General features: G+C 61.3%; 43 protein-coding genes and 2 pseudogenes (1 of these 45 running past the window's edge). 29 read left to right on the top strand and 16 right to left on the bottom strand.

The window, feature by feature from the left end; translation table 11 throughout:
- Positions 1-1,961: the 3' portion of a PAS domain S-box protein gene (locus D1Y85_RS09675; RefSeq protein WP_124150836.1), read on the top strand. It extends 1,864 nt beyond the left edge of the window; only the last 1,961 of its 3,825 coding nucleotides appear in the window; its start codon lies beyond the left edge, outside the window; it ends in the stop codon at positions 1,959-1,961.
- Positions 1,962-2,020: 59 nt separating this feature from the next.
- On the opposite strand, the gene D1Y85_RS09670 is transcribed toward D1Y85_RS09675, so the two are convergent.
- Entirely contained in the window at positions 2,021-3,064 is a 1,044-nt protein-coding gene (locus D1Y85_RS09670) for a LacI family DNA-binding transcriptional regulator (protein WP_124150835.1), read from the bottom strand.
- A gap of 190 nt (positions 3,065-3,254) precedes the next feature.
- On the opposite strand from D1Y85_RS09670, the gene D1Y85_RS09665 reads away from it, so the two are divergent.
- The 12 genes from D1Y85_RS09665 to D1Y85_RS09610 all read left to right on the top strand — a co-directional run bounded on the left by D1Y85_RS09665 (position 3,255) and on the right by D1Y85_RS09610 (position 16,388).
- The gene (locus D1Y85_RS09665; RefSeq protein ID WP_124150834.1) at positions 3,255-4,418 is read left to right on the top strand and encodes an ABC transporter ATP-binding protein; all 1,164 of its coding nucleotides are present in this window, start codon (positions 3,255-3,257) and stop codon (positions 4,416-4,418) included.
- 23 nt (positions 4,419-4,441) lie between these two features.
- Entirely contained in the window at positions 4,442-6,448 is a 2,007-nt protein-coding gene (locus D1Y85_RS09660; RefSeq protein ID WP_124150833.1) for a beta-galactosidase, read from the top strand.
- Positions 6,449-6,506: 58 nt separating this feature from the next.
- Positions 6,507-7,760, top strand: coding sequence for an ABC transporter substrate-binding protein (locus tag D1Y85_RS09655; protein WP_124150832.1), 1,254 nt, complete (start codon positions 6,507-6,509; stop codon positions 7,758-7,760).
- 57 nt (positions 7,761-7,817) lie between these two features.
- Positions 7,818-8,801, top strand: coding sequence for a carbohydrate ABC transporter permease (locus D1Y85_RS09650; protein WP_124150831.1), 984 nt, complete (start codon positions 7,818-7,820; stop codon positions 8,799-8,801).
- 10 nt (positions 8,802-8,811) lie between these two features.
- Positions 8,812-9,663, top strand: a complete 852-nt coding sequence (locus tag D1Y85_RS09645) for a carbohydrate ABC transporter permease (protein WP_124150830.1) — start codon at positions 8,812-8,814, stop codon at positions 9,661-9,663.
- A gap of 436 nt (positions 9,664-10,099) precedes the next feature.
- Entirely contained in the window at positions 10,100-11,260 is a 1,161-nt protein-coding gene (gene ssuD, locus D1Y85_RS09640; protein WP_124150829.1) for an FMNH2-dependent alkanesulfonate monooxygenase, read from the top strand.
- A gap of 10 nt (positions 11,261-11,270) precedes the next feature.
- Positions 11,271-12,095, top strand: a complete 825-nt coding sequence (ssuC, locus tag D1Y85_RS09635) for an aliphatic sulfonate ABC transporter permease SsuC (RefSeq protein WP_124150828.1) — start codon at positions 11,271-11,273, stop codon at positions 12,093-12,095.
- Complete coding sequence (locus D1Y85_RS09630) at positions 12,092-12,976, top strand: ATP-binding cassette domain-containing protein (RefSeq protein ID WP_124150827.1); 885 nt, start codon at positions 12,092-12,094, stop codon at positions 12,974-12,976. The genes ssuC and D1Y85_RS09630 overlap by 4 nt, the downstream gene beginning before the upstream one ends.
- Before the next feature lie 105 nt (positions 12,977-13,081).
- A complete protein-coding gene (ssuE, locus tag D1Y85_RS09625) occupies positions 13,082-13,675 on the top strand; it encodes an NADPH-dependent FMN reductase (RefSeq protein WP_124150826.1) in 594 nt (197 codons plus the stop codon).
- Positions 13,676-13,754: 79 nt separating this feature from the next.
- Positions 13,755-14,735 carry a sulfonate ABC transporter substrate-binding protein gene (locus D1Y85_RS09620; RefSeq protein ID WP_124151041.1) on the top strand — a complete coding sequence of 327 codons (981 nt, stop codon included), beginning with the start codon at positions 13,755-13,757 and terminating at the stop codon, positions 14,733-14,735.
- A gap of 138 nt (positions 14,736-14,873) precedes the next feature.
- A complete protein-coding gene (locus tag D1Y85_RS09615) occupies positions 14,874-15,065 on the top strand; it encodes a hypothetical protein (protein ID WP_124150825.1) in 192 nt (63 codons plus the stop codon).
- A 27-nt stretch (positions 15,066-15,092) separates the two neighbouring features.
- Positions 15,093-16,388: an O-acetylhomoserine aminocarboxypropyltransferase/cysteine synthase family protein gene (locus D1Y85_RS09610; RefSeq protein ID WP_124150824.1), complete on the top strand. Its 1,296-nt coding sequence runs from the start codon at positions 15,093-15,095 to the stop codon at positions 16,386-16,388.
- 155 nt (positions 16,389-16,543) lie between these two features.
- On the opposite strand, the pseudogene D1Y85_RS27500 reads toward D1Y85_RS09610, so the two are convergent.
- Positions 16,544-16,708: pseudogene (locus D1Y85_RS27500) on the bottom strand (cytochrome b); the annotation flags it as partial.
- Positions 16,709-16,816: 108 nt separating this feature from the next.
- Positions 16,817-17,341: a cytochrome b gene (locus D1Y85_RS09600; RefSeq protein WP_124150823.1), complete on the bottom strand. Its 525-nt coding sequence runs from the start codon at positions 17,339-17,341 to the stop codon at positions 16,817-16,819.
- Between the two features lie 395 nt (positions 17,342-17,736).
- Here D1Y85_RS09600 and D1Y85_RS09595 point away from each other — a divergent pair, with 395 nt between their 5' ends.
- The 4 genes from D1Y85_RS09595 to D1Y85_RS09580 are packed head-to-tail and all read left to right on the top strand — an operon-like array spanning position 17,737 to position 22,493.
- A complete protein-coding gene (locus tag D1Y85_RS09595) occupies positions 17,737-18,867 on the top strand; it encodes a substrate-binding domain-containing protein (RefSeq protein ID WP_124150822.1) in 1,131 nt (376 codons plus the stop codon).
- Positions 18,868-18,924: 57 nt separating this feature from the next.
- The gene (locus D1Y85_RS09590) at positions 18,925-20,460 is read left to right on the top strand and encodes a sugar ABC transporter ATP-binding protein (RefSeq protein ID WP_124150821.1); all 1,536 of its coding nucleotides are present in this window, start codon (positions 18,925-18,927) and stop codon (positions 20,458-20,460) included.
- A gap of 39 nt (positions 20,461-20,499) precedes the next feature.
- On the top strand, positions 20,500-21,495 hold the full coding sequence (locus D1Y85_RS09585; protein WP_124150820.1) for an ABC transporter permease: 996 nt from the start codon (positions 20,500-20,502) through the stop codon (positions 21,493-21,495).
- A gap of 5 nt (positions 21,496-21,500) precedes the next feature.
- Positions 21,501-22,493, top strand: coding sequence for an ABC transporter permease (locus D1Y85_RS09580; RefSeq protein ID WP_124150819.1), 993 nt, complete (start codon positions 21,501-21,503; stop codon positions 22,491-22,493).
- Positions 22,494-22,614: 121 nt separating this feature from the next.
- On the opposite strand, the gene D1Y85_RS09575 is transcribed toward D1Y85_RS09580, so the two are convergent.
- Positions 22,615-24,987, bottom strand: a complete 2,373-nt coding sequence (locus tag D1Y85_RS09575; RefSeq protein ID WP_124150818.1) for a tetratricopeptide repeat protein — start codon at positions 24,985-24,987, stop codon at positions 22,615-22,617.
- A gap of 257 nt (positions 24,988-25,244) precedes the next feature.
- Between D1Y85_RS09575 and D1Y85_RS26985 the strand changes: the two genes are divergently transcribed.
- The 4 genes from D1Y85_RS26985 (at position 25,245) to D1Y85_RS09555 (ending at position 34,047) form a co-directional block, all read left to right on the top strand.
- A complete protein-coding gene (locus tag D1Y85_RS26985) occupies positions 25,245-25,391 on the top strand; it encodes a hypothetical protein (protein ID WP_185218941.1) in 147 nt (48 codons plus the stop codon).
- 759 nt (positions 25,392-26,150) lie between these two features.
- Positions 26,151-27,047, top strand: a complete 897-nt coding sequence (locus D1Y85_RS09570) for a PilZ domain-containing protein (protein ID WP_221410275.1) — start codon at positions 26,151-26,153, stop codon at positions 27,045-27,047.
- A gap of 1,273 nt (positions 27,048-28,320) precedes the next feature.
- Positions 28,321-33,159 (top strand): NAD-glutamate dehydrogenase, encoded by a 4,839-nt coding sequence (locus D1Y85_RS09560; RefSeq protein WP_124150816.1) that lies wholly within the window; start codon positions 28,321-28,323, stop codon positions 33,157-33,159.
- A 246-nt stretch (positions 33,160-33,405) separates the two neighbouring features.
- Positions 33,406-34,047 carry a DsbA family oxidoreductase gene (locus D1Y85_RS09555; RefSeq protein WP_124150815.1) on the top strand — a complete coding sequence of 214 codons (642 nt, stop codon included), beginning with the start codon at positions 33,406-33,408 and terminating at the stop codon, positions 34,045-34,047.
- A gap of 39 nt (positions 34,048-34,086) precedes the next feature.
- Here D1Y85_RS09555 and D1Y85_RS09550 read toward each other — a convergent pair whose 3' ends face one another.
- From D1Y85_RS09550 to D1Y85_RS09540, 3 genes are all read right to left on the bottom strand, one after another.
- Positions 34,087-35,175, bottom strand: coding sequence for an HPP family protein (locus D1Y85_RS09550; protein WP_124150814.1), 1,089 nt, complete (start codon positions 35,173-35,175; stop codon positions 34,087-34,089).
- A gap of 146 nt (positions 35,176-35,321) precedes the next feature.
- On the bottom strand, positions 35,322-36,218 hold the full coding sequence (gene cynR, locus D1Y85_RS09545) for a transcriptional regulator CynR (protein WP_246024844.1): 897 nt from the start codon (positions 36,216-36,218) through the stop codon (positions 35,322-35,324).
- 422 nt (positions 36,219-36,640) lie between these two features.
- Positions 36,641-37,099: a universal stress protein gene (locus D1Y85_RS09540; RefSeq protein ID WP_124150812.1), complete on the bottom strand. Its 459-nt coding sequence runs from the start codon at positions 37,097-37,099 to the stop codon at positions 36,641-36,643.
- Between the two features lie 152 nt (positions 37,100-37,251).
- Between D1Y85_RS09540 and D1Y85_RS09535 the strand changes: the two genes are divergently transcribed.
- Both D1Y85_RS09535 and D1Y85_RS09530 read left to right on the top strand, forming a co-directional pair.
- Positions 37,252-37,437, top strand: a complete 186-nt coding sequence (locus tag D1Y85_RS09535) for a hypothetical protein (protein ID WP_124150811.1) — start codon at positions 37,252-37,254, stop codon at positions 37,435-37,437.
- A 161-nt stretch (positions 37,438-37,598) separates the two neighbouring features.
- Positions 37,599-38,279 carry a cytochrome b/b6 domain-containing protein gene (locus tag D1Y85_RS09530; RefSeq protein ID WP_124150810.1) on the top strand — a complete coding sequence of 227 codons (681 nt, stop codon included), beginning with the start codon at positions 37,599-37,601 and terminating at the stop codon, positions 38,277-38,279.
- 176 nt (positions 38,280-38,455) lie between these two features.
- On the opposite strand, the gene D1Y85_RS09525 is transcribed toward D1Y85_RS09530, so the two are convergent.
- The 5 genes from D1Y85_RS09525 to D1Y85_RS09505 all read right to left on the bottom strand — a co-directional run bounded on the left by D1Y85_RS09525 (position 38,456) and on the right by D1Y85_RS09505 (position 44,740).
- Positions 38,456-39,118: an ankyrin repeat domain-containing protein gene (locus D1Y85_RS09525; protein ID WP_124150809.1), complete on the bottom strand. Its 663-nt coding sequence runs from the start codon at positions 39,116-39,118 to the stop codon at positions 38,456-38,458.
- Positions 39,119-39,177: 59 nt separating this feature from the next.
- Positions 39,178-39,723, bottom strand: a complete 546-nt coding sequence (locus D1Y85_RS09520) for a c-type cytochrome (RefSeq protein WP_124151039.1) — start codon at positions 39,721-39,723, stop codon at positions 39,178-39,180.
- Between the two features lie 95 nt (positions 39,724-39,818).
- Entirely contained in the window at positions 39,819-41,501 is a 1,683-nt protein-coding gene (locus tag D1Y85_RS09515; RefSeq protein ID WP_246024865.1) for a pyrroloquinoline quinone-dependent dehydrogenase, read from the bottom strand.
- A 474-nt stretch (positions 41,502-41,975) separates the two neighbouring features.
- Positions 41,976-43,037: a beta-propeller fold lactonase family protein gene (locus D1Y85_RS09510; protein ID WP_124150807.1), complete on the bottom strand. Its 1,062-nt coding sequence runs from the start codon at positions 43,035-43,037 to the stop codon at positions 41,976-41,978.
- Between the two features lie 326 nt (positions 43,038-43,363).
- Positions 43,364-44,740: an MFS transporter gene (locus D1Y85_RS09505; RefSeq protein WP_124150806.1), complete on the bottom strand. Its 1,377-nt coding sequence runs from the start codon at positions 44,738-44,740 to the stop codon at positions 43,364-43,366.
- A gap of 544 nt (positions 44,741-45,284) precedes the next feature.
- On the opposite strand from D1Y85_RS09505, the gene D1Y85_RS09500 reads away from it, so the two are divergent.
- From D1Y85_RS09500 to D1Y85_RS09480, 5 genes are all read left to right on the top strand, one after another.
- Positions 45,285-46,109, top strand: coding sequence for an isocitrate lyase/PEP mutase family protein (locus D1Y85_RS09500; protein ID WP_124150805.1), 825 nt, complete (start codon positions 45,285-45,287; stop codon positions 46,107-46,109).
- Positions 46,110-46,332: 223 nt separating this feature from the next.
- The gene (locus tag D1Y85_RS09495) at positions 46,333-46,785 is read left to right on the top strand and encodes a MarR family winged helix-turn-helix transcriptional regulator (protein ID WP_124150804.1); all 453 of its coding nucleotides are present in this window, start codon (positions 46,333-46,335) and stop codon (positions 46,783-46,785) included.
- A gap of 13 nt (positions 46,786-46,798) precedes the next feature.
- Complete coding sequence (locus D1Y85_RS09490) at positions 46,799-48,061, top strand: MFS transporter (RefSeq protein ID WP_124150803.1); 1,263 nt, start codon at positions 46,799-46,801, stop codon at positions 48,059-48,061.
- Positions 48,003-48,599 (top strand): LysR substrate-binding domain-containing protein, encoded by a 597-nt coding sequence (locus D1Y85_RS27490; protein ID WP_246024843.1) that lies wholly within the window; start codon positions 48,003-48,005, stop codon positions 48,597-48,599. Before D1Y85_RS09490 ends, D1Y85_RS27490 begins: the two co-directional genes overlap by 59 nt.
- The gene (locus tag D1Y85_RS09480; RefSeq protein WP_246024842.1) at positions 48,487-48,828 is read left to right on the top strand and encodes a hypothetical protein; all 342 of its coding nucleotides are present in this window, start codon (positions 48,487-48,489) and stop codon (positions 48,826-48,828) included. Before D1Y85_RS27490 ends, D1Y85_RS09480 begins: the two co-directional genes overlap by 113 nt.
- Before the next feature lie 89 nt (positions 48,829-48,917).
- Here D1Y85_RS09480 and D1Y85_RS09475 read toward each other — a convergent pair whose 3' ends face one another.
- From D1Y85_RS09475 to D1Y85_RS09460, 4 genes are all read right to left on the bottom strand, one after another.
- On the bottom strand, positions 48,918-49,469 hold the full coding sequence (locus tag D1Y85_RS09475; RefSeq protein ID WP_124150801.1) for an aspartate carbamoyltransferase: 552 nt from the start codon (positions 49,467-49,469) through the stop codon (positions 48,918-48,920).
- A gap of 150 nt (positions 49,470-49,619) precedes the next feature.
- Positions 49,620-51,353 carry a GGDEF domain-containing protein gene (locus D1Y85_RS09470; protein ID WP_124150800.1) on the bottom strand — a complete coding sequence of 578 codons (1,734 nt, stop codon included), beginning with the start codon at positions 51,351-51,353 and terminating at the stop codon, positions 49,620-49,622.
- Positions 51,354-51,679: 326 nt separating this feature from the next.
- Positions 51,680-54,055: a bifunctional diguanylate cyclase/phosphodiesterase gene (locus D1Y85_RS09465; protein ID WP_124150799.1), complete on the bottom strand. Its 2,376-nt coding sequence runs from the start codon at positions 54,053-54,055 to the stop codon at positions 51,680-51,682.
- Between the two features lie 314 nt (positions 54,056-54,369).
- Positions 54,370-56,478, bottom strand: a complete 2,109-nt coding sequence (locus D1Y85_RS09460; protein ID WP_124150798.1) for a glycoside hydrolase family 28 protein — start codon at positions 56,476-56,478, stop codon at positions 54,370-54,372.
- Between the two features lie 832 nt (positions 56,479-57,310).
- Here D1Y85_RS09460 and D1Y85_RS09455 point away from each other — a divergent pair.
- Positions 57,311-57,559 (top strand): annotated as a pseudogene (locus D1Y85_RS09455) (transposase); the annotation flags it as partial.
- Positions 57,560-57,671 lie beyond the last annotated feature (112 nt).

Below are 57,671 nucleotides of genomic sequence, written 5' to 3'. Positions count from 1 at the left end.
AGCTTTCCGTGATCCTCGCCGGCAGCCTGGGCGAACGGAATCTGGAGTTGATTTACGACATCGATCCGGATATTCCGCCGGTACTCAGGGGCGACGCGCTCAGACTCAAGCAGGTTCTGATGAACCTCGGCTGCAACGCGATCAAGTTCACCCACAGTGGTGAAGTCGTGGTGCGTGTGCGGATGCTGCAACTCGACGAAAGCGGTGCATTGCTCGAATTCGCAGTGGAAGACACGGGCATTGGCATCAGCGCCGAGCAACGCCCGCGCATCTTTAACGCTTTCAGCCAGGCTGAAGCATCGACCTCACGACGTTATGGCGGCACGGGCCTCGGACTGACGATCAGCAAGCGGCTGATTCAGTTGATGCTCGATAACGCAGGCACGGGACGTGATCTTGATTTCGATAGCGAACCCGGTCGTGGAAGCCGTTTTTTCTTCCAGATTCTTCTGCCGGTAGAGCCAAATGGAGCAGCGTTTTCAGCGTCGCCCGAGGTCGAGGCTGGAGCGACCGCCTGGCTTCTGGAACCTCATCCTCACTCGGGCAAGGTTCTAAGACGCATGCTTGCCGGTATGGGCTGGCAAGTGCAGATATTTACCGATGCGAATTCAATGCAGGCCGCCGTTCGTGCGGGATCGCTCAACCCGAAGCCCAAGCTGGTTCTTCTGAATCAGGATGCTCCGCAAAGACAGGCGTTTCTCGATGGACTGGCAACCCTGCAGGATGATCCGCCGATATTGCTGACGATGAGTTCGCGCAGTCTGAATGGCCCGCGATCGACACTATGCAAGCCGGTAACGGCGGGGATGGTACGCATAGCCTTGGGGCGGCACAGTACGCCGGAATTGCCGCGCCTTGAACCGCCACCGGCTGTGCAACGTCTGGCTAACTTGCATCTTCTGCTGGTCGAAGACAACGCGATCAATCAGGAAGTCGCGCTACGGATGCTGGCGCGAGAAGGCGCCATGGTTAGCGTGGTCGGGAATGGCCAGGCGGCGCTCGACGCGCTCGATGCCAAGCCTCATCGCTACGACCTCGTCCTGATGGATCTTCACATGCCCACGCTTGACGGGCTGCAGGCAACCCGGGCCATCCGGTGCAAGCCGCAGCATGCAGGTCTGCCCATCGTCGCCATGACCGCGAATGCAATGGAAACCGACCGGCAGGCCTGCCTGGAAGCAGGTATGAGCGACCACATCGGCAAGCCTTTCGATCTCGACAGGCTGATTAAAATCGTCCTGCGGCACACAAGAGGTGCGCAGGCACCGTCCGCCACAGATATTGCCGCGCTCCCTCCCGAAGCAGCAGTAGCCCCCTTGCTGGACGCACAGGCTGCATTGACCCGTCTGAACCATGACGCTGTGTTCTATGCGCGGTTACTGCACGATTTCATCCTGCTCGCTCCTGCTCTCGGGGAAAAAATTCTAGAGACCCAACCCACCAATTCGACGCCGATTCGTGACGCGGCGCATCAACTCAAGAGCACTGCAGCCCTCGTTGGTGCATCGCGGCTGGCGTCGATTTGCGAAAGCATTGAACTCGCGCTGCGCCGCGATTCGGAGAGCGTGCCGAATAGCGACGCGCGGCTATCGTTCGAAAAAACGTTGAACGCAACGCTAAACGCCCAGAACGACTGGCTGACGCGGCACGCTGAAGTTAGCGCTGGAAAAAACCTGTCCGCCGATACCGCCACGAACAACATCGACATCGAGGCAAGTCTGGACCGGCTCGTTGCACACCTTGCCGTTCACGACATGGACGCACTGGATCTGTTCGATGAACTGGCGGGCCAATGCGGTGTAGCGCTGTCCGGCCCGTCATGGGATGAGCTTCAGCGGGCGATGGGTAGATTCGACACGGAAGCGGCAATCGATGCCATACGCAGGCTGCAGAAACTGAAACTAGCGGACGCTTCCATTAACGAAGCGGCGCATGCGAAACAGGAAGGCTCAAAAAGCTAGTCATTTCGCCACCGAGTTTCGCCATTTCCCGAAAGTGTGAGCATCATCCGGTTGCGTCGTTATCGGAGCGCACCGCTCGCCACAGGCCCTGTCGAAGCCCGTATAACGAGTCGCGGCGCCGACGCGACGCACATGCGTGACTCCCGCCCGACTCCTGCGGCACCATCCGGTGCCTCGATCAGTTCCCGCAGCAACGCAACCGCAAGCTCCGCCGCCTCGACGGTGGGCACTGCCACGGTGGTCAGCGCCGGACGCGATTCGCGCGCGAGCCGGATATCGGTAATGCCGACCACCGAGAGTTGGCGTGGCACGTCGAGGCCCAGATCCGCCGCCGCCTGCATAGCGCCCAGCGCGGGCAGATCGTTGGTCGTGAAGAGCGCGGTGAGATCCGGATGCGTCTGGAGTAATTCGAGCGCTGCGTCGTGCCCGCCCTGCGTTGTGTCGCGCGCGTAGCGCACTGGCGCTGCTGTACCGTCGAGCGCAGCCGCCCGCATCGCATCGAGAAAGCCCTCATAACGCGCGGCATGAATGCCAGACGGTTTGCTCCCCACGATCACCCCTATGCGCCGGTGCCCAAGCGACAGTAGATGCGCTGCCGCCAGTTCGCCCGCGAGTCTGAAATCGACCGCGACACAAGGCAATCCCGGCTCCGCGTGCGGCCGCTCCCACATGCACAACACGACGGGCGCGCCACGACGCTCGGTGGCACGCAGATCGGCGAAGTCGAGATTCGCGTTCATCACGAGCACACCGGCCGAGAGCGTGCCTGCGATCTGGTCAAGATACGCCCGCCCCGTCTGCGGATCGCCATCCGTGTTGCAGATGATGAGGAATTGCCCGCTGCGCCGCAGCGCATTTTCAACCGCGAGTGCGAATTCCGGATAAAACGGATTCGCGATGCTCGACACCATCAGCGCGATGGTCGGCGCCCGGCCCTCGGCAAGCGCGCGCGCGCTCAGGTGTGGCGTGTACCCCAGCGTAGCAATGGCCGCCAGCACACGCTCGCGCGTGGCATCGCCGACGCGTCCGCGATTGCGCAGCACGTTCGATACGGTCGCCGGCGTAACGCCGGCATGCCGCGCGACTTCCACCAGTGTGGGCATGAAATCTCAGTATTTGGGAGCGCAGTTCAACATTTGCCAGTTCAAGCCGCGCACCGCACCATTGGACGACAATCAGAACGACTCACGGAGACAAGCCAGCCGGCGATCGCGCATGCGATCGATTTTTTCTGGCTCGCTGCTTAAGCGCTTAATCTCCGCTTCGTGACGATTAAAACATGGAGACGGAACGATGGCGAGCATCTCGTTGCGCGGCGTTCAGAAGGCTTACGGCGATAGCGTGCCCGTGATCCGCGACGTCAACCTTGAGATCGGCAAGAACGAGTTCTGCGTATTTCTCGGGCCCTCCGGATGCGGCAAGTCCACGCTGCTGCGGATGATCGCGGGCCTCGAGGACGTCACGGACGGCGACATCTCGATCGGCGGCAAGCTCATGAACGACGTGAGCGCCGCGCAGCGCGGCGTAGCCATGGTGTTCCAGAGCTACGCCCTGTTCCCGCACATGACCGTGTACGAGAACATGGCGTTCGGCCTGAAGCTCGCGAAGACGCCGAAGGCCGCAATCGATCGCAAAGTGCGCGAAGCCGCGCACATCCTGCAACTCGAAGCCCTGCTCGATCGTTATCCAAAGGCACTCTCCGGCGGGCAGCGTCAACGCGTGGCGATCGGCCGCGCGATCGTACGAGAGCCTGGCGTATTCCTCTTCGACGAACCCCTCTCCAATCTCGATGCGACGCTACGCGGTCAGACGCGCATCGAAATCGCGCGTTTACACAAGCAATTTGCGAACGCGAGTGTCGTCTACGTTACGCACGACCAGATCGAAGCGATGACGCTCGCCGACAAGATCGTCTTGCTGCACAGCGGTAAGGATACCGAACGATATGGAAGCATCGCCCAGATCGGCGCGCCCCTCGATCTCTACCACCGTCCCGCGAGCCGCTTTGTCGCGGGCTTCATCGGTTCGCCGCGCATGAATTTTCTGCCGGCGAGCGTCACGTCGATCGATGCCGGCGGCGTGACGGTCACGCTCGCAGGCAGCGCGGAATCCGTGACGCTGCCACGCGACGGACGGCGCACGGCCGTTGGCGCGCCTGTCACACTCGGTGTGCGCCCCGAGCATCTCGAACCTGCGGATCTGCGCACCTTCGATCGTGACGCGCCTTCGGCGCTCACACTTACGCGCACGGTCACGCTTGTCGAATCGCTCGGCGAGCACAGTTACGTGCATCTGGACCAGCCGGACGGCACCGTGCTCATCGCCAAGGCGCCAGGCGACGCCCGCCTGCAAAGTGGTGACAACGCCCAGTTTCGCGCTCCGGCCACCGCTTGCCATTTGTTCGGGGACGACGGTTTCGCCATCACCGCACTCGAATCAATCGAACACCCCGTCTGACAACCGACCGCGAGGACACCCGGATGCGTCTTGGAGTCTGCTACTACCCCGAGCACTGGCCCGAATTCATGTGGCGAGACGACGCCACACGCATGGCGGCACTCGGCATCGAGCACGTACGGATCGCCGAATTCGCCTGGAGCCGCATCGAACCCGCGCCCGGCGAATATGACTGGGGCTGGCTCGACCGCGCCATCGACACGCTTGCCTCGGCGGGACTGAAAATCGTGATGTGCACGCCCACGGCCACCCCGCCGAAGTGGCTCATCGACCGTCATCCCGAGATCCTGCCCGTGGGCGCGGACGGCCGGCGTCGCGCGTTCGGTTCGCGCCGCCACTATGATTTTTCTTCGCCGGTCTGGTTCGAAGCGTCGCGGCGCATCTGCGAGGCGGTGGCCGCGCGCTACGGCCAGCATCCCGCCATCGCATACTGGCAAACCGACAACGAATACGGTTGTCATCAGACGGTACTCAGCTATTCGGACGCCGCCGTGCAACGCTTCCGTACGTGGCTCAAAAGTCGCTATGGCACGATCGAAGCGCTCAACGCCGCCTGGGGAACGGTGTTCTGGAGCATGGAGTACCGCAGTTTCGACGAAATCGACGCGCCCGTTGCAACCGTCACCGAAGCGCACCCGTCGCATCGGCTCGACTACCGGCGTTTCGCTTCCGATGAGGTGCAGCGCTATAACCGCATGCAGGTCGACATCATCCGGAAGTATTCGCCGGGGCGCAGCGTCGCGCACAATTTCATGCAACTCTTCACGGAGTTCGATCACTACAAGGTCGCCGCCGATCTCGACATCGCGGCGTGGGACAGCTACCCGCTGGGTGCACTCGAAGAGCAGTGGTATACCCCGGAGGTGAAGGCGCGCTATCTGCGCACGGGGCACCCGGATTTCGCTTCGCTCAATCACGACCTCTATCGCGGCATGTCGAAATTGCCGTTCTGGGTCATGGAACAACAGCCCGGCCCCGTGAACTGGGCACACTGGAACCCGGCGCCGTTACCGGGCATGGTGCGGCTGTGGAGCTGGGAGGCGTTTGCGCACGGTGCGGGCTGCGTATCGTATTTCCGCTGGCGACAGGCACCGTTCGCACAGGAGCAGATGCACGCGGGACTCAACACGCCGGACAACCGGCTCGATATCGGCGGCGAGGAGGCGGCGCGCGTCGCGAAGGAAATTCGTACCGTGCTCGATGCGCAAGGCAGCGCGGATTTCAACGTGAAAACGTCCGTCGCCCTCGTGTTCGATTACGAAGCGAAGTGGCTCTGCGAGATTCAGCCGCAAGGCGCGGATTTTCACTATCCCCGTTTCGCGTTTGAGTATTACTCGGCGCTGCGCGCGCTCGGTTTCGACGTCGACATCATTTCGGCACGCGCGCGGCTAGACGGCTACCGTCTCATCGTCGTGCCGCCGCTGCCGGTTGTTCCAGACGATTTTGCCGCGCGTCTTGCGCAATCCGGCGCACATGTGATCCTCGGCCCGCGCAGCGGTTCCAAGGACGCCAACTTGCGAATCCCCGCCACGCTGCCGCCCGGCTCGCTAGCGCCGGTGCTGCCCGTGCGCGTCTGGCGCGTCGAATCTCTGCGGCCCAGCGTAACCGAACCGGTCACGTTCGCGGCCTTCGGGAACACTGCCGCGCGCAACGGACATGCACGCCACTGGCGTGACCTGCTCGATCTGGGCGACGACGGCGGCGCGCGCAACGGCATCGAAGTGCGCGCGCGATTCGCGGATCGCCATCCCGCGTGGGTCCAGCGCGGCACGATCCATTACCTCGCGAGCCTCTTCGACGACGACTCGACCGAAACGCTCTTCGCCAGCATCGCGAGTGAAGCCGGCCTCCAACCGGTGCCGCTCGGCGACGCGGTACGCGTAAGCCGTCGCGGCAACCTGACGTGGGTGTTCAACTACGGCCCCGACACCCACACGCTCGCGACGACGATACCCGACGACGCCTTTGTGATCGGCTCGCGAGCCATCGCCCCCCAGGGCGTCTCGGCGTATCGCACCGACACACCCTGAGCCAACCCGCAAACCCACCCATGCAACATCGACAACGACGCATACCAAGGAGACACGCATGAGAATTCAACCCCGTACGCTGCTCGCCGCCGTAGCGCTCGCGGCTGCCACGCTCGCCGGCAGTGTCGCCACAGAGGCGCAGGCCGACACGCTGGAGATGAACATCGCATTCAAGGGCGCAAGCCAGCGCGCCGTGTGGACCGACGTGATCGACCAGTTCAAGAAGGCGCACCCGGGGACCGACGTGAAAGTCTCCTTCGTCGATGAGGAAGCGTACAAGGTGCAATTGCCGGCGTGGCTCACGACCGCACCACCCGACATCGTGAACTGGCACGATGGCGAACGCATGGCGTACTACGCAAAGCGGGGCCTTTTCGAAGACCTTTCCAGTGACTGGGCGAAGAACAACTGGGACAGCATGTATGCGTCGACGAAAGAAGCCTCGACGTACATGGGCAAGCCGTACGCAGCGCCGACCGTGTATTACGCGTGGGGAATGTTCTATCGCAAGGACCTGTTCGACAAGGCCGGCATTACGAGTGAACCAAAGACATGGAATGAATTCCTCGACGCCAGCAAGAAGCTCAAGGCCGCAGGCATCACGCCGATTGCGGTGGGCGGACGCGACGCATGGACCCTGGCCGGCTGGTTCGATTACCTCGACCTGCGCCTGAACGGAAATGCCTTTCACCAGAAGCTGATGGCCGGCGAAGTTCCCTATACCGACCCGCGCGTGAAAAAGGTCTACACGACGTGGAAGCAACTGATCGACGACGGCTATTTCATCGATAATTCGTTATCCTACGATCTCGACGCAGCACAGCCGTTCCTCTTCCAGGGCAAGGCCGCAATGATGCTGATGGGCACGTTCATTACCGGCGGCTTTCCGCCGAACATGAAGCCGGTCATGGGCTTCTTCCGGTTCCCGATCATCGACCCCAACGTGCCGACCGCCGAAGACGGCCCGGTCGAATCGCTGCACATCCCGTCGAAAGCGAAGAACAAGGCCGCCGCGCATGCGTTCCTCGCATTCACGCAAACGCCTGAAATCGGCGACAAACTCGCGAAAGGCCTCGGCTCGCTTTCGGCAAACAGCAAGTCGCCGGAGCCCGATGACCCCATCTCGAAGATTGGATTCCAGATCCTGTCGAGCACGAGGGGCGGCATAGCGCAGTTCTACGACCGCGATATGACCAAGGAAATGGCCGACGAAGGCATGAAAGGCATGCAGCAGTTCGTCGCCGACCCGACGAAAATCGATTCGATTCTCGCGCAGCTAGAAGACACGCGTAAGCGCATCTACAAGAAGTAAGTACGCGGCGGCTCGCGAAGTAGCGAGCCGCCACCGGTTTCGACCTGGAGGGCATCCGTGTTTCACTCCGCCACCCATCGCGCCGACGGCCCCGCGCAACCCTCTGCCGGACCTGCGGGCTCATCCGGCGACCGTGCCCGTACACCAGGCGCGGCGTCACCCGGCGGCCACAGGCGTCGTCGGGTGACGCCTACCGCACGCCGCCAGCGGCGTGCCGCGTTCCTGTTTCTCGCGCCCGCGTGCGTGATGGTCGCGATCTACGTGGTCTGGCCCATTCTTTCGACATTGCGCCTGAGCCTCTACAACTGGGACGGCATGAGCCCGGCATCGTTCGTCGGTCTCGCGAATTACGTCGAACTCTTTCACGCGCCGACGTTCTACACGGCGCTCCGCAACAACCTGATCTGGCTCGTGCTATTCCTGCTCGCCCCACCCGCGGGTCTTGCCATTGCGTTGTATCTGAACCAGCAGGTCGCTGGCATCCGCCTCGTCAAATCACTGTTCTTCGCACCGTTCGTGCTCTCCGGCGTCGTGGTCGGTCTGATCTTTGCGTGGTTCTACGATCCCACGTTCGGACTGCTCGCGTTGATGCTCGGTCACGGCATACCCGTGCTGGGCGACGCGCGCCTCGCCACGCCCGGCATCATCCTGGCCGCGCTGTGGCCGCAGACCGCGTATTGCATGATCCTCTACCTCACTGGCCTCACCACCCTCAACAGCGAGCAGATCGAAGCCGCGCGCATGGAAGGCGCGAAAGGCTGGTCGATGCTGTGGCACGTCATCCTCCCGCAGTTGCGGCCCACGACGTTCATGGCAGTCGTCGTCACGGTCATCGGCGCGCTGCGAAGCTTCGACCTCATTTCAGTCATGACGGGCGGCGGCCCCTTCGAAAGTTCGACGGTGCTCGCCTACTTCATGTATGACCAGGCCGTGAAATATTACCGGCTCGGCTACTCGGCCGCGATTGCCGTCGTGCTGTTCGCAATCATGCTGGTCTACATCATTTACCACCTGCGTCACCTCATCAGAAACGAGCGCTAAGGAGTCCACCATGTTTCCGATGCCCGTCAACAAATGGAAGCCCATATCGCGCCGCGCATACAAGCTCACGTTGCCCATCGCGCTGCTGATCTGGCTGCTGCCACTGCTCGCGGTGATGGTGACGTCCGTGCGCTCGTCCGAAGAACTCAGCGAAGGCAATTATTGGGGCTGGCCGCGACACTTCGCGCTCTTCGACAACTACCGCGAAGCGCTCACCACCTCGCCCATGCTTCACTACTTCTGGAACAGCGTGCAGATCACGCTGCCTGCGGTGGTGTGCTCGATCGCGCTAGCCGCCATGGCGGGTTTCGCGCTCGCAATCTACCGCTTTCCCGGCAACACGGCGCTCTTTGCGACATTCGTTGCGGGCAATTTCGTGCCGATTCAGGTCCTCATGATCCCGGTGCGCAGCCTCTCGCTTCAACTCGGGCTGTACAACACAGTGGGCGGACTGATCCTGTTTCATCTCTCGTTTCAGACCGGCTTCTGCGCCCTCTTCCTGCGTAATTTCATCAAACAGTTACCGTTCGAACTCGTCGAAGCCGCACGCATAGAAGGCGCGAACGAGTGGCACGTGTTCTTCCGGATCGTGCTGCCACTGATCCGCCCGGCGCTCGCGGCACTCGCAATCCTCGTCTTCACGTTTGTGTGGAACGACTACTTCTGGGCCCTGTGCCTCACGCAAGGCGACGACGCCGCGCCCATCACGGTGGGTGTCGCAGCACTCAAGGGGCAATGGACGACGGCGTGGAATCTGGTTTCGGCGGGATCGATACTCGCTGCATTGCCGTCCGTCGTGATGTTCTTCGCGATGCAGAAGCACTTCGTTGCCGGACTCACGTTTGGTGCGACCAAAGGGTAACGCACCGAACGTTCGTACTGCGTTCCCGGCGGAGCGCTTTCGGGGATTCGCATCCGTGCCTGGGCTGGTCTTGAGCCGCCAAGCCCACCATCGGATGTCTCATGGGTTGCGATCATCCTGGCCCGGCGATGCCAGCGCAGGTTCGGTCCGCCGGCCAGCTCGCCCGTGCGGTGCCACGTAACGACTTCTCAGGCCAAATCCGGTCAAGCATCCACGGCTGCGACGAAAAGCAAAGCAGAAAACCTTCGTTTCGAAATGCGGTCTGCACACCTACACTCCTCCCAAAGGAGTAGCCGGATCGTTACGCCGCACGTCCGCTGCATCAGGCGCGGCTAAACAAAGGCGACTGGCGATCCCATCCAGCAAACCTGCCCTCCGCGTGGCCCACACGTTCCGCGCGATTCAATCTCTCGCAACCCAATACACAGGAATACGAATGAATGTGTTCTGGTTTATCCCGACGCATGGCGACAGCCGCTATCTAGGGACCTCCGAAGGCGCACGCGTTGCGAACTACGATTATTTCCGGCAGGTTGCCATCGCCGCGGACACGCTCGGCTACGAAGGCGTGCTGCTGCCGACAGGCCGCTCGTGCGAGGACGCGTGGGTCGTAGCATCGAGCCTCATCCCTGTGACGCACCGCCTGAAATTTCTCGTTGCGATCCGTCCTGGCCTGTCGTCGCCGGGCCTATCGGCTCGCATGGCGGCCACTTTCGACCGGCTCTCGGGCGGCCGCCTGCGGATCAACATCGTCACAGGCGGGGACGCCGCCGAACTCGAGGGCGATGGAATTTTCGCCGATCACGACACCCGCTACGAAATCACCGACGAATTCCTCCACATCTGGCGCGGTCTGCTGGACACGGCGCATGAAGGCGGCAGCGTGGACTGGTCGGGGCGCCATCTGAGCTCGAAGGGCGGCAAGTTGCTCTATCCGAGTGTTCAACGCCCGCATCCGCCGTTGTGGTTCGGCGGCTCATCCCCTGCCGCGCATCAGATCGCGGCCGAACACGTCGATACGTACCTGACCTGGGGCGAACCGCCCGACGCGGTCGCAAAGAAAATCGCCGATGTGCGAGCACAAGCGGCGGCGCGCGGCCGCCAATTGAAGTTTGGAATCCGCTTGCACGTGATCGTTCGGGAAACGGAAGAGGAAGCGTGGCAGGACGCCGAGCGCCTGATCAGCCGGCTCGACGACGACACGATTGCCCGTGCGCAACAAGCGTTCGCAAACATGGACTCCGAGGGGCAGCGCCGGATGGCCGCGCTGCATGGCGGCCGTCGTGGCTCGCGCGAGACGCTTGAGGTCTATCCGAACTTGTGGGCCGGCGTGGGCCTCGTGCGCGGGGGCGCGGGCACCGCCCTCGTCGGCAGCGCGGAACAGGTCGCGACGCGTATGCGCGAGTACCAGGAACTCGGCATCGACACGTTTATCCTGTCCGGTTATCCGCACCTCGAGGAATCGTATCGCTTCGCGGAACTCGTCTTTCCGCGCCTCGGCATTGGCAACGATGCGGCGGCGCGAACCGCACCGTTGTCGGGTCCGTTCGGCGAACTGGTCGGCAATCAGTTCGTGCCTCAGGCAAGCCAGAGCTAACGGGGGCCGTATGCGTTCGATTCCGCTAATTGCTGGACTCAACACACCCGGCAGCCGCAGCAGGGTGCTATTGCGCGCCATCGCGCCATGGATCGTGCCCGCAGCGTTCCTCGTCGCATGGGAGTTGGCGGCCCGCTCGGGCGTGCTGTCCGCGCGCGTGTTGCCCGAACCGCTCGCAGTCGTCCGCGCGATATGGACACTCGTACAGTCGGGCGAAATGGTCGCCGACGTCAAGGTGAGCGCGTGGCGCGCACTCACGGGCTTTGCGATCGGCGGCGGAATCGGGTTGGCGCTCGGCCTGTTGAGCGGGCTGTCGAAGACCGCGGACATCGCGCTCGATACGACGATTCAGATGATCCGCAACATCCCGGCGCTCGCCATGATTCCGCTCGTGATCCTGTGGTTTGGTATCGGCGAAACCGCGAAGCTCTTCCTCGTCGCGCTCGGCGTATTTTTCCCGCTCTATGTCAATACATACCACGGCATTCGCTCCGTCGACGCCGATCTCGTGGAGATGGCGAAAAGCTACGGCGTCCGGGGATTTGCGCTCTACCGCGACGTGATCCTGCCTGGTGCCCTGCCGTCGATTCTCGTTGGCGTGCGCTTTGCGCTCGGACTCACCTGGGTCATGCTGATCGTCGCGGAAACGATCTCGGCACAGGCGGGCATCGGCTACATGACAATGAATGCCCGTGATTTCCTGCAGACCGACGTCGTGGTGGTCGGCATCCTGCTCTATGCCGCGCTCGGCAAGGTTGCCGATTTATTCGCGAAAGCGCTGGAGCGTGCGCTGCTGCGCTGGCATCCCGCCTACCAATCCGGAGCAAAAGCATGACAGGAACGATACTGACCGCGTCGCTCGACACCATTCTGGAATCCGAACGGATATCGGATGAACATAACGGCGGAGTCGTGAATGTGGCTTCTGCCCGAGTACAGCGCAGACGGGAAGACACCACAGCCCTGACGCTACGCGCCGTCGGAAAACAGTACGGCGAACGCGTCGTGCTCGATGATCTGAATCTGGCCATCGAGCGCGGCAGCTTCGTCTCGATCGTCGGCCGCAGCGGTTGCGGCAAGTCCACACTGCTGCGACTCATCGCCGGACTCGAGACGCCGACGTCGGGTACGCTCGTCAACGAAAACGGCGCTGGCGGCGCGCTCGACACCCGAATCATGTATCAGGAAGCCCGCCTCTTGCCGTGGAAAACGGTGCTGCAAAACGTCATGCTCGGACTCGGCACATCGGCACGCGACGAAGCGCGTACGGTACTCGACGAGGTTGGTCTGCTGGCGCGCGAGAACGACTGGCCGGCCCGTCTATCGGGCGGCCAACGACAGCGGGTGGCGCTGGCGCGGGCGTTGGTGCACCGGCCGCAACTTCTGCTGCTCGACGAACCGCTCGGCGCCCTCGACGCGTTGACCCGCATCGAAATGCATGCACTGATCGAGCGGCTTTGGGAAACGTACCGTTTCACCGCACTGATCGTGACGCACGATGTGCAAGAGGCCATTGCACTCGGGGACCGCATCTTGATGCTGGATTCCGGCAGAGTCACGATCGATCAGGAAGTCAGGCTCGACCGCCCTCGACTGAGAGGTGCGTCACAGTTTGCCGAACTGGAAGACTGGGTTCTTTCTCAAGTACTCAAGCGCGATCGTGCGGCGAATCCGTCGCTTCAGTTTCTAACGCCAGCATCTTCGCGCGCAGCTTGAGTCGCGGTTTCAGGATTCGCTCATATCGAACGCAGAAATTCTACGTTGTCTAGCCGTCCCCACTAAGGCGACACTATGAATTACTGATCTAATTCGCCGAACGTCATGACAATTATCGCCATTTCAGGTAGCCCATCGTCCACGTCAAGAACGCAACGACTGCTATCGCATCTGCTCTCGCTACTAGAACACGACGGTAGGGAAACGAGACTGCTATCGCTTTCCTCGCTTCCCGGCGACGCCGTAGTCCGCGCCGATGTCACGGCACCAGAAATCGCGCGGGCCCTCGCGAACATCGACAAAGCCAGCGTTGTGATTGTCGGCACGCCGATATACAAGGCCGCGTACAGCGGTTTATTGAAAATTTTTCTCGATCTGCTGCCGCAACGTGGTCTCGACGGAAAAATCGTCCTCCCGATCGCCACAGGGGGCAGCGAGGCCCACCTGCTCGCGCTGGACTACGCGTTGAGGCCCGTCCTCCAGTCATTGGGAGCCGATATCGTTCTCCCCTCGGTGTACGCACTTGACCGGGACATCGTATGGAACGCGGACGGTGACGTCACACTCGACGAACCATTGCGTGCGCGCGTGCACGGCGCCTCGCAGCAAATCGGCACACTGGTCGAACGCCTATACGCGCGTTCCTATACCGCGGCAACCGGCATGTGTGTCGAACCCGCTGCGCGAGTCGCAGCCTGAACCCGCATCGCCGCGACCGTTTCGTTACCTGCGCAACGAAACGAACCTGCATCGCCCCTCTTGCTCCAGAGTCTCCCCGATGACCACCTCTCTTTCGACAATCACTCAATTGAAGCGCCATACGGCGACATTCCTGTTTGCCGTCCTGGCAGCCCTGCTGTTCACCGTCTTCCAGACATCCGCGCGCGCGGCCGCCACCGAAATCCGGATCGGCTGGCAAAAAGGCAGTGACCTCGCGGTGATAAAGGCAAAAGGTACATTCGAAAACACGCTGAAACAGCAAGGCATATCGGTCCAATGGATTGAATTCCCGGCCGGACCACAAATGCTCGAGGGGCTCAACGTCGGTGCGATCGATCTAGGTGCCGTTGGGGAAACACCGCCGGTGTTCGCCCAGGTCGCCAATGCGAATCTGCTCTACGCAGGCGTCCAACCGCCCGCACCGGCGGCGGAAGCACTGCTCGTGCCGAAATCCTCGCCCATCAAGACCCTTGCCGATCTCAAGGGAAAGCGCGTTGTGCTCAACCGCGGCTCGAACGTGCATTACCTGCTGGTCCAATTGCTTGCGCAGGCGCATTTGAGCTACGACGACATCAATGTCTCTTACCTGAAACCGTCCGATGCTTACGCGGCGTTCCAAAGCGGCAATGTCGATGCATGGGTGATCTGGGATCCGTATGCAACGGCCGCCGTCGCCCAGCTCGACGCGCGCGTTCTCGCCGATGCGCGTGGCGTGGCGAACAATCACCAGTTTTACATCGCGTCGCGCAGCTTCGCGCAAGCACACCCCGACACTTTGAAATTCGTGCTGGCGCAAGCGAATAACGAAAGCCTGTGGATTGGTCAGCATGAGAAGGAGGCGGCACAGATTTTCGCGTCGCAAACGGGCTTGCCTGTTGAGGTTGCCGAACGCTCACTGGGTCACTCGACGTATGGCGTCAAGTTGCTCGATGCCGACGTTGTGAGCAGCCAGCAGCGCATTGCCGATACGTTCTTCCGTCTCAAGCTGATTCCGAAGCAGATCGACGTGGCGTCGGCGGTCTGGCGTCCCGCGCCTTGAGTTGTATCGACATCGCGTCATAATTGGCGGAGAAATTCGCGTTCGTGGTGCTATATTCAGCCACCAGATCAGAGATCATCGGGCGACACAGCGTCGCCCGATGTTTTAATGGCGCGCACAACGATCAATCGAGAACGAATGCCCCGCGTTATGCAACCGCAAACGTTTTGGCGCGCCGATAAAACAAACACGTACAAACGAAGCGAAGGCACACTGAACTTTGCGTTTCGCAAACGGCTGCGCATCGCGCTTTTCGAAACCAACGCTTTCCTGTTGCCAATCGCTCTCCTGGTGAGCCGGACCCTCAGCGCATTTTCCGATTTGCAGTAAATTCCGTTTTTCTTTTGGAGTGTTGACATGACAGAACAAAAAAAACCTGATTGGCGACTCGAAACGCTCGCCGTACACGGTGGCTATCGGCCCGACCCGACCACGCGCGCCGTTGCGGTACCGATCTATCAGACGGTGGCCTATGCCTTCGACGATACTCAGCACGGCGCCGATCTGTTCGATCTCAAGGTCCCGGGGAACATCTACACGCGCATCATGAACCCGACGCAGGATGTACTCGAACAGCGCGTCGCGGCGCTCGAGGGCGGCGTGGCAGCGCTCGCGCTTGCTTCGGGCCAGGCGGCGGTCACCTATGCGATCCAGACCATCGCGGAAGCCGGCGACAATATCGTCGCTGCCAGCGCGCTTTACGGCGGTACGTTCAATCTGTTGGCGCATACGCTGCCACTCTCCGGCATCACCACGCGCTTTGCGGACCCGCGCAAGCCCGAGTCGTTCGAGCCGCTCATCGACGCCAACACAAAGGCGATCTTCGCGGAGTCCGTCGGCAATCCCCTTGGCAACATTACCGACATCGCGCGGCTCGCGGAAATCGCTCATCGTCACGGCATTCCCCTTATCGTCGACAATACGGTGCCCTCGCCTTACCTGCTGCGCCCATTCGAGCACGGTGCGGACATCGTCGTGCACTCGCTGACGAAGTATCTGGGCGGCCACGGCACGAGCCTCGGCGGCGCGATCGTCGATTCGGGCAAATTCCCCTGGGCAGAGCACAAGCGGCGCTTCAAGCGGCTCAACGAGCCGGACGTGAGCTATCACGGCGTCGTCTACACGGAGGCATTCGGGCCGGCTGCGTATATCGGCCGCGCGCGCGTCGTACCGCTGCGCAACACAGGCGCAGCGATTTCTCCGTTCAACGCATTCCAGATCCTGCAGGGTATCGAAACGCTGGCGCTGCGCATGGAGCGCATCACGGATAACGCGCTTCGGGTCGCGAAGTTCCTCAAAGGTCACTCGCGCGTCGAATGGGTGAACTATGCAGGACTGCCGGACCATCCCGATCACGCGCTCGTGCAGCGCTATCTCGGGGGACGCGGCCCCGGTCTTCTTACCTTTGGGCTCAAGGGTGGCCTTGCAGCCGGCGCAGCGTTCCAGGACGCGCTGCAGCTCTTCACCCGGCTCGTCAATATCGGCGATGCGAAGTCGCTCGCCACGCACCCCGCCTCGACCACGCACCGGCAACTTTCGCCCGAAGAATTGCGCAAGGCTGGCGTGAGTGAAGAAACCGTGCGCCTGTCGATCGGCATCGAGCATATCGACGATCTGCTCGCGGACCTCGATCAGGCGCTGGCTCGCGCCTGACGAAGTTAACCGGACCAATTCGCGCCGTCTTGCCGGCATGACAGTGCACCCAGGCAGTGCATTCGCAAACAACGCGCAGCGAGAGCCGCTACGTAACGCATAGGCTTTCGCCCTCGCCCGCCCCTGTACGTGGTCGGGCGAGGGATAGCGCAACGCGCGGCGTGCGCGAACATCTGCTCCCACACCGGAAACTCGCGCGGCAACGGCGGCGGCCGGTGCGATATGCGCTACAGCACGCGCAGCAGCGCGAGCCTTGGCGCCGTGATGCCAATCGACTTGTGCGTGTCGATGACGGAGCTTACCGAATCGTTCGGCAGAGTGAGGCCTCTTTACGTTTTTGATTGTTGTCGTCTTGTTCAACGAACAGGCAATTGCGTTATCGGCGGCATGATACCGCCGAGGAGCAACACGACTACGAGCGACATTCTTTATATCATTCGCGAAATGATGGGATGGCGATCAATGATGTGACACTTCACCACCGCCAACACATGCAAGAAAAGCATTATTACAAGGGTTGCGGTACTGTAGCGATGTATTTTGAAAAAGAAGTCATTAACGTCATTAACCGCAATCGGCCGAGGCACGTAAAACAACCCGAAGAAATTGTAGCCGTGCTTCAACATCAAAAATCCACTAATTAGAACCGTGAAAATAATGATGTAGAATACTTCATGCGCGAAATTCGCCGCACTGTTTCTTTTTGCAGGCACCTGGCCTGGCTTGTTGATGGAAGGCCTGAAAAAGCGCCAGACGAATCGGCCGCACATCAGCACCGTAACCACTGTCGCCAAAGACATGTTCAGTACAGAGAAAAAATTGTGCACGCCTGGCGAAGAAATATAGTTCAAGCTATAGCCAACGATGGATGCATATATAATACCTGTCGCGACCGCCCAATGAAGGTAGCGAGTAAAACGATCGTAACGCGGGATGTGACGGTTAGTAAGCATGAGTATTAAATTTCAAAGAGAAATGGTTCGAAATTCGGAGTCGTAGCCGCGTAGCATTTCTGCGGGTGCAGCATCAATGGTGTCGCAGATTCAGATGATTGCACTCCGCTATCGATATTTGTAATAATCCGGTAACTCCTGCTCACGTCATAAAGGACGGAACGACGATGAGCACGAAGATGGAAAACGCCCTGCGAGCGAAACCGCAAGCAATCGCACCACGTCTACGCCCAGCCCGACGACATGCAACACTGCAGCGGGATGCAGAAAGCACACATCGACAACGATCGCGTCCCATTAATTGGATCGTAGTGCCCTATTACTTGACAGGCCGATTCCCCATCACCTAGCCTTTCTGGATCAGGTCGCTCGCACCTGGTCGATGGGGGAGACACATGAAAAGTCTGCAGAAAGCTCTGTATCCCACGGCAATTGGCATGCTGATGACGGTCGCGTTGTCGACGCAGGCTCTTGCGGCGGGTCCGAAGGTGGTAAGCGGACCGGGCGCGGATCCCGCCTGCTTCAAACCTGAATCGGCCAGCACGAAATTCTTCCAGTGGCCGGCAAAACATGGTCCCTACCGGATCGCTCTGGTCAACGGATTCATCGCCAACGACTGGCGCGTCCAGATGATCCGCGTCGCCAAAGCCTACGTGGCCCAGCCCGCGGTCCAGAAGGACGTCAAGGAATTCAAGGTCGTCTCGGTCGGGCAGGACGTTGCCGCGCAGATTGCCGCCGCCAACAATTTCATCGATCAGGGCTTCGACACGATCATTGTCGACGCCAACAATTCCGCGGCCTTTAAAAGCGTGGTGCGTAAGGCCAATGAAAAGGGCGTGGTCGTCGTATCGTTCGACAACGTAATCGACGACCCCGCGCAGATTTCGGTCAACGTCAATCAACTCGGCCTCGGCGAGATGGCGGCGAATTTCCTGCTGAAGCAAGCCAAACCCTCGGGCGATCTCACCTTCCTGCACGTTCGCGGCCCGTCCGGCCAGCCGGTGGACCTCGCGCGCAACGACGGCTTTCATCAAGTGCTCAACAAGTCGGGCCGTACGGTGAAAGTGGTCGACGTGATCGGCAACTGGGCGCCGGGCGACGCGCAAAAAGCAACCGCCGACGCCATCTCCGCGGGGGGCATGTTCGACGGCCTCTACGTCCAGGGCGGCACGCAGGGCGCAGTTCAGGCGATGCTCGATGCCGGCAAATTCAAGGCGCCGATTTCGGGTGAAACGGAAAACGCCTATCGCCTGCTCTGCAATAAAGCCAACCTGACTTGCCAGTCGGGCGGCACCGGCCCGGCGCAGAGCGCGGTGGCCATCAAGACGGCTATCTCGGCGCTGCAGGGCAACGTGATTCCGCAAACCATCGCGCTGCCCACGTCGGTCGATTTTTCGCCATTTACACCGGGCAAGAACGTTTTCCCGAATCTGCCGGGCAGCTTCTTCGCCGGCAATAACTTCCCGAGTTGCAACATCGGTTTCTCGGCCGAGGAAATCGCAGCCCAGTCCGGTACGAACAACTGAACTGGAGAACGGCGGCGAGATCCGCCGCCGCGCCGGGCAGGAAGGAGGCACACAGAGATGGCCGAGGGATCGCCGGGATCGCTGCTGCGCGTAGAGGGTATTACCAGGCACTATGGCGGCGTTCGGGCGCTGGAGGACGTGCAATTCGCTTGCCGTGCAGGCTCGATCCACGCGCTTCTCGGCGAAAACGGGGCTGGCAAGTCCACCTTCATCAAGATCCTGTCCGGCGTGGTGCAACCCGACCGCGGCCGCATCTATCTCGGCGGCGCAGAGGTCAGCTTCGCCACTCCCAAAGCGGCAGCGGATGCGGGGATATCCTGCATTTTCCAGGAGCTTTCGCTGCTGCCCGATCTCACCGTCGCGGACAACATCTGCATCGCCGACCGGCCGCGCCGGTTCGGAATGATCGACCGGGCTGCCGAGCGACGGCGAGCGGAAGCCATGCTGGCCCTGATCGGCGGAGAGGACATTCATCCCGCAGCCCCGCTCGGCAGCCTGCCTCTATCGCGCCAGCAGATGGTCGAAATCGCCAAGGCGCTCGCGCGGCGACCCAGGGTCCTGATCCTCGACGAGGCAACCTCCGCCCTGACTGCGGCCGACGTGGGCAAGGTCTTCACGCTCCTGAAGCGCCTGAGAACAGAAGGGCTGGCAATCATCTACATTTCCCACCGGATGCATGAGATCGCCGAGCTTGCCGACGAATGCACCGTTTTCCGCAACGGCCGCTACGTCGAGACTTTTGCCGCCGGAACCCGGTCCGACGATGCGATCGTCGAGATGATGATCGGCCGCGAATATTCAAGCGCCTTTCCGCCGCTTGGCCCGACGAAGCGTGACGGAAAACCCGCCCTTGCGGTCCGCGGTCTCTCATGGACCTCGGAGCTAAAGGACGTTTCACTCGACGTGCAGGCGGGCGAAGTGGTCGGACTCGGCGGACTTGACGGCCAGGGCCAGCGGCAGTTTCTGCTGGCGCTCTTCGGCGTGCTGATCGGAGTCGGTGGCGAAATCGAACTGGACGGCAAGCCGGTGAAAATCGCGAGCCCGCGTCGCGCAAAGTCGCCCGAGTTCGGGCTCGCCCTGATTCCGGAGGATCGAAAGAACGAAGGTTTGATGCTGCCGATGACGGTGCGCGAAAACCTTAGCTTCGCGGCGCTCGATGCAGTGAGTCATTTTGGCCGGATCGACCACAAAGCCGAAGCCCAATTGATCGACGCGGTAGTACGACAGCTTGCGATCAAGTCGGACGGGCTCGATGGCCCCGTGGCCGCGCTTTCCGGCGGCAATCAGCAGAAGGTGGTGATCGGCAAATGGCTGATGACGAAGCCTCGCATCGTACTCCTTAACGATCCGACCAGAGGGATCGACGTCGGCACGAAGCAGGAAATCTATCAGTTGCTGCGGCGGCTCGCGGAGCAAGGGACGGCGATACTGTTCTACTCGACCGATTACGACGAGCTGATCGGCTGCTGCAACCGCGTCGCCGTCTTCTACGACGGCACCATCACGCGGGTGCTGCAGGGTACCGATCTGACCGAGCACAACCTCATCGGTGCGGCGCTGAACTTGACGTCGGCCGCGAACTCGCTCCATTAACCTTCCTGAGGTAGCCGGATGAGCGCGAACGAGAGCCTGATGAAAGGCAGCCGGCACGATGCTGACTGGCGCTACTGGATTGCCGCGCAACGCGGGGCGCTTGCCGCCGCCGCCATCTTTGCCGTGATGTTCGGCGTCTACGGGGCGGCGCAGCCGATGGGGCTAAACTCCGATGTCATCAACACGGCTGCGAACAAGGGTGCGCTGCTGGCCCTTGTCGCCATGGCCCAGACGCTGCCCGTGCTGACCGGCGGCCTCGATCTTTCCGTCGGCATGACTTTCATGCTGACCAATTGCCTCGCGTCGACGATCGTCGTCGGCGGTGCGGGCACAACCGCGCTGGGAATCGTGGGCGTACTCGCGGCAGGTCTCGGCTGCGGGCTGGTGAACGGACTGATCGTCGTCTATGGCCGGCTGCAACCGCTGATCGCCACGCTCGCGACCAGCGCGATCTATTTCGGCATCGCCCTCGCCTTGCGGCCACAACCCGGTGGCGATATCAACGGCGACTTCGCCGACTTGATGACGCGCTCGACCTGGGGCGTGCCCTCGTCCGTGCTGTTGATCCTGGCGGCGATCGTCTTCGTCTGGATGCCCTACCGGCATTCCTCGCTCGGGCGGGCTGCGTATGCAGTGGGTTCGTCGGAGCAGGCGGCGTACATGTCGGGCGTCCCAATCGCGCGGGCGAAGCTTTGGGCCTACACGCTCGCTGGGCTCTTCGCGGCGTTGGGCGGACTCCTGCTGACCTGCATTACCTATTCCGGTGAGGCACGCGCCGCGCTCGGCGGCGACTACACACTGAACTCGATCGCCGCGCTCGTGATCGGCGGCACTTCGCTCTTTGGCGGCTCCGGCGGCGCGGTCGGCTCCGTCTTGGGAGCGTTCGTGATGCGCACGGTAGGCGATCTGCTCATCGTCTTCAATATCAACCCGGTACTGCAACCGCTGTTCGTCGGCGTCGTGCTGCTGTTTGCCGTCAGCCTCGGCTCGCTGCGCCTCTTGCGCGTGCGCAACAAGCTGGACCTCTATCGGTAGGCCACATGCTTCGCTCCCTGCCCAAGATCGACACCGCGACACTAACCGCCTTCGCGTGCATCGTGCTGCTGCTCTTTCTGGGCGCAGCCGCCAAGCCGGGCTTCCTGTCGATCGGATACCTCGTTCAGCAGCTTCAGGTCGCCTCTTTCCTCGGCACGATCGCGACGGGGGAAATGATCGTGATCCTGATGGGGCAAATCGACCTGTCGATTCCCTGGACAATCGCCATGGGCGGCATGATGGCCACCGGAGCGTCGGGGATCCTTGGGCCCGGCCTCGGCGTACCGCTTGCCATTCCGTTCGGTATTTTCTGCGGATTCCTGATTGGTTTGGTGAACGGCCTGGGCGTTGCCTGGCTGCGCGCGCCATCGATGATATTCACGCTCGGCATGAATGCCGTCGCCCAGGGCCTCATGGTCTATCACACCGGCGGCTTTGCACCACAGGATCGGGCCACCGGCCTCATGATCGCCGTCGCTGGCGGCCAGTTGATCCCGGGCGTCCCCAACCCGCTGCTCGTGTGGATCGCCGTCGGGGTGGTCGCGGTCTACATGCTGACGCGCACCCGTCTCGGTCGGCAAATCTACGCAATCGGCAATCGCGAACGGGCGGTGTTTCTCTCCGGCGTCGACACCCGACGCGTCATCCTGATCGCCTTCGCACTGTCCGGCGCCTGCGCTGCGGCCGGCGGTGTGCTGCTGGCCGGTTGGGCGAACCGCTCATACCAGGCGATGGGCGACCCGTACCTGCTGCCGACGATTGCCGCAATCGTGCTCGGCGGCACGAATGTGCTCGGCGGCCGCGGCACCTACCTCGGCACCATTGCGGGCGTCATCCTGATCACGCTTTTGCAGTCGATTCTTTCCGTACTGCAGCCGCAGGACTATTTCGTGCAAATCGGCATCAAACTGCCAGCCGATGTCTTCCGCCAGGTCGTTTTCGGGCTCGTGATCATCGTGATGATGATGCTGTATGGGCGGGAAAGAGTGATTCGCTGAGCGGTCCACTGGCAGTGAAAGCTGCGCGCAGCGGCCGCTAATGTGTTCTGCCGGCCAAAAAAATCACGTCCAAACGATGGAATCGCTGCACTCGATCTGGAGCAGTTCGTGACCCGCCGATTCAGCGGTTCCGCACGAAATTCCACAATCTTGTGACCAGCGAACTCCTTTTCTTCCGCGCCAGCGCGACCTGCTTGCTAGCCTCAGTGACGTGCTCACGAATAGCGGACTCTGTCGCATCGCCATAACACCGGATCAACTCGTCATAGCACGCCAGCGCTTCGCTGCTGCGTTTCTGCTTGCCAAGTTCAACCCCCTTGTTGCGCAACGCCGCCGCGACCTGCTCGCGAATGGCAGGCTCTGGCGCGTCGCCATAGCGCCGGATCAGTTCGTCATAGCACGCCAGCGCTTCGCTGCTGCGTTTCTGATTGGCAAGTTCAACCCCCTTGTTGCGCAACGCCACCGCGACCTGCTCGCGAATCGCAGGCTCCGGCGCATCGGCATAACGCTGAATCAGTTCGTCATAGCACGCCAGCGCTTCGCTGCTGCGTTTCTGATTGCCAAGTTCAACCCCCTTGTTGCGCAATGCTATCGCAACCCGCTCGCGAATGGCGGGCTCCGGTGCGTCGCCGTAACGCCGGATCAACTCGTCATAGCACGCCAGTTCTTCGCTGCTGCGTTTCTGATTGGCTAGTTCATCCCCCTTGTTGCGCAATGCCGCCGCGACCTGCTCGCGAATCGCAGGCTCCGGTGCATCGCCGTAACGCCGGATCAGCTCGTCATAGCACGCCAGCGCTTCGCTGCTGCGCGTTTGCCTGCCAAGAGCATTCCCCTTGTTGCGCAGCGCCGCCGCAACCTGCTCTTGAATCGCAGGCTCTGGCGCATCGCCGTAACGCTGGATCAGCTCGTCATAGCACTCGAGGCCTTCACTGCTGCGTTGCTGATTATCAAGTTTATCCCCCTTGTAGCGCAACGCTGTCGCGACCTGCTCGCGAATCGCAGGCTCCGGCGCATCGGCATAACGCTGAATCAGTTCGTCATAGCACGTCAGCTCTTCGCTGCCGCGTTGCCGCTTGCCAAGTTCGGCCCCCTTGTTGCGTAACGCCTTGGCGGCCCGTTCCCGCAGTGCCGGATTAGAACTCTCGCCATATCGACGCAGCACTTCCTCAAAATAGCGAAGCTCCTCTTCATGGCGGTCGAGATGACCTAACCAGAATCCCGTGTCGAGCAGTGCGCGCGCCACTTCTATCTGTAACGGTGCTTCCGGCGCCGCCCCGAACTGTTCGATGACGAGGGCATGGCTTGCAATCGCCTCTTCCAGCCGCCCAAGTTGACCTAGCAGGATGCCGTTATTAACCACCCCGCAGGCTGCTACAGCTCGAATAGATGCCGACTCATCGGCTCCAAACTGCGCGAACAGTTCACGCCGGCAAGCTAAAACCTGTTCTGGATTGCTGGCGAAACGCTCAGCCCATGCAGCAATGTTCGACAGACTATTGGCCGCACTCCAGCGAACCTGCTGGTCCCTGCTGCGGGCATACCGACGGACGATCTGATCGCGGCAAGCGACCGCCTGCTCATCACGGTGATCTTCCAGCAGCAATTGGGTTTTTGTCTCCAGGGCATCCAGCAAGACGTCATCCAGGCGCCCCTCAGGGTCAGCTCCACACTGTGCGATCAACTCATCCAGCGACACCTCTGCCACATCTGGGCCCTGCAATTGCCAAAGCAGCCTTGCCCTTACGTAGTACGCGCGCGCAACCAGCCAGCGTAATTCAGGTTCCTGAGCGCTTCCTTCCCGCTGGATCAGGGCCTCACAGGACGCCAGCGCCTGATCAGGACTCTCGCTCCACTGCAGGAAGCACTTCCGTCGCCACGCTCTGGCAACTTCCACACGGCATATGATCGTGTCCGAACTCGCGTAACGCTTGACCAGGCTGTCGATGCATTCGAGTATCCGCCCGTCGCGCCCCAAACTGGATAACCGATCCAGTTTCCGCGACATAACCTGTGCGATGGTGCCCTCGAAACGGTCATCGCCAACGGCACCGAAGCGGCCAATAATTCTGTCCAGACAATCAATTTCTTTTTCGATCTTTCCCTGGGCGCCGAACGCATCTCCCTTGTCGATCCATGCCCGAATAATCAGGTCATCAAATTCGTATTCAGAGGAATCAATCCCATGGATCGCTTCCTCGTAGCAGGAGATGGCTTCATCGTATCGTTGCTGGTTGACCAGGGCCGCTCCAGCATTGACTAATGAAAGGTACCGCTCATGCGAAGCTACACTCGAATCCGCAACCAGCCGGAAAATCCGCTGCGCCTTATCATCCTTGTTTTGACCATACGCATAGAGAGCCATCAAGAACTCAACATTGGATTTTCTTGCATCGCTCTCCGTCTGTAATGCTAATTCGATCAAACGTAGCTCTGAGTTATCCAACTGCCGGCCCGGAAAAAGCGGGCCTAACTGCTCAATAAATTCCAGATACATTATTAATTTACCTTACGATAAGCTCACTTCACTAAGAGTGACTAGTTTTCCTTGCTCTCCGCGTGAATCTGGGCTATTGCATCCCGGATAATTTATCCGGCGACCGCTGTTCGCTCCATCAGACGAGTCCGGTTTAACGTGACAAAGCCATTCTGGCCACTTGAACGAACCTCGCCAGACGTTTCATAAATATTCGCAAGAAATTCGTTTGAAAATCGGAGCCATATCCGCGTGGCAACTCAGCGAGTGCGGCGTCGATGGTGTCGCGCCCCCAGGTGATTGCACGCCGCCATCTCTATATCAGGCGTCGCCAGAGGATCTCGTTCATGTTCACGCTCAGCCTGCTGGAGCTTGCCGAGGGTGGCTGGTGTCCTGGCAAATGCCTCTTCGCCGCGCTTTTTTGAGCGAGAAACGGTTTGCTTGAAAGAAAAGCCGTTGCGCTTGCGTGCATCACCCAGCGTTTCGATCTACCAGGGCAGAGGTTAGTTGAGCGCGACTTCAAGGCCCTGGGCGATGCGGCCCAATGTCAGCGGCTCAGCGCGCGCAATCTCCAGGCCACAGCGATTTGTGCCTCACTCAGCAACGCATACCGTCCGCCGTTCTGAGCACCCATCAAGCCGCATATGCCGCGCTCGCGCCAGGCGTACGACCCGTTGTAGACACCTTAACCGTTCACGCCCAACTGGTCCGCAATGGGAGGGGCTTGAGGCCGCGGTCGTGCATCAGCAAGCCCGCCGTACTCACTGAACTGCCACGCGGATATGGCTCCGATTTTCAAACGAATTTCTCGTGAATACTTAATGCCCGAAACGGAACCACGGCGAAACTAACGCGACTCATGGGCGGCTCAGTGAATGCCGGGCCACCAGCCTTTCAAATCCTGACGCAAAACAGGCATCCGGAGAATCCCTACCCCTCCAGTCGCAATGCGACAACATGCCCCAGCGAAACCGTCAACCCTTCCACGTTCCACACTTGACGCCAAATATCGGCCAAACAACATTTTCGCGCAGGGCCAATGATTGCTGGCTTATATCAAAAAACATGAATCTCCATCACTCGATGATTACCTGACGATATATGCTACCCAGCAAATTCTAAATAATAAGTACCGTTGGAGGTATTCGCGTACTGCAAACCCAGGACTGCGGGGAAACACAGAAATGAATTTAACAAGGATTCGACCTGGCGACATCGCCGTGGGCAACCCGGCTGGTTTCTCGATCTACTCCGTCCAAGGCAAGCTGCTTTTGAAAAGCGGTCAACTCATCGCATCCCAATCGCTCCTCGATCAGGCGCTTCGCTCCGGGTACCGCGATAGTGCCGAGCCGGACAACGAAAATGAGTCGGCGAATCACGAATCGACGCTGCTTTTTTGTCGATCGGCATCCAGGGTGACTTCCGCCGAGTCCGACGCCGTCGAGTGGACTACACACGCGGCGCTGCCCAATCTTGCACAACGCGTGGAGTTCTTTCAGCTGTCGCTCGAAAATTCGACAGAAAGGCTTGGCGTGAATCTGCTCGGCGTTATTCCGGAGAAAGCGATTCTCGTCGGCCGCACCGCTGACGGCAGCCCCGCGAACCTCGTCCCCGACACGGTCTACGACGCCACGATGTTTGCTGGCACTCGCCTGTTCCGGTTCCAGACTCAACTACTGCCCGACAGCTCGGCTCCGTTTGACTGCTGGTTCCTCGAATATCCGAAAGGTATCGCTCAGGCTCCAGTGCGCAGACACTGGCGCGTCGCAACGTCGGTTCCGGCGAAGCTGCAATCCGGCGAATACGAAAGCCCCGTCGCCGACGTAACGGTGGTCAATATCAGCGTGACAGGTGCTGGTATCAAAGCCCCGCAAAACTTTCTTGCCCTTGGGCAGTATGTGTCGCTCGCAATGAACCTTCGTGTTGACGAGCGAATGCGCCCGGTTACGGTGTACGCAACCGTCCGGAATCGGCGAACGGAATCGAGCCGCGTCCACTATGGCCTGGAGTTCGTCCGGACAGCCGATGAGGTACGGCGCAATCTTAAGGATTTCGTCCTGGAACAGATGGCGCACTTCTAGACCGCGCGTGGAATGCTCTGCGATACCCGGCCCCCATCAACGCGATGCGCTGGGGATTTCGTCTCGATCTGCCGATGTGTGAGCCGCGGTGTCGGTGACAATTGCCGGCACGAAAACGAAATGCAGCGCGGCGCTGCAATATTCGGCGCCCGCGCAATTTGATCAGGATCGCGAATTTTATTGAAGAGGCTGACCGGGTTCCGCTGGACTGGTTGGCCCCATGGACACGCTGTTACTCCGAACTGCAGGCGGCGGCATACGTCGAGTCACGTCGCTCCCATATGGCCCGCCCGCAAACCACCGCTCACCGATCGCCCTGCTCCAGGCTTTAACCCAGCGAGTGGCCATGATTCGCTCGGCCTCGCCGTCGGCACTCAGCAGCCGCTTCATTGCCAGACCCAGGCGATAAATGGCATACCGCTTGCTGCGCGCTTCCATTCCGGCTCGCGAATTCATCGTTCTGCCTCTTTGGGCTGTATGACGCACAAAGCAACGGGGCAGTACGCAAACCCGCCCATCACAGATGTGGCGACCGAACCGGGATCGTATCAGTGAGATCGCGCGACCGTTCGTGTGTTAGCGAACAAACGCGAGAGCGGCATCATTCGGAAGATCATCGAGTGCGCGACTACCGTCGCGTCGAGCCTCAGTTTCGCCACCGAAAGTGGTTTCACTGTACGCAATGACTTTAAAGCCGCTTCCGGCCGCTCTGGGTATTGTGATACCCCAATGCCATCCGCCTTCCTGTTCGAAGACATGAAGCGTCGGAGAAGGGTGCTGCGTTGAAAGTCGAGCCGTCATTTCCCCTCCCCTTTTCAGGAACATGCGAGACACCCCGCGAACCTGGGAAGTGTATGCAGTATTTTGCTGCATCGCAATAAGCAATAACCTTAATGGCAGCGGTACGCCAATACGCTTTGGCGAGCGGTAGTCGGCGTCACGCGTTCGCATACATATTTGCCGCGGATCCATTCGTGAATCCGGCGGAAATCCCGGCCAAAGGGTTCCAGATTCGGAACGACGTTTTTTGCAAGGCTTCACGGGAATATCAACAAAGTGTGTGTCGCTCAGCATCGTCCCGATCGCTTTTAAAAGCGAAGACGCCGTGCCCATCCAGGCGATGCGGAAGCCGTTTTTCGCACCGGCAACACGTCTGAATCAACCCCACCCAACCCCGGGCACGCCTGCGAGCACCAGACACAGTCCGTTTACACATCCGGCGCATAATGAACCACTGACGATGCATTGATGGTCACCCGTCGAGGAGGACGCCATGCACGCGAAGAACGAAGAAGTCGTCGCGCACCTGCTCTCTGATGTCGTCGAATTCGCGCGTGGACGATTGCCGGAACCCGCCTTCCAGATAGTCGAACCCTTTCTCCAGCATTACTACGATTTCGCCGACACCGACGATCTCAAGAGCCGCAGCATCGCGGACCTCTACGGCGCCGCCATGGGACACTGGCAGACCGCGCAGCGCTTCGTGCCGGGCAGCGAGCGGCTGCGCGTCTACAACCCGATCCTGGAACAGCACGGCTGGCATTCGGACCACACGGTCGTCGAGATCGTCAACGACGACATGCCGTTTCTCGTCGACTCCGTGACGATAGCCGTGAACCGCCTCGGCCTCGCGCTCCATTCGGTCCTGCACCCCGTCTTCCGCATATGGCGCAGCAAGGACGGTGGCATCAGCCGCGCGAGCGTGGGTAGTGCGAGCGCCGACGATGGCCAGTCGCAACTCGCCTCGTTCATGCACTTCGAAGTCGATCGATGCGGCGACGCAAAACTCGATGCGCTGCGCGACGAGATCGCGCGCGTCCTGGTTGACGTACGCGCATCGGTCGAGGACTGGCCGAAGATCCTCGACGTCGCGCGCGAGACGATCAAGATCATGAAGTCCCGAGAGAAGACCGCGGAGGACATTGAGGCGCGGGCTTTTCTGGAATGGATGGTCGCCGATCATTTCACTTTTCTCGGGCAGCGAGACTACGCGCTCGTCTCGCTCGATAATGGCTACGGCCTGCGAGGCATGCAGGAATCGGGCCTTGGCATCCTGCGGGCCGCGCTGCGCCCGCCCGGTGCGCCCGATGTCACGCCGTTGTCACCTGCCGCCGCCGACATCGTCTCCGGTGCGTGGCCGATCTTCCTGACGAAGGCCAATTCGCGCGCAACGGTTCACCGTCCCGGCTATCTGGACTACGTGGGTGTCAAGGTCGTTGGGCCCGATGGCAAAGTCACGGGCGAACGGCGTTTTCTCGGGCTCTACACGTCGACCGCCTATACGGTGTCGAGCGCGGAGATCCCGATCGTGCGGCGCAAATGCGCGAACATCGTGCACCGCGCGGGCTTTCTGCCGAAGGGGCACCACGGCAAATCGCTCGTGACGGTGCTCGAAACCTGGCCGCGCGACGAACTGTTCGACGCGGATGAAGACCAGCTCTACGACGTCGCACTCGGCGTGCTGCGTCTGCAGGAACATCAGCGCACGCGGCTTTTCGTGCGACGCGACCGCTTCGACCGGTTTGTGTCGTGCCTCGTGTTCGTCTCGCGGGACAAGTACAACACCGATCTGCGCCACCGCGTCTCGCGCCTGCTCATGCAGGCCTTCAATGGCGTGTCCATCGAGTTCACGCCGCTTTTGTCAGAGTCGACGATCGCGCGTATTCATTTCGTCGTGCACGCCGAACCCGGCACCATGCCCGACGTCGATACGCGCGAACTCGAAGCACGGCTCGTGCAGGTGACGCGCCGCTGGCAAGACGATCTCGCCGATGCACTACTCGACGCGTACGGCGAAGAACAGGGCAACCGTCTGCTGCACCGCTACGGCGACTCGTTTCCCGCCGGGTATCGCGACGACTATCCCGCACGCACCGCAGTACGCGACATTGAATTGATCGAAGGCGTACAGGGCACGCCGCGCCTCGCGATGAATCTCTACCGCCCCATCGAAGCGGGCCCGCGCGAATTCCGCTTCAAGGTCTACCACTCGGCGGAACCGATCGCGCTCTCGCGAAGTCTGCCGATGCTCGAACATCTCGGTGTGCGCGTCGAAGAAGAACGACCCTATCTGATTCCGGTGCCTGAGCGCGCGCCAGCGTGGATACACGATTTCGGCCTCGAGGTGGCCGACGACACCGAATTCGACATCGAACGTGTAAAAGGTCTGTTCGAAGACGCATTCGATCAGGTCTGGAACGCTGGAATCGAAAACGACAATTTCAACCGCCTGGTCCTGCGCGCGCAGCTCAGTGCGCGTGAAGTCACCATCCTGAGGGCGTATGCGAAATATCTACGGCAGGTGGGCTCGATGTTCAGCGACGCGTATATCGAACGCGCGCTCACCGGCAATCCGGCAATCGCACGGCAGCTCGTCGAACTGTTTCTCACGCGCTTCGATCCGCATGCGGGCAAGACGCGCGACGCGCAAGCCGAGCTTCAGTTGACGGCGATCGAAAGCGCGCTGGACCAGGTGCCCAATCTCGACGAGGACCGCATTCTCCGGCAGTTTCTCGGTGTCATCAACGCGACGGTGCGCACGAACTATTTTCTTCGCGACGCGAACGGACAGCCGAAATCCTCGCTGTCGTTCAAGTTCGATCCGGCGAAGGTGCCGGGCCTTCCCGAACCGAAGCCGATGTTCGAAATCTGGGTGTACTCGCCGCGCGTGGAGGGTGTGCATTTGCGCGGCGGACGCGTCGCGCGCGGCGGCCTGCGCTGGTCCGACCGCCGCGAAGACTTCCGCACGGAAGTGCTCGGCCTGATGAAGGCACAGATGGTGAAGAACGTGGTCATCGTGCCGGTCGGCTCGAAAGGCGGCTTCGTCGTGAAGAACCCGCCACCGCCCTCCGACCGCGAGGCCTGGATGCGCGAGGGCATCGCGTGCTATCAGACCTTCCTGCGCGGCCTGCTCGATCTCACCGACAACCTCGTCAACAACGCTGTCGTACCGCCGCCCGACGTCGTGCGCCGCGATACCGACGATCCGTATCTCGTCGTCGCGGCCGACAAGGGCACGGCCACTTTCTCCGACTACGCGAACGCGATCTCGCAGGAATACGGCTTCTGGCTCGACGACGCGTTCGCCTCCGGCGGCTCGGTCGGCTACGACCACAAGAAGATGGCCATCACCGCGCGCGGCGCCTGGGAGTCGGTGAAGCGGCACTTCCGCGAAATGGGCATCGATACACAGACAACCGATTTCACGGTGGCAGGCGTCGGCGACATGTCGGGCGACGTCTTCGGCAACGGCATGCTGCTCTCGCCGCATATCCGGCTTGTTGCGGCGTTCGATCACCGGCATATTTTCCTCGACCCGAACCCCGATCCGGCGTCGAGCTTCGCCGAGCGCCAACGCCTCTTCGCGCTGGAGCGTTCCAGCTGGGCCGACTACGATCCCACCAGAATATCGGCAGGCGGTGGCGTCTTTTCGCGCACCGTGAAAACGATTCAGCTTTCGCGTGAAGTCCAGACCGTGCTCGGCATCGACGTTCCTGCGCTGACACCGAGCGAACTGATTCGGGTCATCCTGCTGGCGCCGGTCGATCTGCTCTACAACGGCGGCATCGGCACCTATGTGAAGGCGGCGCATGAAACCAACGCGCAGGTGGGCGACCGCGCCAACGACGCCGTGCGCGTGAACGGCGCGGACCTGCGCTGCAAGGTCGTGGGTGAAGGAGGAAACCTGGGTGTTACGCAGTTCGGGCGCATCGAATTCGCACTGCATGGCGGCCGCATCAACACGGACGCCATCGACAATTCAGCCGGCGTTGATTGTTCGGATCACGAAGTGAATATAAAGATCCTCCTCGGGTTGGTAGTCGCGGACGGCGAAATGACCGAAAAGCAGCGCAACGCACTGCTTGCCGAAATGACCGACGAAGTCGGCCTGCTCGTGCTGCGCGACAACTACTACCAGACCCAGGCGCTGTCGATCGCGGGCCGTTACGCAGCGCAGATGCTCGACGCCGAAGCGCGACTGATGCGCTCGCTGGAACGCGCCGGCCGGCTGAACCGCGCGATCGAATTCCTGCCCACCGAAGAAGAGATCGCAGAGCGCCAGGCCGCGAAGCTCGGCCTCACGTCGCCGGAACGTGCCGTTCTTCTCGCCTACAGCAAGATGTGGTTATACGATGCCCTGCTCGACTCGAACATGCCCGAAGATCCGCTTGTCGCGTCGATGCTGGTCGATTACTTCCCGAAGCCGTTGCAGCAGCGCTTTAGCGAGCCGATGCGCCGTCATCCACTGCGCCGCGAGATTCTGGCAACCCATCTGACCAACGCGCTCGTGAATCGCGTCGGCTGCGCGTTCGTGCATCGTCTGATGGACGAAACCGACGCAACGCCGGGCGATATCGTGCGCGCCTGCATCCTCGGGCGCGATGTGTTCGACCTCGACGATGTCTGGCGAGACATCGATGCGCTCGATAACCGCGTCGCCGACGACGTGCAGGCGCGCATGTTCATCGACGTCGCGCGACTCCTCGAACGCGCGGCGCTGTGGTTCCTACGACACCTGCAATCCGGGGCGGTGGCGGACGGCGGCGTGGGCGAACTGCTCGCGCGTTGCCGCGACGCGGCGCAACGACTTGCGCCGCAGCTCCCGCAACTGCTCCCTGCCGACGATCTCGACGCGTTGTCGGCGCGCCAGCGCGAACTGGTGGAAGCCGGCGTCGAAAGCGGGCTGGCCGCGCGCGCGGCGAGCGGCGACATTTCCGCGGCATTGCTCGATATCGCGGAGGTCTCGGCGGCGTGCAACCAGAAACTGGAACTCGTGGCCGCGGTGTACTTCGCGCTCGGCACGCAACTCAACTACGGCTGGATCAGCGAACGTGCGGCAACGCTTCCCACGCCCACGCATTGGGACACGATGGCACGCGCGTCTGCAATGGCCGAGGTGGCACGGCTCAAGCGCGCGCTGACGACGAGCGCACTAGCGCAATCGCCGGAATCGTCCGAGCCCGATGCGATCGTCAGCGCGTGGTGCGTCCGGCGCGAGGCTTCGCTCACCCGCTACACGCAGCTGCTCGGCGATCTGCGAGCCACGGGCGGGGCGAGTCTGGCGGTGCTGCTCGTGGTCGTGAGAGAGATGGCGGCACTGGAGCGGGCGTAGCTCGGCGCAGGAACGATTTCCCGATCGTCTGCAAAGCCGCGACCGGCGCGCATACCCGTCGACCGGGCACGCGCCGTGCCGCTTCGCGCGGCGTAATGCGAGGTGTCATGCGGCGAGGCGCGCGTCCCGGCGGTACCGTGCGTCGCCGGGGCGCCCCCTGCAGATTCTCGCGTTTCACGTTAATCTGTGCGCCTGGATTGCAGCCCGTCGTGCAGGGCGCGCAACGGAATATTAATGGGGAGCGCAATGACGCAGTCACTCAAGATCGATTTTGTTTCCGATATCGCATGCCCGTGGTGTGCGATCGGCCTTTCGTCGCTTCAACTCGCGCTGCAGCGTCTCGGCGATTCCGTCGATGCGCAGATCGTGATTCATCCGTTCGAGCTGAATCCGCAGATGGGGCCGGGCGGCGAGGCTGTGGTCGATTATGTCCGCAGGAAATACGGGCGCACGCCCGAGCAGCTTGCCGAGACCCAGTCGATGATCCACGAGCGTGGCGCGGAAGTGGGCTTCGACTTTGGGCCGCGCACCCGCGTCTACAACACGTTCGATGCGCACCGTTTGCTGCACTGGGCCGGCCTCGCGGACAAGCAGTTGTCGCTGAAGCTGGCGTTGTTGCGGGCCTACCACTCGGAGGGCAAGGACCCGAGCGATCGCAGCGTACTGGTGGAAGCGGCGCAGTCGGTCGGACTCGACGGTGAAGAGGCGCGCAAGGTGCTCGACAGCGGAGCCTATGGCGACGAGGTTCGCGCGCAGGTGCAGGAATTTCAGGCAATGGGCATCAACTCAGTGCCGTCGATCATTTTCAACGAGCGCTTTCTGGTGACCGGCGGGCAACCGGTGGAAGCCTTCGAAGACGCAATCCGGCAGATTCTCGCGCAGGCGTGATGTCGAAGGACGCTCCTGTGCGCGCGCCGGGCATTTGATTTACGCGGCGCGCGCGTCGATCCGCACCTCGTTCGCCTGGCGATGCAGCCAGCGAATCATGTCCGAGTGCTTGACGACGCCCACCAGCCGCTGGCCGTCGTCGAGCACCGGGACTGACGAGATGGCGTGATCGGTGAAGACGTGCACGAGGCCCGCGAGCGGCGTCGCCTGATGGACGGCATGAACGCTCGCCTTCATCACCGCCTCGACCGTTTCTTCGACTCGCGCGGATTCGCGCTTCACGACAGCCCGCAACCTGCGGGCGAGCCGGGCGAAAAACGATGCGGGGGCATCGGCGAGATCACCGTGCGTCACCATGCCGACGAACCGGTCCATCGCATCGACCACATGCAATGCCGCCACGCCCTCGCGGTGGAGCAGTTCGCGCGCGGCCTTTCGATGCATCGTCGACGGCACGGCCGGCACGTCCGTGCTCATCACATCCTCGCAAGTCATTGCATCGAATGCATTCGCGAAGCCGGCAGCCGCGACTTCGAATCGCGACTCGCCGGTCTGCGCCGAACCTGCCGCCGACTGCGGCGCGGCATGCGCAACGGCACGCGGGTAACGGTGGCCCGTCAACGCGTGATACGAAATCGCTACACTTAGCAATGCGAATGACTGAAACATCACCGGCTCGATCACGAATCGCCAACCCAGCGCATGAACGCCCGGGCCGCCGAGCACGGCAGTCAGCGCGACCGCGCCTGAAGGAGGATGAACGCAACGGCACGCGTACATGGCGGCGATCGCTAGCGCGACCGCCAAAGACGCAGCCGTCCCGGGGTCGGCAATCCACCGCGCGCAGGCCACGCCGATCAACGCCGAAACGCAGTTTCCGCCGAGTATCGACCAGGGTTGCGCAAGGGGGCTCTCGAATGCCCCGAACAGCAGCACCGCCGACGCACCCATCGGCGCGATGAGCATCGGAATGTCGCCTGCCGGGCCGAACACGAAGCGCGTAGCCAGTGCCGCGAAGGCAATCCCGAGGGTCGAACCGGTGCAACGACGGACCCGTTCGCGCCAGAGCGGCGCACCAGGATGCGGTGCGAAATTCGTGAGCCAGGCAACGATCGGGGACGGTGACATGGACGTGGCAGCACGAAGTCGTGCGATTCGTGAGGTGCTGCCAGCTTAGCGAGATGCGACAAATATCAACAATTGATATTTGTCTGCTTGTCCATAATGTATCGCCTATACATCTTTAAATCCGGTGGCGCGTCACGCGCGGCCGCTCAACGTTGCGTGAATCCTTCGTCCGAGATGAGGCCAAGCAGCACGGACGTAAATGCCGACGCGGCCAGCGTCGTATAGGCGTTGCGTCGGGCAAGCAGCGCCACGGTCCGTTCCGGCAGCCCCGGTGACACGGCCAGGCTAACGAGCCCTTCGTGCTCCTGCATCACGGCGGAAGGCAGGATCGACGCCAGCTCGCCTTGCTTCACGAGCTTGAGCACGGTGCCCAACGTGTTCGCCTGCACCATGACCGGCGGCCGGATCTGATGCGCGCGGAACCATGCATCGGCGAACTGGCGCACGACGAAATCCGGGCTGAGCAGCGTCATGGGGATTGCGCCGAGGTCGGCAGCCGGAATGGGTCCACGCCGGCTCGCGAGCACATGTCCCTTCGACACCAGCAACGCGATGCGCTCCTGAAATAGCGGCGTCGCATGAATCTCATCCGAGCGCACATCGGTAAAACCGATGCCGAGATCGAGTTCGTCGCGTGCGAGCGCGCTCTCGATTTCTTCTTGCGATTTCGCCGCGAGTTCGATTGCGACAGCCGGATGCGCCGCGCGAAACCGGCGCAATGCGGGATCGATCAGATATTCGGCGAAGGTCGGCGTATAGGCGAGGCGCAAGAGACCGCGAGTCAGGTCGCGCACGTCGTGCAGTGCGCGGCGACCCGCGTCGAGATGCGCGAGCGCCTGCTTTGCGTGATCGACGTACGCGCGGCCGAAATCGGTGAGACTTACCGTGCGGCCGCTGCGGTCGAACAACTGCCCGCCCAGTTCACCCTCGAGCTGCCTGATCTGCTGCGATAACGCGGGCTGCGAAACATGCAGCACCTCGGCGGCACGCGTGAAATTCTTCAGATCTGCGACGGTTAGCACGTATCGAAGCGGACGCAGCATCAAGCTCCGTTCCTCCATAAGGCTCCCTTATCACGACGATTGCAATATCGTCTTGGACACCCGCAATCGGGATGCACACAATGGAATCGTATCGATGCCGGGCGAAGACGCGGCAGGCATGCTCGCCCTTTCCTGCGTGCCACCATTCTACAAGCGGGGAAACGTATGTTTGAAGCGTTTATCATGTGCATGGTCGCGGCTTTCGCCGGGATTTGCGGGACCTTTTTAATTGGTGTTCTGCTAACGGATACGGCGATTGAACGATCCGGCCTCGCCGGACGATTCGCTGGGCTCGTCGCCGAAGAACCGCAACTCCCGCGCTCACACGCGCGCAGCCGCGCCAGCACCACTACGCGGCGCGGACACTCCACGCGCCGGATGCAGTGCTGGTTCGAAGGCCGGGAGCACCCGTTGGACTTCGCTTACGCCGGCGCGGGCTCCTCCTCCGGCGCGGTCACGACCAACACGTTGCACGACACGCGATCGAGCAGCAGTCGATCATCCCGCCCCTCCCACCAACGGGCGAACACACCCCGCCGGTGATGGCCGAGCACCACGAGATCCGGCTTTAACGTATCGCAATAGCGGGCAATCTCGTCGATCGGCCGCCCCACGACGAAGTGCCCCTCCGCGACGAGCCCCATCGCGGTCAACCGCTCTACGCCCTCGCGCAGGATCTCGCGAGCGGTCTCTTCCGCCGAATCGAGCGGCACGGCAAACGCAACGTCCGCCATCGCCCATTGCTGCGGCGCCGCATCGAGCACCGCGAGCAAGTGCGTTTCCGCCTGGCAGTCCAGCGCGAGATGCGCCCCTTCGCGCAGCGCACGGCGCCCTTCCCGCGTGGCGTCGTAGCACAGCAAAACACGGCTGAACGTAGCCATTTCTCCCTCCGCTCTGTTCTCGCCGCGTGCTGCTCTCGCAGCCGGCAGCGCATGTCACCGACCCGTATGTCGCGATTATAGCTTTTATATCACGTCGTGATATAGTTGAAACATGGACGCCGCTGCGATCATCGTGTGATCAGGGAGGCCGTATGCTTATCAACAGTGGATTCGAGATCACTTATGTTCTCGTCGCATTCGCGTTGCTCGGCGCGATCCTGATCGGCACGCTCATCACCGCGATGCATCTCGAGCAGTGGCATCCAAGACTAGTGGGAGCAGCCGTCGGCGCACTACTGGGGTTCGTACTGATCGAAACGCTGCCGATGTTGACCTGACGCATTTTCTAGGGCCATTGGACTCGACGTCGGATCGACACGTCGCGCGCGCAAGGGCTGACCGCCCACGCGCCGCACCAGCGTGCGCGACACGGCCGTGCCGATTCGCTAGACTCGTGTTGCAGAAGGGACGGCACCCAGCGCCATCCCCTCGCCAATTCATGGAACCCGATCAAGCCGCTGCAACCCGCGAGCGTCCGGTGCGCGTCTGGGATTTCCCGACGAGGCTTTTTCATTGGCTAACCGTCGCGCTGGTTTTTGGCGCCTGGGCCACCGATCGGCTCAACTGGTCGAACCTGCATGTACGCCTCGGCGAAACGCTGCTGGCACTTGTGTTGTTCCGGCTGATGTGGGGCTGCGTCGGCAGCGAAACGGCGCGCTTTCGCAGCTTCGTTGCGTCACCCGCAGCGGCGCTACGCCATCTGCGGCATCTCTTTCGGCGCGAGCCGGATGTCGAGGTCGGGCACAATCCGGCGGGCGGCTGGATGGTCCTCCTGTTGCTCGCGCTGCTGCTGGCCGAGACGCTGAGCGGCCTCTACCTCAATAACGACATCGCCAACGAAGGCCCGCTGAGCGAAATCGTTCCCGCGTCCATCGCAAACGCGATATCGGCAGTGCACAGCTATGGCTGGTACGTGCTGCTTGGCGCGGTTGTACTGCACTTGTGCGCCATCGCCACCTACGCGATCGCGAAGGGGCACAACCTGTTGCGCCCGATGATCACCGGCCTCAAACGGCTGCCGTCGACCATTGCGGCTCCAGCCCGCGCTTCGCTCTGGCTCGCTGCGCTGTTGCTGGCGTTCGCGGTAGCGATTGTGGTGCTGCTTGCCGTGTATCTTTAAACATCGCGTTGCAGCCACGCATTTCAGCCGAAAGGCTCCTCTTGAGCGGGTCCGCCCGTCCGTTCACGCCTCGCTCGACATTTTTTGGAGTAGTCGAGCCAGGCGCGGAGAAAATCAAATGAACTCGCCCGCCGCCGGACGCACCTCGAATGGCGCATCCGGCGGCGAAAAGAAACTTAGTGCGAGGACAGCAGCATCACCGCGTGACTCGAGCCCGTCTGCGCGGCGATGTCGTGCGCGGTCATCCCGCGGTTGTCGCGCATCGAAGGATCCGCGCCACGATCAAGCAGCAGCTTGATCGTGTCCGCCTGATCGTAGCCCGCTGCCCACATCAACGCGGTCAGGTCGTTCTTGTAGACGCGATTCACACCGACACCCGCGTCCAGCAGGCGCTGGACCACCGCTGTATGGCCCTTGCCTGCCGCATACTCCATCGCGGTCTTGCCCACGCGGTCCGTCGCTGCCGGATCGGCGCCGTGCGCGAGCAGCAGAGCGACGATGTCGTCGTGCCCGCCGTATGCCGCGGCCATCAGCGGCGTGTCGCCTGCCACATCGGCCTGACCGACGTTGGCGCCATGCTCGATCAGCGTCCGCGCCATGCCTGTCACGCCGTTCTTGCACGCGATGATCAGCGACGTATCGCCGATCCGGTTGCGCGAATCGACCACGGCGCCGTTTGCAAGCGCCGCCTGCACGCTCGGCTCATCGCCGCTTCTCGCCGCGGCCAGCAACTGCTGGTTCAACGCGGCATCGGCCGCGATCGCGCTGATCGGCGAGCCCACGCCGACGACACCCGTCATCAGCATCGCCCCCGCCAACATCGCTACAGTCCTTTTCATCACGCTCACTCCCGGTCAAAGTGGCCGCAAGCAGTGCACGCGGCGTTTTGTTCACGTCGTTACTGGAGACTGGAAACATAGGCAGCCAGGTTCTGGATGTCCTCGTCGGACAGCCCTTTCGTCACGCTGGTCATGTTGCCGGCGTCGTTGGTTCGACGGTGCGCGCGGAAGTCCTCCAGTTGCTTGACGATGTATTGATCGTATTGGCCCGCCACGCGCGGAATCTCGTTCTGCCCGGCAAAGCCGCCGAGATGGCACATTGTGCAGAGCACCTCAGCCGCCTTGCTACGGCCCGCATCGATCTTCGCCTGGCTTACGCTCGACGGCACACGTACAGGCACAGGCCGCTGGGCGGAGAAATAGTCCGCGACATCCATCATGTCTTCGCGCGAGAGTGTCGACGCAATCGGCGACATGCGCGGGTCGTTGCGGCGCCCCTCCCTGAAATCGCGCAATTCGAGGTAGATGTACCGCGCGGACTGTCCTGCGAGGACCGGATAATCCGGATTCGTGGAATTACCCAACGGTCCGTGACAGGTGACGCAGACCAACTGTGCTTTAGTCTGCCCTGCCGCCGCATCCGCGTGTGCGCCGGCCGGCCACATGCCGGCGCACAGAAGGACTAGCAGCGCGAAAGACCACAGCCCGCCTGCGCGGCGACACAGGCGAGCCGACTCGACGTCAAACACCCAACGCACACTCACGGAAGCGCGAAGACCACGACCGTGTTGCCCCGCTTGAAGTCGAGCTGCGTGTTTCCGCCTGCAGCCACCGCGACGTATTGCTTGCCGTGATCCATGTACGACACCGCTGGCGCATTAACGCCCGCACCGCACTGGAATTCCCAGAGCTTCTTGCCGTTGGATGCATCGAATGCACGGAACAGGCCATTGCCCTCGCCATTGAACACGAGCCCGCCTGCCGTCGCGAGCACGCCGCCGATCAAGGGTTGATCGGTTTTGTACGCCCACGCGATCTTGCCGGTGTCGACGTTCACCGCGACCAGCCTGCCCCATTGCTGTTCAGTCGGGATCGTCTTGAACGCACCGCCGAGCCATAGCTTGCTGCCGCCCGGATATGCGGCCTCCTCGACCTGATAGGTCATCGGCTGGTGCAGGTTCGCGGCATACGCGAGACGCGTCTTCGGCGAGAACGCCATCGGCGACCATTCCACGCCGCCGTTCGCACCCGGCAACATCCGCGCGCCCTCGGCGGTCGGCAGCACCCACATGTTCTCCTGCGGGATCATCGCCTGCGAGAAGCGGATCAGCTTGCCGGTGGCGCGGTCGTGGACATACACGTGCCCGGTCTTGCCGCCTTCGATCACGGCCGGAACCATCTTGCCCGACGCATCGCGAACGTCGACGAGGATCGGCGGACTGGCTGCGTCGAGATCCCATACGTCATGCGGAACGTACTGGTAATGCCACTTGTACTTGCCCGAATCGAGATCGATCGCAACGAGCGAATCCGTGTACAGATTGTCGCCAGGACGGACCGCGCCATACAGGTCCGGCGACGGATTGCCGACCGCGAAAAACACGGTGTGCGTTTTACGGTCGACAGCAGGCGCCATCCATACGCCACCGCCAAGCGTCTTGTAGAAATCGCCGCCTTTGTCGGCGAGCTGTTTTTTCTCGGCGTCAATGTTGCGCTTCAGGTCGCGGCCCGTGGCATCCTTGGTCGCCCACACGCCTTCTTGCCCGGAATCCGGAATCGTGTAGAACGTCCACAGCAGTTTCCCGTCCGCCGCGTTAAACGCTTTGACGAATCCGCGAATCCCGTACTCGCCACCGTTGGTACCGATCAGCACCTTGTCGTCGACGACCGTCGGCGCCATCGTCTCCGAGTAGCCCTGCTCCGGGTCACCGATCTGGCTTTCCCACAGCAGCTTGCCGGTTTTCGCGTCGAGCGCGACGAGCTTCGAATCGAGTGTGCCCATGAACAGGCGATCGCCCGATATCGCTACGCCACGGTTGTTCGGACCGCAGCAGAAAGTCGTGACCGGCCCCATCTTGTGTTTGTAATGCCAGAACTCCTTACCATCCGCCGCGTCCACGGCATACACGTTATTGAACGACGTCGTGATGAACATGATGCCGTTCGAAACGATCGGCGCGGTTTCCATCGATTCGTTGACGGCGGTCTGCACGATGAAAGCCGGCCGCAACTTCGCGACATTCGCCGTATTGATCTGCGTGCCGGGGAAGTAACGCGTCTGGTCGTAGGAGCCGTTCGAGTGAAGCCAGTCGATGGAATTGTGTGCCGCCCCGTCGAGCTGCGCCTGGGTCACAGGCGCAAGCACGTCCGGCATCGGCGCTGCTGTGGTCGTCGCGCCGCCTTGCACTTCATCCGCGCCAAGGGCAACGGACGCCGCAAGCATCAACGCGACGATCGGAATACAGGCGAAAAGGGTACCGCGGGATGAATGCATGAGTGTCTCCTGTTCTTTTGCCCATGATGTTCGTCTCGCGAATGCGACGCCGCCTGCCTCGCCGGAAGCGTCGAATGCGGGATGGCACAACCCTGCCGGATGCGCTCCGAGCAGAGCGCGCACGATTGCAAACCTTTGAATATCGACGTGGTTGGTAAAGCGGTTGAATCAGGACCGGCAGCCGCCCAGCGCGGTCAGGCCGTAGAGGCGGACCTTTTTAGCGTAGGCCACACGGCACTAATATTCCAGACAGTATTGCGCGATTCGTAACGTTGTCTCTACGGGTGCAGTGGCTAGAGCGGCAACGCAATGCGTCGTTGTGTGCGGTACCGAACGCAATTCGACGTCAACGGCAGCCGACCTCACGAACCCGACGGCGAGCGCGGCCATCACACTCCGGCTACGATGCGTCGACACCGCCGCTCAGCGCGATTCGATCGACCCCGCACTGGTCGGCCAGGTGACGATGCCCCACGCGAGCGGCAAGTCGCCGATCTGCTGAAGCGTTTGATAAGTCTGCGCGTCGACCACATAGACGGCGTTCGAGCGGCCGCACGCGAGCAACAGGCGCGCGCCGTCCGGCGTGAAGCTGAAATGCCAGCAACGCTTCCCGACCGGCACATCGGCAAGGTGTGCGTAGTTGTGCGCATCGAACACCTGCAGCGTCGCGTCACGAGCGGCAGCGACGAACAGGCGCTTGCCGGCTGGATCGAACGCAACGCCATAGGGCCCGAGCTTCGTATCGACGGTAGTTACCACGTGGAAGTCGTGAGCGTCGAGCACGACGAACCGGTTCGAAGATTCGAGCGTCACCACGTACTGGCTGCCATCCGGCGACGCCTTGATGCCGCGCGGACGCCCACCTGCGGGGAGCGGCACCGTCCTCAACGGCGCGCCGGTGTTCGCGTCGTACACCGAGAGCGTGTCGTCGCCTTCATTGGTCACGAGCATCGTAGTGCCGTCGCGGGAAAACTCGACACCTTCCGTTTCGTGCCCGCTCTTCACGGAGCGGATCACGCGCCAGGTTTTCTCGTCGATGATGGCGATTTCCGCGGGCAGGGCGTTGTCGTCGTCGTCCGCGCCCGGCTTCCCGCCTGCCTGACCGGGTTCATAGGTCACGTACGCGTACCCGTTGTGCACACGCACATATTCAGGGTTCTTGCCGATCTTCACGCGCTCCACGACCTTGCCGGTCTGCGTGTCGATCACGGCGAGATCGCCGGTATTTTTATTGGCCAGCAGAAGCCGGGTGCCGTCCGCGTTCAGACTCAGTCCGCGCGGGCCATCGGCGCCAACAGGAAAGGTCTTCGCAAGGCTCATCTGATCCAGATCGATCACGCCGACGCCCGCTGTCTCGCTCGTCACGTAGGCGGTCGGCGTGGCGGCATGGGCGCCAGAAACGGCCAATTCAAATGGGGCTGCAAACACGGCTGCAATCGCGATCAACTTCACCGGCTTCCTGATTGGGAATTGTGTCGCCAGCATGTTGTTGTTCTCCGTTCTGGATTCGCGTTTTAGATCGGATTTTTCGTCGGCAAGCGCTGCGCCTCAATGAAAGTAGTTCATCGGGCCGGTTAATACCAGCAGTACACGGAATCGGATGTGCAGCGCAGCACGGTGCACTGCAGTGCTTTAACGGGCATCGGGACCGTCAACGGGTTGCACTGCGGGGGGCGGCGCGGTGGACATTCATGCGCCACCGCGCCGGGACACGGTTTATCAGGGCTTGTCCGGATGCCTTATCGGCATGCTGAAGCGTGGCCGCATCAGCCACCGGATGTGTCGGCCTGCGCTTGTCGCAACGAGACCGATCATGCCGGCCGCGAAGCATGTCCACTTTCGCCGAATGCATGTGCCTCGTCGTATTCCTGCGAAATATCCTTGTTCGTGTAGTCGCCCATACGCCAGGCGGCAAACAGGCTGATCACCGCACACAGCAGGATATACGCCGCGATCGCATAGCCAGACCGGTAGTAGGCATAGAGCGCGGTCGCGATCAACGGTGCGGGTCCGCCAGCGATGACGGAGGCCAGTTGATAGCCAAGCGATGCGCCGCTGTAGCGCATCCGCCCCGTGAACGACTCGGCAATAAAGGCGGCCTGCGGGCCATACACCATCGCGTGCGGTACCAGCGAAAGCACGATGGCCGCGAAAATCCACACAGGATGCCGGGTGTCCATCATGGTGAAATAGACGAAGCCGACCACACCGACGCAAGCTGCGCCGATCATGTACATCCGCTTACGTCCGATCAGATCGGACATGTGGCCGAAGAACGGGATCGTAAAGAACTCCACCACCGCAGCCGCGAGCACGGCCATCAGCAGAAGGTCGCGCGATACACCGAGCGTCGTGACGCCATAGGTGAACACGAAGGCGGTGAAAATGTAGAACGGCGCCTGCTCCGCCATACGGACGAACGCCGAAAGAAGAATGTCTTTCGGCTGGCGGCGTATCACCTCGAGCATCGGTGTCTTCTCGATCTTGCGCTCGGCGAGCAGCTTCGCGAAGACCGGTGTCTCGAGGATATTCAACCGGATATAAAGCCCGATTGCGACGAGGACGATGCTGAGGAAGAACGGCACACGCCACGCCCAGGCCAAAAAATGGCCGCCGGAGAATTCGCTCGTCGCGAGCACCGCAAGGTTCGCAAGGAACAGCCCCGCCGGTACGCCGAACTGCGGCCAGGAAGCGACAAAACCGCGATGCTTGTTGGTTCGCGCCCATTCCATCGACATCAACACTGAACCACCCCACTCGCCGCCGACACCGACACCCTGGATGAAACGCAGCACGGTGAGCAGGACGGCACCCCAAATCCCGATCGTCGCGTACGTCGGAACGAAAGCCACGGCAAACGTGGCGAGGCCCATCAATAGCAGCGTCACGATCAGCGTGGCCTTGCGGCCGACTCGATCGCCATAGTGGCCGAAAATAGCGGCGCCAACCGGTCGCGCGACAAAGCCGACGGCGTAGATCAGAAAGGCCTGCAGCGTACCAACGAGCGGGTCTGATTGAGGGAAATACAACTTCGCAAAGACGAGGCCCGTCACGATGCTGTAGAGAAAGAAGTCGTACCATTCGATCGTCGTGCCGATCGTGCTGGCAACTACTGCGCGGCGCAACTGGCGTTGGGCTTCTTCCTCCGACAGGCGGGCCGTTCCGGCTCCTGATAGGTCGGCAGCCATTTCGCACCTCCAGAACAAGGGCGATACATTTATCGACAACTCTCACGGCGAGCGGCTCCGGCAATTCACGAAAGTGTGTCGAATTGCCGGTGTGATGATCTCGCCGGAACAAGCGGAAGCGATTTTCTACTTGCTCTCCGCCAAGAACCCGATTCGGCAACCGGGCGAAACTTGATTTCGTTCTGTCCTTCGCGTCTCCTCGTATGGTGTTATGAATAAGTATGGATACCAGATGTTTTCTAGCATACGCCTCTACTCAGCCGTGTCGTTATTACCCTCCGCACATTCGGAATTTTTTCCGGCAATGCATCGACGGCACGTAAGAACCGGTCACGTTCGTTATTTAGGTATGCGTTAGAAACGCCCGTAGCACGGACGAACCGCTCTTCGCTGCAGTTTTCCCTCTTACGTTCGGCAGCAATTTGTGTGCCGCGATTTTCACTGCGCCGCACAATTTCTGGTCAACTACGAAAGAAAGATTCCGCGTTTATCCTGTGAACGGCCCTAACCCTCGCACGCCCCCTACTCCACAAGGAGCCGCCCCATGCCTCAAACCACCGCCGAAAAACGCTCGACGTTCCGCGCGCTTCACGACTCCGGTTGTTTCATGCTGCCCAATCCATGGGACGCCGGCAGCGCCCGCTATCTGCAGGGCCTCGGCTTCAAGGCGCTCGCCACCACCAGCGCAGGCTTCGCGTGGTCCACGGGCCACGCCGACAACGCCGTCACCCGCGAGTCGGTTCTCGCCCATTTGCGCGCCATCGTGTGTGCGACGGATCTGCCAGTGAACGCCGACTTCGAAAATGGCTTCGGCGCGGACCCCGAAGCGCTCGCGCAAAGCGTGGGCCTGGCGGTCGAAACGGGCATTGCGGGTCTCTCCGTCGAGGACTCGACCGGCGACAAGTCGGCGCCGCTGTTCCCGATCGAAGTGGCGGTCGAACGAATCAAGGCCGCGCGCCACGCGATCGACGCGCACGGCGGCGACACGGTTCTCGTCGCGCGCGCGGAGAATTTTTTCGCAGGCAAGCCCGATCTCGACGATGCAATCCGGCGTCTCGTCGCCTACGCGGACGCAGGCGCCGATTGCCTTTACGCCCCCGGCATCCAGACGCGTGAGCAGATTTCGGCTGTGGTGGCCGCCGTCGCACCGAAACCGGTCAACGTGCTCGTGGGCTGGGTATCGACACTGACGCTCGCGGATCTCGCGGCGCTCGGCGTGCGACGCGTGAGCGTGGGCGGCGCGTTGGCGCGCGCCGCGTGGGGCGGATTCATGCGTGCTGCCCAGTCGCTGGCCGAAGGCCGCTTCGATGGCTTTGAGGGCGCCGCAGCAGGCGCGCAGATCAACGAGCTTTTCAGCGCCGGCCAATAACACGACTCGGCACGACCTCGCGCGCCGCGCCGCGGCAAGCGTCACGGTGACAGCACAAGGCGCGGGTCCTGGAGGCGATGAGCGGTCCGGTTAGCGCCGCTCCGCTGTCGCGCCGATCTTATCTCGCCCGCGCAAGACGGCCCCGCGAAGGCGCCGACCAAAACCTGGTCGACATGTGAAGTAAAACTTTGAAGTTAACCTTCACATCTCCTACAATGCGGCCATGACCCGCCGCAACGTCCCGACCGAAGCCGACCTTTCCGCCCAGCTCGCCAGCGAAATTCGAGCCCTGATGGGCAAGATCCGACGCCGCCTTCGTGAGCAAGCGAACCCCGGCGAGTTCACGCCATCACAAATCGCGGTACTTGTCCGCCTCGAACGCGAGGGATCGGGCACCGTATCGAGTCTCGCGCGCGCCGAGGGCATGCGTCCGCAATCGATGGGCGCGGTGATCGCGCAGCTTGACGGCGCGGGCCTGCTGAGCGGCGCGCCCGATCCGGACGACGGTCGCCAGACCCTCTGGTCGCTCACCGACGCGTGCGCCAAGTGGTTACGCGAAGGCCGGGCGAAGCGCCAGGACTGGCTCTCGCGCACGATCGAGGCACGCCTGAACGAGGACGAACAGCGGGAACTCGCGGCTGCGCTGGACCTGCTTCAGCGACTCGTCGACGACTGACACAGGACCCCGCATGAGCACATCGTCGGCCGGCGTCTTTCGTTCGCTGCGCAGCTTCAACTACCGCGTGTGGGCGACCGGCGCGATCGTGTCGAACATCGGCACGTGGATGCAGCGCACGGCGCAGGACTGGCTCGTCCTCACGGGGCTCACGCACCACAGTGCGGCTGCGGTGGGCATCGTCATGGGGCTGCAGTTCGGTCCGCAGTTGCTGTTCCTGCCGTGGTCCGGCTACGCCGCCGATCATTTCAACCAGCGCAAGCTGCTCATGACCACGCAGGCCACGCTCGGCGCACTCGCGCTCGTTCTCGGCGTGTTGACCGTCACGGGAGTCGTGCAGTTGTGGCACGTCTACGTGTTCGCGTTCCTGTTCGGCTGCACGGCAGCATTCGACGCGCCGGTGCGCCAGACTTTCGTCTCCGAACTGGTCGCAGACGGCGACCTGTCGAACGCCGTCGCCCTCAACTCCACCTCGTTCAACGCAGCGCGCATGATCGGCCCTGCCGTGGCCGGCGTCGTGATTGCGTCGGTGGGCGTGGGGTGGGCGTTCCTGCTCAACGGCCTGTCGTTCGTCGCCGTGCTGATCTCGCTCACACGCCTGCGCGCCCAGGAACTCCGCGTGCGCGAGCGCGCCCATCCCGCGCGCGGCAACATGACGGCGGGTCTTCGCTACGTGTGGTCGCGTCCCGACCTCAAGGCGATTGTCATCATGCTCGCGCTGATCGGCACGTTCGGCCTTAACTTTCCGATCTTCATTTCGACGATGGCCGTACGCGTCTTTCACACCGATGCCAGCGGCTACGGCCTGCTCTCCTCGCTGATGGCGGTCGGCACCGTGACCGGCGCGCTCTTCGGCGCGCGGCGCAGCATGCCGCGCTTCAGCTCGCTCCTCACGGGCTCCATTGTGTTCGGCGCAGGCTGCGCGCTTGCAGCAGTCGCGCCCGGTTACGCGTGGTTCGGCGCGGCGCTTGTGCTCATCGGCATCGCGGCGCTGACGCTCACGACGACGACCAACAGCCTCATGCAGCTCTCGACGGAGCCTGCGATGCGCGGACGCGTGCTGGCGATCCGCCTCGGGGTGGCGCTCGGCGGCACGCCCATCGGCGCGCCGATCGTCGGCTGGATCGCCGATCATTGCGGCCCGCGCTGGGCGCTCGCCGTGGGCGCCGCTTCGGGGTTCGCCGCAGCGTTCGTGGCCATCCGCGCGATGCGGCGCGATGCGCATCTTCACACCGGCGAACTGCCGGGTACCGAAGGCAAGCGCGACGCCCTGTGACGCGGGTTCATGCCTCGTGGCAGACGGGCCAAAGCGCCGAAAGGCCCGAGCATTCGAAGACGAGCGCTATTGCACGCAACCCTACGGGTCGTGTCCCGTGATTGCGTTCGTCAACACAGCGCACCGCTACGCCGCGTGCACGTCGATTACTTTGAATGAATTCGCAGGCAAACCGCTCCTGATGCGCGAGCCCGGTTCGACCATGCGGCGCGCGCTCGAAGACGCGCGGAAGGGCGCAGGTCTTACCGCCCGCGCAGCAATGGAAATCGGGAGCCGCGAAGCGTTACGTGAAGTCGTCGCGCACGGGCATGCGAGTTGCGCCAGCCGACAACGTGAATGGCTTCATCGCGAGGCTCGGAAACACCATGACATCGAAGTTGATGCGAGGCAGCGCAGCAGGCCTGGTTCTGCTTGCTTTCTCCACTTTGTTCGCTTCAGCGTATGCCGAGCCCGTTGGCACGGGGCCGCTCAGCATCACCGGGTCGCTCGACGTTCGCGGGCCGTTAACCGTCGATGGCTCATTGACGGTCGCCGGTGACGTCGACGCCCACGGGCCGATCACGGCGGCTTCAATTGAACGGATTTACGCGGGCGATCCTGCTGCAAGCAGGCACTGGGGAGAAAACACGTTTTATGGCCCGCTGACCGTGCACGGCCCACTGATCGTGCATGGCGATCTGGTAGTGCATGGCCCTATCAACGTCGGCGGCGCAGCCGTTGCCGTCGGGCGCGTGAATGCCGAGGGTCCGATTACTGAGCGCCGCTGAATGCGCGTCGCGAGAGATCGCTGCAGGTGTGCAACATTCGGTGCGTTGCTGACCTTGTAAGCCCGTCGAATCCTGATCCTATGCGCAACCTATTCCGTCGTCGCAGCGTCCGTTGGGTGGTGGTGCATCATCATGCCAGGATCGCGCTCCATCATCGCATCGTGGCCGTGATCGGATACCTGGGCATCGAACCACGCGTGCAGTGCAGCGACAAGGCGAGGCTCATCCGTGCGATAGACGATTTCGCCTCCATCGGGCAAGTCGCGATAGTCAATCTTCAGTTCGCCCGGCTGCGCGGTACGCAGCGCAGCCAATCCCGGCATGTCTTTGCCGTGGATCTGCTCCGGGGCCTCGAAATCGCCTGCCGAGAATTGTCGGGCGATTACGGCCAAATGCTCGCGAATCAGCGCAGCCTGCTTCGGATCGTGATGCTTCGTGACGACTTGCTGGACTCCGCCATCGGCCATCTTTGTAAAGATGTGGGTGGTCGCCGCAAGGGTGAATGGCATCACGCGCGCCCCGCGTTGCGCAACATCCCTTTCGTGTACCGTCACTTCGGCAATTGCCAGCGGCGAAAGAACGGTGGCACCGAGCAAAACGGCAGTCGATGCCGCAATCACGTTGGCTGAACGACGTCTCACGGATCACTCCAATCTAAAGAACGCGCGAAATCTGGCGGCAGTAATCTGTCGACGGGATTGCGCCTGCCTGAGTACCCCCTGGCATTCCTGTCGAGCTTCAGCCCAATAGCAGTTGGCGTGAATCCCAACCCCGCCTCGAACACGGAACATTCAGGCGATCAAATCGACATCAACCGTGACTCGATTCCGGCCGGCATTTTTCGAACGGTACAAGCTCGCGTCCGCCAGATTGAGCAGGGCCGCGATGCTCATTTCCGACATTTTTCCGCTGGAGACACCGAAGCTCGATGTAAACCGGATTCGCTCACCGTTGAAGTTGATTTCCAGATCCATCATGTCAAGCCGAAGTCTTTCGGAAAACACACGAGCGTCTTCTACGGCAGTGTCTGTGAGCACGACGACGAACTCTTCGCCCCCTAGTCGCGCAGCCAGGTCGCTACGGCGAACGCTCGAAGCCAGAAGGTCAGCGACGGTCCTGAGTACGGCATCGCCGGCATCATGGCCCCATTTGTCGTTGATACTCTTGAAGTTGTCTATATCAATCATGACGAGCGATAGAGGTCTCTCGGAGTGCTTCGACAACTGCGCCAACTCGCCGGAAACTTCATGAAAAGCCAGTCGGTTGGCCAGGCCAGTAAGGGCATCCATACGCGCCTGGCGTTCTGCCGCGTCCTTCAACTTCTCCAGTTCTATCGTTCTCGCCTTTACCTCGGTCTCGAGGTGTTGTCGCGATCGTTGTACCGCCTCCGCCATTTCCGAAAATTGCTGAAAAAGTTCTCGCATTTCGCGGACCGGCATCGCCTCCGCATGCATGTTGACCTTTTCACCGGCTGCCACTTTTGACATGGCGGTACGCATTTGCGTCAGGGGCTGGAATACCGACCTCCGAAGAATCCAGTACCAGCAGGTCAGCAATAGCAGCATCGCCACGAGCAAGGTCGTGGTTACACGTTCCAGGCTAGACCCGGGAAGCAATTTTGAAAGATCGAGTATTGTCACTTCGACCCAGCCAATGTCGCGCAGTGCGGCCAGGCCTATCAAAAACTTCCGGCCTCCGATGTGTACCGGTACTATTTCGAAGCTGGTTGCACCGGAAAGTACGCGGTCCATTCTCTCTCGAATCTCGCGCGCCTCATTGGGCGAAGCTACCCACGAAAATATCGTCTTTTCCCTTGCCGGTTCATGCGTGAGCGAAGCGAAGTCGATACGCGTCAAGTCACGACTAATCTGGATTGCGCCGTCCTTGTCGACCAACAGGCTGTCTACCCCGTCGCCACCAGATAGATCGCGGTCGCCAATAAAATTGACAAGATTGAATCCCGTGCCGCCAATCGCCAGCACGTCGTTTCCGCTTTTGTCGCGAATCTGCAGATTGAGCCAGACATTCGTAACGCCAAGGTGAGCATCCGTATCGACATTTACCTGGACGTCACGGGATTGTCGAAGCAGTGTGAAAAACCACTGGTCCCTCGGGAAGTTCTTGTCGAGCGTATAGCGCAACTCCTTTCCCGCGAAGTCTCCGGCTTGATTGTTGTAGTAATAGCCGCCGCCTTTGGACATTGCCATAAACCACGAATGATCGCGGAAGCGACGCCTGTAAGCTTCCATCGTCACTAATGCCGTACGCTTCTTGTTCTCGTTATCTGGATCAGCGGCCCAGTCCACAATTTCCGGCGCGCGCGCCATTTCCTTCGCGATGCTCAGGTCGTGCGCAATCGGTTCCAATACTTGTGTCTGGTAATGACGTACCTGGTGCTCAGCAAATCGCCTGCCCCAGTCCTCCATTACCTCGATCAACATGCTTCTGGTCATCCAGATCGCGGCCACCGCTGTCGCAGCGAACACCAGCAAAGTCAGAAGAGTTATTTTGAATTTAAGGCCCATAGCATGACTCGGCGTCAATCATTTCACGGCATCGTCAGGTCCGTTTGACCCTGCGGACCGGCTCCCCTGCTTTTCGCTTTCCGTAGCCACGCGTTTTACAGACGTATGCTTTGGCTGCCGGACAATGAGCCAGTCTTGCAGCAATTGAGTCGGAGATGGCTTGTTAAAAAATGGCATAGCTCTGGAGGCAATTTCTATGGCGTACGGCTGTCTGGCATAAATGCGTGAAAAATCAACGATGTGATGTTCATCGTCCGTGATCCGGGACGGGTTCATGCAGCTTCTCGCACGGTGAACGACGGCGCCTGAACATACGAACGTCGGCTTCACTTTTTATCGGTCTCGTTCAATGCCTTGCAGAGAAACTCAAGGGCGGGTCCGGCAGGCATCGGTTTGCTGAGCAGATAGCCCTGTATCTGGTCGCAACCGAGGCGCTCCAGTTCATCAGCCTGACCTGCCGATTCAACCCCCTCCGCGATGACCGCCAGGCCAAGCTTGTGCGCCATGGCAATCGTCGCCTCGACGATTGCCATGTCGTCCGGGTCGGATATCACGTTATCGACAAAGCTCTTGTCGATCTTGAGCTTGTCCGCGGCGAGATGCTTCAGGTAGGAAAGCGAGGAATATCCGGTACCGAAATCATCGATCGACAGAAGAACACCGACGTCCTTTAATTGACGGACGATCTTTTCGGGCTCGCTGGAAGCACTCATCAACACGCTCTCAGTGATTTCCAGCTCCAGATTCCCGGGAGGAAGGCCGCTCTGCGCCAGCAGCCGCACGAGCTTGTCCTGAAAGTCGGGACACGCCAGTTGAATCGCCGAAATATTTACGGCCATCACAAGGTTCGACAAGGCAGGGTGGGCGCTTCGCCACTCGGCCAACTGTGTGACGGCTCGCTGCAATATCCAGTCGCCCAAAGGAATAATGAGGCCCGATTCCTCGGCAAGGCCGATAAATTCCGCGGGAGAAATCTGCCCTTCCTCCGCGTGATTCCATCGCACGAGTGCCTCCACCCCAACCAGTCGGCCGGTATTCAGCGCCTGCTGCGGCTGGTAGTGCAATTCGAAGCTTTGCTCCTCGATGGCCTGGCGCATTTCGACCGGTCGTTTGATCCGCTTCAGTTGCCGCGCATTCATTTCCTGCTCATAGAAGAGCAAATCGGAGATGGCGGATTTATGCGCCAGGTTCAACGCCATGCCGGCGCTCTGAAGCAGATCGTCGGCTGAGCGGCCGTCTTCCGGAAAGAAGCTGACCCCGAAGCACATCTTGATGGTCACGGAAAGACCACCGATATCGATCGGCTCCCGCTCAACGGCCTGAATGTTCTCGACCAGACGAATAGCCTGAATAGCGTCGCGAACTGCCGGAAACGCACCGGCAAAATTGCCGTCCCCAACGCGCGCCAGAATGCCTGCGTTGCCGACAACGCGCTGAAGGCGCTGCCCTGCGAGCCTGCTCACGTCGACACTGTGCGCGAGCCCATGTGCCCCGACGATATGGTCGAACTCCCGGATCTGCAGGCGGATCACCGCGATCCTTGCGTGCTGCCTTGTAGCGTCATCCAGCAGCGAGGCGAGCGATGCTTCGAACGATCGGAGATTGGGCAAGCCGGTCAATACGTCAATGCGGGCCACCTGGCCCGCCATCGTGTCAAAGGCGCCGGCCAGCTGCCCGATTTCGTGTGAGGAGTGCGAAAGGCCGGTGCGAGCATTCAGGTCCCCGCCGGCAATGCGGCGCGCAGCCTGAACTACGGCCTCGATCGGACGAACCAGGAGATGATATCCGCCGAACCACGCCAGGAAAAAGGACGCGAGCACCAGCACACCGACAAGCTCAAGCGCCGACTGGAACTGGTTATTTGCCTTCGCGGTGGCGATTTCCTTGGGAAAACCCTGCCAGAGATAGATGGTGTCGTTATTCGTTTTTGCGAACGGGACAAAGGTGTAGATTTTCGGTATTCCATCGTGAGTCTCGCGAGCCGACGCTTCGGCCGTACCATCGCCATTCAGCGCCAACAGCTTCTTGAAGCCAGGGAAGCCGCTGGCGTCCCTGCCGATCCATTTATTCGGGTCAGGTTGGTGCGCCAGCACGATGCCCTTTGACGTAACGAGGGACCGAAATACTCCATTGGATGGGGTGGCATCTTTCAAGGTCTGGCTCACCCAGCCCAAATCAAGCGCGACGACGAGCACACCACCGATTTCCCCGTTGGCATTCAGATACCGGCGTGCGAACGGAAGGACCCAGCGTCCCGACATACGACCGAACACCGGTTCTCCGGCAACCACGCTCGGGGTTTTAAATGCGCTCAGGTAATACGCTCTATCTCGAACGCTCACTGGCGAAGTGGTGAGGCGCGCTTCGCAGATAACCCTGCCGTTCAGATCGGCAAAAAAAACGTTTGCGAGGTACTCATCGTCGCGAATATACGCCTGCAACTTTGATGCGCAAGCCGGATCCGCGGCCAGTCTGGATGCGTTCAGACTGGCGGTCATGAACTCCAGAAAGCTTTCCGTGCGGCGTACGGCGTCGCCCTGCTGCTCCGCGATCAATCTCGCCTGGGCCTGCAACCCGTCAACAATGTAATGGGTATCCGAACGCCTGCGCTCCAATGCCTGGTAAACGTCAGTGACCACCAGAATCGCAAAAACGGCAGCAAGCAGCAGCAGCAATCGTGCTCTTAAAGAACCGAAGGCCATTTTCCCCGTCTCCACGTTTTTATCTGTTTATCGCTTTGGGCTTCTCGGGATGTGGAGTTCGAGATGCCCACGCCGATGCAATCGGCGCCTGCTTTTAGCTACACATCTTATCCCAGCGTCGATTCCCCGTGGAAAAATGTCTTCCGTCCGTATGAAACACTGGCAGGCCGCAGGCGTGCGGGAGCAACTGCATCGGGCGATGCTTCGCCGGTTGCGTGAGGATGATCAGATTGACCGGGAACGGGCGACTCTTGATGTCACCGCTGTCGCCGCGCACACGGACACGGTTGCCCGCGTCCGTGTGTGCGTCGGCATCAGGTCGCCGGTGCGGTCAGCGACGTGTTGTACGTGGTGCCCGCGATCACCACGTTGCTCAACTTGATGCCGCTCACATTGCTCACGAAGACCGGACCCGGCGCAGACTGCGCAGACGTCGAAGGTGTCGTCGGAAACGCGCCGGTGCACACCGGGTTGCCGAGATTGCAGTTCGAGATCGTGACGCCGCTGATCGGACTCACGGTCGGCACTGGCACCGGACCGTTATAGTCGACTCCCTCGGGACCCTGCATGACGAGCGCCTGGAAGCACGAGTTCGACCCGGCGACGAAGCCCGAAGGCATCGAGTACGACACCGGGCCCGACACGTTGCTCGCGTTCACGTTCGTGATGTTGATGTTGCTGATCACCGACGGACTCCAGCGCACCGCATCGCCGGACGGGCTGTAATCGCAGTCGAACGTGATCAATCCACCCTGCCCGGTCGAAGGATTCGGCGCGAGGCCGGTCGTTCCCGAACCGGCAATCTTGTACTGCGAGCCCTGCGAACCCAGCGAGCCGCCGCCGTACTTCCCCGCCAGATTCACGCCGTTGGCCAGCGTCACGCCGTTGATCCAGACGTTGTTGATGAACCCGCCGCGATTCATGTTGGACTTGAACCGCAGCGCGATATTCAGCGGATTCGTCGCCCAATTCTCGTTTTCCATCGTCAGATTGCGCGCGTAGACATTCTGCACGCCCGCGCTCATTTCACTGCCGATCGTGAGACCGCCGTGGCCGCTTTGCATCGTGCAGTTCTGCACGACGATGTTCTGCATCGGACCATATTCAGTGTCGAGATACTTGCCGGACTTCATCGCGATACAGTCGTCACCGGTATTGAACTGAACGTTCTGCACCAGCACGTAGTTGCACGCGTCCGGATCGAAACCGTCGTTGTTCGGCCCGACGCTGTCGGCGAATACGCCGTCGATCACCACATTCGTGCAATCGGTCGGGTGGTGCTGCCAGAACGGCGTGTTCTGCGTGTGGTAGTTCTGCAGGAGCACGTTCGTGCACCCGATGAGCTCGATCATGCACGGACGCAGAAAGTGTCCGTTGCCGAAGATGCGGTCCTGGAACGGCACGCGCAGTTCGGACAGCGCAGGCAGATAGTTCTGGTCCTGATTCCAGCCCGTGCCCGTGAGCAGCGTCATTAGCGAAGTCGTCACACCGTACTGGTTCGTAAAGGAAACGTTTGCCTGCGGATTCTGAATCAGCGATGCGGGGAGGCTTGTGAGTGGGACGTTGTTCGGATTCACAAAAGCCTGCGACGGCGTCGACGATCCCGCACATCCGTACGTATTGCTGCTTCCCTTGTAGGTCCACCAGCACGAGGTCGGCGGCTGTTTGCTCAACTGCATCGGCGTCATCGCCTGACCGTTCAGCACGCAGGTGTTGTCGTCGGCGGTAAGGGCAATGTTGGTCTGGCCGAACGCATAGATCGGCGAGCCGAAATTCAGGCAATCGTTTGCCTGCCAGCGCGTGTGATACAGATTGCCGTTCGGCGTCGTGTACGGGCCGCTCTTCGCGTAGTCCGCCGGGTTCGGGCTGAAATAGATCGTACAGCCCGATGACAGATGGAAATTCACATGGCTCAGGAGCACGATCGGTCCACCGCAATACCAGTTGCCGGCCGGCACCACCACGCGGCCGCCGCCAGCGCGACTCGCGTCGACGATCGCGGCATTGAACGCGGCGCACGAGTCGTACTGCGTGCCCGTGTACTCGCACGGCACCATCACGTTCGAGCCTGGGCTTTGCCGGTCGTTAGCCGGAAAATTGGTCGCTTCCGTCCCGTTCACCCATGGAATGGTGCCGCCCGGCCACGCGGTCGACGCAAGCAACGCTGAGGCTGGAAGTGGGCGCGCCCCGTAGCTCGTTACGTGAAACTCGCCGGTGTGGGCGAACATCGAGGGATTGACGTGCGCAAGTTTCTTCAGGATGGCCGCGGCCTGTCCGTCCGGGCCCCAGATCGGGTCGCCGCCGGGATGTGCCGAAGGTTGGCCTCCAGCGGAAGGCGTAATTGAAAGCATTGAGTCTGCTGCCGCTGCCGCGCGGCTGGCCCCCAGAAGGGTTGCGCCTGCGGACACACCGGCAAAGGCCATGAAAGCGCGCCGGCCGGGGGAAGCTGGCACATCGGTGAAGGATCTGGTTAACGGGGGATCGTCTTTGTCATGCGTTTCCATTTGATTCGTTCTCCTATTTTGCATCACTGAGAAGGTAATCGAACGACAACGGCCGTGGGGCCGCGTGGCGACGCTAGTGCCAACGGAAGATACGCAGTTACAGCGAAGAGATCGATCAGAAGCGGCTGGCTCGATCACCCGAGATATTGTTGTCTGACGACATCGAGATCGTCAATCACATTTATCCTGGTGATGTCCCTTGCCACCAATAGATACAAGGAGCTTACGGCGTGGAAAATTTGTCAGACACCATGGGCAATCCTTGCGGCGGTGCGCTCGCGACCGCCGCCGTGCGAACGGTCTTCATGTAGCGCTTACATTTCGTCGGGTTTCGGCGCCGCACTGTGCAAACCGTCGACGAAGCTGAGCTTCTCGCATGGCTCACGCGCAGCGTCGTCCTTAGTACGCGGTCGGTCAGGTCCTGCAGGATGAACGGGAGCCGCTTGCCGCTGTCACTCGACTTGATGAGCTCAGCAAAGGTTTCGAGCCATGTCGCGAAGCCGTCCACACGCGGCGACGCAGACGTTATCAGACCCGAACGCGACGGTGCAGGCCCGGCGGCAGACAGGCGCGGGGAGCCCTGCCTCGCGGTGGCTCCCTGCTGGAACCCATTCGATTTCACGGATGGGTCCGGTGTTTCATATCGTAGTCACGTGAGCGCAAAACTGGTCGATGCCGCAAGGCGGAATGGACCGGCCAGCCATTCGTAGACACCTTTGAGCCATAATTTCTGGCAATCGAAGGGGTCTATATGAGCAGCAAGCGGTACACGGATGAATTCAAGATTGAGGCAGTCAAGCAGGTGAGCGAGCGCGGTCATTCGGTGGCGGATGTGGCGCAGAGGTTGGGCGTCACGACCCACAGCCTGTATGCCTGGAAGATGAAGTTCGGGAAGCCGGACGTCGTGCAGCAGGCTGAGCTTAACCAGAACGCCGAGATACGGCGGCTGAAGGCAGAACTCAAGCGCGTGACCGAGGAGCGTGACATTCTAAAAAAAGCCGCGGTAGGTTCAATGAGTCGCTGAAACAGCCTCGCGTAGTTTATCGGCCGGAGACATGAAGCCCAATGTCTTTCTGGGCCTTTCATTGAGTCGCGCCGCGATTTTGTTCAGT

The sequence above is a fragment of the Paraburkholderia dinghuensis genome (assembly GCF_003837865.1).
Lineage (GTDB): Bacteria > Pseudomonadota > Gammaproteobacteria > Burkholderiales > Burkholderiaceae > Paraburkholderia > Paraburkholderia dinghuensis.
The sequence above is the reverse complement of the archived record's forward strand: the minus strand, read 5'-3'. Positions and strand labels throughout refer to the sequence as shown.

Bases quoted from the DNA above. Each gene is read 5' to 3' on its own strand.
- D1Y85_RS09525 (WP_124150809.1), bottom strand. From the start codon at position 39,118: ATGAAAAGGACTGTAGCGATGTTGGCGGGGGCGATGCTGATGACGGGT.
- D1Y85_RS09610 (WP_124150824.1), top strand. From the start codon at position 15,093: ATGACAGAACAAAAAAAACCTGATTGGCGACTCGAAACGCTCGCCGTA.
- D1Y85_RS09665 (WP_124150834.1), top strand. From the start codon at position 3,255: ATGGCGAGCATCTCGTTGCGCGGCGTTCAGAAGGCTTACGGCGATAGC.
- D1Y85_RS09595 (WP_124150822.1), top strand. From the start codon at position 17,737: ATGAAAAGTCTGCAGAAAGCTCTGTATCCCACGGCAATTGGCATGCTG.
- D1Y85_RS09535 (WP_124150811.1), top strand. From the start codon at position 37,252: ATGCTTATCAACAGTGGATTCGAGATCACTTATGTTCTCGTCGCATTC.
- D1Y85_RS09550 (WP_124150814.1), bottom strand. From the start codon at position 35,175: ATGTCACCGTCCCCGATCGTTGCCTGGCTCACGAATTTCGCACCGCAT.
- D1Y85_RS09575 (WP_124150818.1), bottom strand. From the start codon at position 24,987: ATGTATCTGGAATTTATTGAGCAGTTAGGCCCGCTTTTTCCGGGCCGG.
- D1Y85_RS09660 (WP_124150833.1), top strand. From the start codon at position 4,442: ATGCGTCTTGGAGTCTGCTACTACCCCGAGCACTGGCCCGAATTCATG.
- D1Y85_RS09470 (WP_124150800.1), bottom strand. From the start codon at position 51,353: ATGGGCCTTAAATTCAAAATAACTCTTCTGACTTTGCTGGTGTTCGCT.
- D1Y85_RS09540 (WP_124150812.1), bottom strand. From the start codon at position 37,099: ATGGCTACGTTCAGCCGTGTTTTGCTGTGCTACGACGCCACGCGGGAA.
- D1Y85_RS09465 (WP_124150799.1), bottom strand. From the start codon at position 54,055: ATGGCCTTCGGTTCTTTAAGAGCACGATTGCTGCTGCTGCTTGCTGCC.
- D1Y85_RS09530 (WP_124150810.1), top strand. From the start codon at position 37,599: ATGGAACCCGATCAAGCCGCTGCAACCCGCGAGCGTCCGGTGCGCGTC.
- D1Y85_RS09670 (WP_124150835.1), bottom strand. From the start codon at position 3,064: ATGCCCACACTGGTGGAAGTCGCGCGGCATGCCGGCGTTACGCCGGCG.
- D1Y85_RS09495 (WP_124150804.1), top strand. From the start codon at position 46,333: ATGACCCGCCGCAACGTCCCGACCGAAGCCGACCTTTCCGCCCAGCTC.
- D1Y85_RS09600 (WP_124150823.1), bottom strand. From the start codon at position 17,341: ATGCTTACTAACCGTCACATCCCGCGTTACGATCGTTTTACTCGCTAC.
- D1Y85_RS09630 (WP_124150827.1), top strand. From the start codon at position 12,092: ATGACAGGAACGATACTGACCGCGTCGCTCGACACCATTCTGGAATCC.
- D1Y85_RS09460 (WP_124150798.1), bottom strand. From the start codon at position 56,478: ATGGCCTTTGCCGGTGTGTCCGCAGGCGCAACCCTTCTGGGGGCCAGC.
- D1Y85_RS27490 (WP_246024843.1), top strand. From the start codon at position 48,003: ATGCGCATCTTCACACCGGCGAACTGCCGGGTACCGAAGGCAAGCGCG.
- D1Y85_RS09645 (WP_124150830.1), top strand. From the start codon at position 8,812: ATGTTTCCGATGCCCGTCAACAAATGGAAGCCCATATCGCGCCGCGCA.
- D1Y85_RS09580 (WP_124150819.1), top strand. From the start codon at position 21,501: ATGCTTCGCTCCCTGCCCAAGATCGACACCGCGACACTAACCGCCTTC.
- D1Y85_RS09615 (WP_124150825.1), top strand. From the start codon at position 14,874: ATGCCCCGCGTTATGCAACCGCAAACGTTTTGGCGCGCCGATAAAACA.
- D1Y85_RS09505 (WP_124150806.1), bottom strand. From the start codon at position 44,740: ATGGCTGCCGACCTATCAGGAGCCGGAACGGCCCGCCTGTCGGAGGAA.
- ssuD (WP_124150829.1), top strand. From the start codon at position 10,100: ATGAATGTGTTCTGGTTTATCCCGACGCATGGCGACAGCCGCTATCTA.
- D1Y85_RS09555 (WP_124150815.1), top strand. From the start codon at position 33,406: ATGACGCAGTCACTCAAGATCGATTTTGTTTCCGATATCGCATGCCCG.
- cynR (WP_246024844.1), bottom strand. From the start codon at position 36,218: ATGCTGCGTCCGCTTCGATACGTGCTAACCGTCGCAGATCTGAAGAAT.
- D1Y85_RS09520 (WP_124151039.1), bottom strand. From the start codon at position 39,723: ATGTGGCCGGCCGGCGCACACGCGGATGCGGCGGCAGGGCAGACTAAA.
- D1Y85_RS26985 (WP_185218941.1), top strand. From the start codon at position 25,245: ATGGTGTCGCGCCCCCAGGTGATTGCACGCCGCCATCTCTATATCAGG.
- D1Y85_RS09585 (WP_124150820.1), top strand. From the start codon at position 20,500: ATGAAAGGCAGCCGGCACGATGCTGACTGGCGCTACTGGATTGCCGCG.
- D1Y85_RS09500 (WP_124150805.1), top strand. From the start codon at position 45,285: ATGCCTCAAACCACCGCCGAAAAACGCTCGACGTTCCGCGCGCTTCAC.
- D1Y85_RS09515 (WP_246024865.1), bottom strand. From the start codon at position 41,501: ATGCTTGCGGCGTCCGTTGCCCTTGGCGCGGATGAAGTGCAAGGCGGC.
- ssuC (WP_124150828.1), top strand. From the start codon at position 11,271: ATGCGTTCGATTCCGCTAATTGCTGGACTCAACACACCCGGCAGCCGC.
- D1Y85_RS09490 (WP_124150803.1), top strand. From the start codon at position 46,799: ATGAGCACATCGTCGGCCGGCGTCTTTCGTTCGCTGCGCAGCTTCAAC.
- D1Y85_RS09620 (WP_124151041.1), top strand. From the start codon at position 13,755: ATGACCACCTCTCTTTCGACAATCACTCAATTGAAGCGCCATACGGCG.
- D1Y85_RS09560 (WP_124150816.1), top strand. From the start codon at position 28,321: ATGCACGCGAAGAACGAAGAAGTCGTCGCGCACCTGCTCTCTGATGTC.
- D1Y85_RS09655 (WP_124150832.1), top strand. From the start codon at position 6,507: ATGAGAATTCAACCCCGTACGCTGCTCGCCGCCGTAGCGCTCGCGGCT.
- D1Y85_RS09570 (WP_221410275.1), top strand. From the start codon at position 26,151: ATGAATTTAACAAGGATTCGACCTGGCGACATCGCCGTGGGCAACCCG.
- D1Y85_RS09590 (WP_124150821.1), top strand. From the start codon at position 18,925: ATGGCCGAGGGATCGCCGGGATCGCTGCTGCGCGTAGAGGGTATTACC.
- D1Y85_RS09510 (WP_124150807.1), bottom strand. From the start codon at position 43,037: ATGCTGGCGACACAATTCCCAATCAGGAAGCCGGTGAAGTTGATCGCG.
- ssuE (WP_124150826.1), top strand. From the start codon at position 13,082: ATGACAATTATCGCCATTTCAGGTAGCCCATCGTCCACGTCAAGAACG.